General features: G+C 63.5%; 52 protein-coding genes, 2 pseudogenes and 2 riboswitches (1 of these 56 only partly in view). Of the genes and pseudogenes, 28 read left to right on the top strand and 26 right to left on the bottom strand.

Annotation, left to right across the window (positions count from 1 at the left end; translation table 11 throughout):
• Positions 1-54 carry the 5' end (the start) of a hypothetical protein gene (locus tag ACUXUR_RS23150; protein WP_445504711.1) on the bottom strand. It extends 186 nt beyond the left edge of the window, so only the first 54 of its 240 coding nucleotides appear in the window; the start codon lies at positions 52-54; its stop codon lies beyond the left edge, outside the window.
• Positions 55-1,238: 1,184 nt separating this feature from the next.
• On the opposite strand from ACUXUR_RS23150, the gene ACUXUR_RS23145 reads away from it, so the two are divergent.
• From ACUXUR_RS23145 to ACUXUR_RS23120, 6 genes are all read left to right on the top strand, one after another.
• Positions 1,239-3,122, top strand: a complete 1,884-nt coding sequence (locus tag ACUXUR_RS23145) for an ABC transporter ATP-binding protein (RefSeq protein WP_445504710.1) — start codon at positions 1,239-1,241, stop codon at positions 3,120-3,122.
• 24 nt (positions 3,123-3,146) lie between these two features.
• Positions 3,147-4,673 (top strand): ABC transporter substrate-binding protein, encoded by a 1,527-nt coding sequence (locus ACUXUR_RS23140; RefSeq protein WP_445504709.1) that lies wholly within the window; start codon positions 3,147-3,149, stop codon positions 4,671-4,673.
• A gap of 105 nt (positions 4,674-4,778) precedes the next feature.
• On the top strand, positions 4,779-5,699 hold the full coding sequence (locus ACUXUR_RS23135) for an ABC transporter permease (RefSeq protein WP_445504708.1): 921 nt from the start codon (positions 4,779-4,781) through the stop codon (positions 5,697-5,699).
• 4 nt (positions 5,700-5,703) lie between these two features.
• The gene (locus ACUXUR_RS23130) at positions 5,704-6,561 is read left to right on the top strand and encodes an ABC transporter permease (RefSeq protein WP_445504707.1); all 858 of its coding nucleotides are present in this window, start codon (positions 5,704-5,706) and stop codon (positions 6,559-6,561) included.
• Positions 6,558-8,309 carry a M14 family zinc carboxypeptidase gene (locus ACUXUR_RS23125; RefSeq protein ID WP_445504706.1) on the top strand — a complete coding sequence of 584 codons (1,752 nt, stop codon included), beginning with the start codon at positions 6,558-6,560 and terminating at the stop codon, positions 8,307-8,309. Before ACUXUR_RS23130 ends, ACUXUR_RS23125 begins: the two co-directional genes overlap by 4 nt.
• A 1,218-nt stretch (positions 8,310-9,527) precedes the next feature.
• Positions 9,528-9,734 carry a DUF6894 family protein gene (locus tag ACUXUR_RS23120; RefSeq protein WP_445504705.1) on the top strand — a complete coding sequence of 69 codons (207 nt, stop codon included), beginning with the start codon at positions 9,528-9,530 and terminating at the stop codon, positions 9,732-9,734.
• Between the two features lie 379 nt (positions 9,735-10,113).
• Here ACUXUR_RS23120 and ACUXUR_RS23115 read toward each other — a convergent pair whose 3' ends face one another.
• Complete coding sequence (locus tag ACUXUR_RS23115; RefSeq protein ID WP_445504704.1) at positions 10,114-10,500, bottom strand: response regulator; 387 nt, start codon at positions 10,498-10,500, stop codon at positions 10,114-10,116.
• Positions 10,501-10,631: 131 nt separating this feature from the next.
• Between ACUXUR_RS23115 and ACUXUR_RS23110 the strand changes: the two genes are divergently transcribed.
• The 3 genes from ACUXUR_RS23110 to ACUXUR_RS23100 all read left to right on the top strand — a co-directional run bounded on the left by ACUXUR_RS23110 (position 10,632) and on the right by ACUXUR_RS23100 (position 14,860).
• Positions 10,632-11,420, top strand: a complete 789-nt coding sequence (locus ACUXUR_RS23110; protein WP_445504703.1) for a Crp/Fnr family transcriptional regulator — start codon at positions 10,632-10,634, stop codon at positions 11,418-11,420.
• 55 nt (positions 11,421-11,475) lie between these two features.
• Complete coding sequence (locus tag ACUXUR_RS23105) at positions 11,476-14,307, top strand: PAS domain S-box protein (protein WP_445504702.1); 2,832 nt, start codon at positions 11,476-11,478, stop codon at positions 14,305-14,307.
• A gap of 256 nt (positions 14,308-14,563) precedes the next feature.
• Entirely contained in the window at positions 14,564-14,860 is a 297-nt protein-coding gene (locus ACUXUR_RS23100; RefSeq protein ID WP_445504701.1) for a hypothetical protein, read from the top strand.
• A 181-nt stretch (positions 14,861-15,041) separates the two neighbouring features.
• On the opposite strand, the gene ACUXUR_RS23095 is transcribed toward ACUXUR_RS23100, so the two are convergent.
• Complete coding sequence (locus ACUXUR_RS23095; protein ID WP_445504700.1) at positions 15,042-16,952, bottom strand: potassium transporter Kup; 1,911 nt, start codon at positions 16,950-16,952, stop codon at positions 15,042-15,044.
• Positions 16,953-17,117: 165 nt separating this feature from the next.
• Here ACUXUR_RS23095 and ACUXUR_RS23090 point away from each other — a divergent pair, with 165 nt between their 5' ends.
• The 5 genes from ACUXUR_RS23090 (at position 17,118) to ACUXUR_RS23070 (ending at position 22,920) form a co-directional block, all read left to right on the top strand.
• Positions 17,118-18,713: an ATP-binding protein gene (locus tag ACUXUR_RS23090; protein ID WP_445504699.1), complete on the top strand. Its 1,596-nt coding sequence runs from the start codon at positions 17,118-17,120 to the stop codon at positions 18,711-18,713.
• Positions 18,710-19,402, top strand: a complete 693-nt coding sequence (locus tag ACUXUR_RS23085) for a response regulator (protein WP_445504698.1) — start codon at positions 18,710-18,712, stop codon at positions 19,400-19,402. The genes ACUXUR_RS23090 and ACUXUR_RS23085 overlap by 4 nt, the downstream gene beginning before the upstream one ends.
• 166 nt (positions 19,403-19,568) lie before the next feature.
• Positions 19,569-20,027 carry a hypothetical protein gene (locus tag ACUXUR_RS23080; protein WP_445504697.1) on the top strand — a complete coding sequence of 153 codons (459 nt, stop codon included), beginning with the start codon at positions 19,569-19,571 and terminating at the stop codon, positions 20,025-20,027.
• 1 nt (position 20,028) lies between these two features.
• On the top strand, positions 20,029-21,945 hold the full coding sequence (locus ACUXUR_RS23075) for a potassium transporter Kup (RefSeq protein ID WP_445504696.1): 1,917 nt from the start codon (positions 20,029-20,031) through the stop codon (positions 21,943-21,945).
• 480 nt (positions 21,946-22,425) lie between these two features.
• The gene (locus tag ACUXUR_RS23070) at positions 22,426-22,920 is read left to right on the top strand and encodes a hypothetical protein (protein ID WP_445504695.1); all 495 of its coding nucleotides are present in this window, start codon (positions 22,426-22,428) and stop codon (positions 22,918-22,920) included.
• A 108-nt stretch (positions 22,921-23,028) separates the two neighbouring features.
• Here the strand turns inward: ACUXUR_RS23070 and ACUXUR_RS23065 are convergent, their stop codons facing one another.
• The 6 genes from ACUXUR_RS23065 to ACUXUR_RS23040 all read right to left on the bottom strand — a co-directional run bounded on the left by ACUXUR_RS23065 (position 23,029) and on the right by ACUXUR_RS23040 (position 26,343).
• Positions 23,029-23,574 (bottom strand): hypothetical protein, encoded by a 546-nt coding sequence (locus ACUXUR_RS23065; protein ID WP_445504694.1) that lies wholly within the window; start codon positions 23,572-23,574, stop codon positions 23,029-23,031.
• A gap of 89 nt (positions 23,575-23,663) precedes the next feature.
• Entirely contained in the window at positions 23,664-23,861 is a 198-nt protein-coding gene (locus ACUXUR_RS23060; RefSeq protein WP_445504693.1) for a thioredoxin domain-containing protein, read from the bottom strand.
• A gap of 75 nt (positions 23,862-23,936) precedes the next feature.
• Positions 23,937-24,410 (bottom strand): DoxX family protein, encoded by a 474-nt coding sequence (locus ACUXUR_RS23055; protein ID WP_445504692.1) that lies wholly within the window; start codon positions 24,408-24,410, stop codon positions 23,937-23,939.
• Positions 24,407-25,192, bottom strand: a complete 786-nt coding sequence (locus ACUXUR_RS23050; RefSeq protein ID WP_445504691.1) for an HvfC/BufC family peptide modification chaperone — start codon at positions 25,190-25,192, stop codon at positions 24,407-24,409. Before ACUXUR_RS23050 ends, ACUXUR_RS23055 begins: the two co-directional genes overlap by 4 nt.
• Positions 25,176-26,051: an MNIO family bufferin maturase gene (gene bufB / locus ACUXUR_RS23045; RefSeq protein ID WP_445504690.1), complete on the bottom strand. Its 876-nt coding sequence runs from the start codon at positions 26,049-26,051 to the stop codon at positions 25,176-25,178. Before bufB ends, ACUXUR_RS23050 begins: the two co-directional genes overlap by 17 nt.
• A gap of 22 nt (positions 26,052-26,073) precedes the next feature.
• Positions 26,074-26,343: a BufA1 family periplasmic bufferin-type metallophore gene (locus tag ACUXUR_RS23040; protein ID WP_445504689.1), complete on the bottom strand. Its 270-nt coding sequence runs from the start codon at positions 26,341-26,343 to the stop codon at positions 26,074-26,076.
• 186 nt (positions 26,344-26,529) lie between these two features.
• On the opposite strand from ACUXUR_RS23040, the gene ACUXUR_RS23035 reads away from it, so the two are divergent.
• Complete coding sequence (locus tag ACUXUR_RS23035) at positions 26,530-27,096, top strand: sigma-70 family RNA polymerase sigma factor (RefSeq protein WP_445504688.1); 567 nt, start codon at positions 26,530-26,532, stop codon at positions 27,094-27,096.
• Between the two features lie 2 nt (positions 27,097-27,098).
• Positions 27,099-27,776 (top strand): NrsF family protein, encoded by a 678-nt coding sequence (locus ACUXUR_RS23030; RefSeq protein ID WP_445504687.1) that lies wholly within the window; start codon positions 27,099-27,101, stop codon positions 27,774-27,776.
• 112 nt (positions 27,777-27,888) lie between these two features.
• Here ACUXUR_RS23030 and ACUXUR_RS23025 read toward each other — a convergent pair whose 3' ends face one another.
• A complete protein-coding gene (locus tag ACUXUR_RS23025) occupies positions 27,889-28,437 on the bottom strand; it encodes a MerR family transcriptional regulator (protein WP_445504686.1) in 549 nt (182 codons plus the stop codon).
• Positions 28,438-28,508: 71 nt separating this feature from the next.
• Between ACUXUR_RS23025 and ACUXUR_RS23020 the strand changes: the two genes are divergently transcribed.
• The 4 genes from ACUXUR_RS23020 to ACUXUR_RS23005 all read left to right on the top strand — a co-directional run bounded on the left by ACUXUR_RS23020 (position 28,509) and on the right by ACUXUR_RS23005 (position 32,327).
• A complete protein-coding gene (locus ACUXUR_RS23020; RefSeq protein WP_445504685.1) occupies positions 28,509-28,925 on the top strand; it encodes a mercuric transporter MerT family protein in 417 nt (138 codons plus the stop codon).
• A gap of 11 nt (positions 28,926-28,936) precedes the next feature.
• Positions 28,937-29,242, top strand: a complete 306-nt coding sequence (locus ACUXUR_RS23015) for a cation transporter (RefSeq protein WP_445504684.1) — start codon at positions 28,937-28,939, stop codon at positions 29,240-29,242.
• Between the two features lie 136 nt (positions 29,243-29,378).
• On the top strand, positions 29,379-30,812 hold the full coding sequence (gene merA / locus ACUXUR_RS23010; RefSeq protein ID WP_445504683.1) for a mercury(II) reductase: 1,434 nt from the start codon (positions 29,379-29,381) through the stop codon (positions 30,810-30,812).
• A gap of 150 nt (positions 30,813-30,962) precedes the next feature.
• Positions 30,963-32,327 carry a dihydrolipoyl dehydrogenase family protein gene (locus tag ACUXUR_RS23005; RefSeq protein WP_445504682.1) on the top strand — a complete coding sequence of 455 codons (1,365 nt, stop codon included), beginning with the start codon at positions 30,963-30,965 and terminating at the stop codon, positions 32,325-32,327.
• Between the two features lie 68 nt (positions 32,328-32,395).
• Here the strand turns inward: ACUXUR_RS23005 and ACUXUR_RS23000 are convergent, their stop codons facing one another.
• Positions 32,396-32,602: a hypothetical protein gene (locus tag ACUXUR_RS23000; RefSeq protein WP_445504681.1), complete on the bottom strand. Its 207-nt coding sequence runs from the start codon at positions 32,600-32,602 to the stop codon at positions 32,396-32,398.
• 220 nt (positions 32,603-32,822) lie between these two features.
• Here ACUXUR_RS23000 and ACUXUR_RS22995 point away from each other — a divergent pair, with 220 nt between their 5' ends.
• The 4 genes from ACUXUR_RS22995 to ACUXUR_RS22980 all read left to right on the top strand — a co-directional run bounded on the left by ACUXUR_RS22995 (position 32,823) and on the right by ACUXUR_RS22980 (position 35,599).
• Positions 32,823-33,230 carry an NAD-dependent epimerase/dehydratase family protein gene (locus tag ACUXUR_RS22995; RefSeq protein ID WP_445504680.1) on the top strand — a complete coding sequence of 136 codons (408 nt, stop codon included), beginning with the start codon at positions 32,823-32,825 and terminating at the stop codon, positions 33,228-33,230.
• 78 nt (positions 33,231-33,308) lie between these two features.
• Positions 33,309-33,941: a DUF1326 domain-containing protein gene (locus ACUXUR_RS22990; protein WP_445504679.1), complete on the top strand. Its 633-nt coding sequence runs from the start codon at positions 33,309-33,311 to the stop codon at positions 33,939-33,941.
• A gap of 23 nt (positions 33,942-33,964) precedes the next feature.
• Positions 33,965-34,747 carry a DUF2182 domain-containing protein gene (locus ACUXUR_RS22985; protein ID WP_445504678.1) on the top strand — a complete coding sequence of 261 codons (783 nt, stop codon included), beginning with the start codon at positions 33,965-33,967 and terminating at the stop codon, positions 34,745-34,747.
• Positions 34,748-34,900: 153 nt separating this feature from the next.
• A complete protein-coding gene (locus tag ACUXUR_RS22980) occupies positions 34,901-35,599 on the top strand; it encodes an IS6 family transposase (protein ID WP_445504727.1) in 699 nt (232 codons plus the stop codon).
• Positions 35,600-35,657: 58 nt separating this feature from the next.
• Here ACUXUR_RS22980 and ACUXUR_RS22975 read toward each other — a convergent pair.
• Positions 35,658-35,810 (bottom strand): annotated as a pseudogene (locus ACUXUR_RS22975) (IS256 family transposase); the annotation flags it as partial.
• 99 nt (positions 35,811-35,909) lie between these two features.
• Between ACUXUR_RS22975 and ACUXUR_RS22970 the strand changes: the two are divergent.
• Positions 35,910-36,365 (top strand): annotated as a pseudogene (locus ACUXUR_RS22970) (IS6 family transposase); the annotation flags it as partial.
• A 189-nt stretch (positions 36,366-36,554) separates the two neighbouring features.
• Here ACUXUR_RS22970 and ACUXUR_RS22965 read toward each other — a convergent pair.
• The 4 genes from ACUXUR_RS22965 to thiM all read right to left on the bottom strand — a co-directional run bounded on the left by ACUXUR_RS22965 (position 36,555) and on the right by thiM (position 39,877).
• Complete coding sequence (locus ACUXUR_RS22965; RefSeq protein ID WP_445504677.1) at positions 36,555-37,646, bottom strand: TRAP transporter substrate-binding protein; 1,092 nt, start codon at positions 37,644-37,646, stop codon at positions 36,555-36,557.
• Positions 37,630-38,430, bottom strand: a complete 801-nt coding sequence (thiD, locus tag ACUXUR_RS22960) for a bifunctional hydroxymethylpyrimidine kinase/phosphomethylpyrimidine kinase (RefSeq protein ID WP_445504676.1) — start codon at positions 38,428-38,430, stop codon at positions 37,630-37,632. The genes ACUXUR_RS22965 and thiD overlap by 17 nt, the downstream gene beginning before the upstream one ends.
• The gene (thiE, locus tag ACUXUR_RS22955) at positions 38,427-39,092 is read right to left on the bottom strand and encodes a thiamine phosphate synthase (protein WP_445504675.1); all 666 of its coding nucleotides are present in this window, start codon (positions 39,090-39,092) and stop codon (positions 38,427-38,429) included. The genes thiD and thiE overlap by 4 nt, the downstream gene beginning before the upstream one ends.
• A complete protein-coding gene (gene thiM / locus ACUXUR_RS22950) occupies positions 39,089-39,877 on the bottom strand; it encodes a hydroxyethylthiazole kinase (protein ID WP_445504674.1) in 789 nt (262 codons plus the stop codon). The genes thiE and thiM overlap by 4 nt, the downstream gene beginning before the upstream one ends.
• Positions 39,868-39,971: riboswitch (TPP riboswitch) on the bottom strand. (Overlaps the previous gene by 10 nt.)
• A 92-nt stretch (positions 39,972-40,063) precedes the next feature.
• Positions 40,064-40,171, top strand: a riboswitch (TPP riboswitch).
• A 57-nt stretch (positions 40,172-40,228) separates the two neighbouring features.
• On the opposite strand from thiM, the gene thiC reads away from it, so the two are divergent.
• Complete coding sequence (gene thiC / locus ACUXUR_RS22945) at positions 40,229-42,076, top strand: phosphomethylpyrimidine synthase ThiC (protein WP_445504673.1); 1,848 nt, start codon at positions 40,229-40,231, stop codon at positions 42,074-42,076.
• Between the two features lie 208 nt (positions 42,077-42,284).
• Here thiC and ACUXUR_RS22940 read toward each other — a convergent pair whose 3' ends face one another.
• Positions 42,285-42,617 (bottom strand): DHCW motif cupin fold protein, encoded by a 333-nt coding sequence (locus ACUXUR_RS22940; protein WP_445504672.1) that lies wholly within the window; start codon positions 42,615-42,617, stop codon positions 42,285-42,287.
• A gap of 276 nt (positions 42,618-42,893) precedes the next feature.
• Here ACUXUR_RS22940 and ACUXUR_RS22935 point away from each other — a divergent pair, with 276 nt between their 5' ends.
• Positions 42,894-44,186, top strand: coding sequence for an amidase (locus ACUXUR_RS22935; RefSeq protein ID WP_445504671.1), 1,293 nt, complete (start codon positions 42,894-42,896; stop codon positions 44,184-44,186).
• An 82-nt stretch (positions 44,187-44,268) separates the two neighbouring features.
• On the opposite strand, the gene ACUXUR_RS22930 is transcribed toward ACUXUR_RS22935, so the two are convergent.
• From ACUXUR_RS22930 to ACUXUR_RS22895, 8 genes are all read right to left on the bottom strand, one after another.
• Complete coding sequence (locus tag ACUXUR_RS22930) at positions 44,269-45,069, bottom strand: hypothetical protein (RefSeq protein ID WP_445504670.1); 801 nt, start codon at positions 45,067-45,069, stop codon at positions 44,269-44,271.
• Between the two features lie 30 nt (positions 45,070-45,099).
• Positions 45,100-45,780, bottom strand: coding sequence for a DUF2848 domain-containing protein (locus ACUXUR_RS22925; RefSeq protein ID WP_445504669.1), 681 nt, complete (start codon positions 45,778-45,780; stop codon positions 45,100-45,102).
• 8 nt (positions 45,781-45,788) lie between these two features.
• Positions 45,789-47,069 carry a TRAP transporter large permease gene (locus ACUXUR_RS22920; RefSeq protein WP_445504668.1) on the bottom strand — a complete coding sequence of 427 codons (1,281 nt, stop codon included), beginning with the start codon at positions 47,067-47,069 and terminating at the stop codon, positions 45,789-45,791.
• Between the two features lie 4 nt (positions 47,070-47,073).
• Complete coding sequence (locus tag ACUXUR_RS22915) at positions 47,074-47,688, bottom strand: TRAP transporter small permease subunit (RefSeq protein WP_445504667.1); 615 nt, start codon at positions 47,686-47,688, stop codon at positions 47,074-47,076.
• 84 nt (positions 47,689-47,772) lie between these two features.
• Positions 47,773-48,828 carry a TRAP transporter substrate-binding protein gene (locus ACUXUR_RS22910; RefSeq protein ID WP_445504666.1) on the bottom strand — a complete coding sequence of 352 codons (1,056 nt, stop codon included), beginning with the start codon at positions 48,826-48,828 and terminating at the stop codon, positions 47,773-47,775.
• Between the two features lie 114 nt (positions 48,829-48,942).
• Positions 48,943-49,752: a putative hydro-lyase gene (locus tag ACUXUR_RS22905; protein ID WP_445504665.1), complete on the bottom strand. Its 810-nt coding sequence runs from the start codon at positions 49,750-49,752 to the stop codon at positions 48,943-48,945.
• A gap of 95 nt (positions 49,753-49,847) precedes the next feature.
• The gene (locus tag ACUXUR_RS22900) at positions 49,848-50,741 is read right to left on the bottom strand and encodes a LysR family transcriptional regulator (RefSeq protein ID WP_445504664.1); all 894 of its coding nucleotides are present in this window, start codon (positions 50,739-50,741) and stop codon (positions 49,848-49,850) included.
• Between the two features lie 26 nt (positions 50,742-50,767).
• Positions 50,768-51,286 carry a winged helix DNA-binding protein gene (locus tag ACUXUR_RS22895; protein ID WP_445504663.1) on the bottom strand — a complete coding sequence of 173 codons (519 nt, stop codon included), beginning with the start codon at positions 51,284-51,286 and terminating at the stop codon, positions 50,768-50,770.
• A gap of 110 nt (positions 51,287-51,396) precedes the next feature.
• On the opposite strand from ACUXUR_RS22895, the gene ACUXUR_RS22890 reads away from it, so the two are divergent.
• A complete protein-coding gene (locus ACUXUR_RS22890) occupies positions 51,397-55,002 on the top strand; it encodes a hydantoinase B/oxoprolinase family protein (protein WP_445504662.1) in 3,606 nt (1,201 codons plus the stop codon).
• A gap of 253 nt (positions 55,003-55,255) precedes the next feature.
• Here the strand turns inward: ACUXUR_RS22890 and ACUXUR_RS22885 are convergent.
• Positions 55,256-56,334, bottom strand: a 1,079-nt coding sequence (locus ACUXUR_RS22885; RefSeq protein ID WP_445504661.1) for an amidase, incomplete at its 5' end; no start/stop codon positions are given.

Here is a 56,334-nt window from a genome sequence, read left to right as displayed (position 1 = left end):
GAGCCGCCGATTGCGTTGATCCGCATCCGCGGATGCCCCCATCTTCCGTGCCATGGATCTCTCCCCGATTCTGATCGCGAGAGACTCCCCATGCGCCCGAAAGCCGGGGATTCGATGATTGGCTGGCGATCTCCATCGACCGAGCGAGAAGCGCCGAGAGGGCCATCAGCGCATCCATGCCGACAAAGGGACGCACCGTCAGGGTCTGATCCCGGGCACACGACGCTCGGTCGAACATCCACGCCGGGATCTCAAGCCATCGCTCGGTCTGCGATCCGTCGGGCGTGCAACGGAAAACCGCGCCATCCGCCTTATCGATCACCGCATGGACGGACACCTCGCGGCCGGCCCAGGGGTGAAGCCAATACAGAACTTCACGTCGAGTGGTCCTGTGGGTGTTCTCAAACCTCGTTGTACAACACGGTGCGCCCGCACTCATCCTTGGGCTACCGGCCGCCTGCACCAGAGGTCTTGGTCTCTGCTTCCAAGCTGGCGCCGCAGCCAACGCTGAATTAACATCACACACGGATCACCCACATGGGGCAGGCCACAGGTTTCTGCTGCTGGTTTAGGCGAATGCTCAAGATGGAGGCAGGGCTACCCTGCTTCATTATTCAGCATTTCTTGCTTGAATTGCGGGCAAGGTGATTACACACGGAGCAGGGTGCCCACCTTTTGCAGGAACGGCTGCTTTTGGCACTCCTGAGACGTAAGCGCTTGGTCCGCTTCAGCCCTCAAGAGCCGACGTTCATTGAGCGGCCTGAAAGTGAAAGTTTGACCCTGTGCAGACATTACAGCGGCAAGGACAAGCACTGTCTGTTCACCTGCAACGCTGCCAAGCTACTCAGCCACCACACACTTTGCGGAGAACCGTGAAACTCCCCAAACCTGCCGATCGAATTTTCCCCGTTGAGCGCGGCCGCCGGGGCCATCCGTTTGATTACAGAGCCCACGACGGCAAAGCCGGGGGCTTTCCGCTGCCAGGATCAGGGCCGATCAGGCGACGCGGCTGAACTGCTGCGCCGTCCTCTTGGCTGTGCCACAGTGCGCGTGGCCTCATCATTGCGTAACAAAATGTGGTGTCTGGGAGGGCAATAGGCTTATCATCCACGAATATTGCTCAGAACCTGTGCAACGCGGACTTGACGTCCCTGGCCACAGCTGTGATCTGGGACAGGTATTAGAGAGGTACTGGCCTTGCTTCTCCGGGGCCAGTGCTTCCCAATGAGCATGGATTGATGTCGGGTGATTCAACGAACCTCGGGCTTTTAAGCACGCCGCTCCTCTCCGCCCGCAACCTCTCCGTCGAGTTCGGCAGAGGCGAGGGAGCCTTTCGCGCGGTCAGGAACGTGAGCTTCGACGTTCAGCCCGGGAAAACCCTCGCGGTCGTGGGTGAATCCGGCTCCGGCAAGTCCGTCACCTCCCTCGCGATCATGCGCCTCACCGATTATTCGGGCGGGCGGATCGTCAGCGGGGAGGTTCTGCTTCGGCAGGAGGAGGGTGGGGCCATCGATCTGGTGAAGGCCTCCGACGATCAGCTCCGGGCGATCCGCGGCAAGGACATCGCCATGATCTTCCAGGAGCCGATGACCTCGCTCAATCCAGTCTTCACCATCGGCAACCAGATTGAGGAAACGCTTCTGCTGCACGAGGGGCTGAATGCCCGCCAGGCGCGCTCGCGGGCGAAGGAGCTGCTGCAGAAGGTGCGCCTGCCCGACGCGGACAGGCTTCTGGAGCGCTACCCTCATCAGCTCTCGGGTGGCATGCGCCAGCGCGTGATGATCGCCATGGCGCTCGCCTGCAATCCGAAGCTCCTGATCGCCGACGAGCCGACCACCGCACTCGACGTCACGATCCAGGCGCAGATTCTCAACATCATCCGCGACCTGCAGGCCGAGATGGGAACCGCCGTCATCTTCATCACCCATGATATGGGCGTCGTGGCCGAGATGGCTGACGACGTGGTGGTGATGTGGAAGGGCGACAAAGTCGAGCAGGGGCCGGTGCGCGAGATCTTCGCCGCTCCGCAGCATCCTTATACGCGCGCGCTCCTCTCTGCCGTTCCAAAGCTCGGAAGCCTGAAAGGTCAGCCCCTGCCGATGCGCACGCCCGTCATGGTGCTGGACGGCGGCGCCCCAAAGCAGGTCGGCGGGACCCACATCCAGGACACCGCCGACTATACGAAGCCGATCCTCCAGGTCGATAAACTCAGCACGCGCTTCGACGTGGGTAAGACATTCTTTGGCCGCGTGACACACCGGGTCCATGCGGTCGAGGAGGTGAGTTTCGATCTCTATCCGGGCGAGACGCTGGCGCTGGTGGGCGAGTCCGGCTCCGGCAAGTCCACCATCGGACGCACGCTCCAGCAGCTCATCGAGCCGACAAGCGGCACGGTGCGCTTCGATGGGCGCGACATGGCCTCTATGAGCCAAGCGGAGCGCCGCCGCCTGCGGCAGGAGATCCAGTACATCTTCCAGGATCCCTTCGCGTCGCTCGATCCACGCCACACCGTCGGCTACAGCATCGCTGAACCCATAATCGTTCACGGCCTCATCAAGGATCGCAAGGCAATCGACCGGCGAGTGCAGGAGCTGCTGGAGCAGGTGGGACTCCAGCCCCAGCACGCCAAGCGCTATCCGCACGAGTTCTCCGGCGGCCAGCGCCAGCGTGTCTGCATCGCCCGCGCACTCGCGAGCAACCCGAAGCTGATCATCGCCGACGAGTCGGTTTCCGCGCTCGACGTGTCGATCCAGGCTCAGATCATCAATCTGCTGATGGAACTGCAGGAGAAGAGGGGGCTATCCTATCTCTTCATCACCCACGACATGGCCATGGTCGAGAAGATCAGCCACCGAGTCGCGGTGATGTATCTCGGCCAGATCGTCGAGATCGGTACACGCCAAGCGATCTTCGAGAACCCGCAGCATTCCTATACACGGAAACTGCTTTCGGCCGTTCCCATCGCCGATCCGGAGCGCGAGCGCGCGCGGACGAGGATCGAGGGCGAGATTCCGAGCCCGGTCCGTCCCATCGGACAGGAGCCTGCCATCCATCGCATGCGCGAGGTCGAGCCCGGTCACTGGGCGGCCATCGAGACCGAAGAGCTCCGCGGAGCGGCATAGACTCTACTTCATAAGGAGAGACAGATGAGATTCTCACGAACCTTGAAGGCTTTGGGCTTCACGGTTGCGACGGCCTTGGCGCCGTTGATGGCGTCGGGCGCGCAGGCGGCCGGCACCATCACGGTCGCGGTCGCGATCGATCCCGGCAGCTGGGACCCGATCGACACCTTCCTGGTGGACTGGTCCTCCGCCGCCAACAATATCTATGACGGCCTCACCGCCCGCGGCGCGGACATGAAGCTGAAGCCCGGTCTCGCCACCTCCTGGGAGTTCCTGGACAACAACAGCCGCATCCGCTTCAAGCTGCGCCAGAACGTGAAGTTCCACAACGGTGAGCCCTTCAACGCGGCGGCCGTCAAGTTCACGTTCGACCGTCTCCTCGGCGAGGAGGGCAAGAAGGGACCGCAGCAGTCGAACTATAACACCATCGACCATGTCGAGGTGGTGGATGACTCCACGGTCGACTTCGTGATGAAGCAGCCGGATCCGGTGATGCTGACGAAGCTTGCCGGCTACGGCGCCATGATCGTGCCGCCGAAATACATCCAGGAAAAGGGCGACGATTACTTCAACACCCACCCGGTCGGCACTGGACCGTTCAAGTTCGTCGAGTACAATCCGAAGGTCAGTCTGACGGTTGAGGCCTTCCCCGAGCATTGGGGCGGAGCGCCCAAGCTCGACCGGGTGGTGACCCGCTTCATCTCCGAGGCCAACACACAGGTCGCCGAGCTCCAGGCGGGCCGCATCGACGTGGCGACGCTCATCCCGTTCGGCCTCGCACCGACCGTCGAGAAGAGCTCCAGTCTCGATCTCATCAGCATCACCGGCCCGACGGTGGTTTCGCTGCGCCTCAATACCAAGAACGGCATCACCAAGGACGAGAACGTCCGCAAGGCGCTGATCATGGGCATCGACCGTGATGCGATCATCAAGGCCGTGCTCCTCGGCCATGCGAAGCCCATCGCGAGCTTCCAGTCCGAATTGTCCTTCGGCTACGACCCGAACCTGAAGCCGATGTCCTTCGACCTCGCCAAGGCGAAGCAGCTGCTGCAGCAGGCCAAGGTTCCGGCCGGCGCTCCGGTCAAGATCGACTTCCGCGGCAACGACGCGACGTTCCGCGAGGTCGCGCAGGCTGCGGCCGGTTACCTGCAGGCACTCGGCCTCAAGCCTTCGCTTCAGCCCTACGAGGCGCCCGTTCTGCTCAATGACATCATCCCGAACGGCAAGACCGGCGAAGCCTGGCACCAGGCCTGGGGCGGCTGGACGTTCGACTACGACAACACCGCTTACCTGATGTATCACTCCGGCGAGAAGTGGAACCCCTACGACAACGATCCCAAGCTGAACGAAATGCTCGAGAAGCAGCGCTCGATCTACGACGTGAAGGAGCGCGAGAAGATCCTGCAGGAGATCGCTCGCTACGTGGCCGACAAGGCTCTCGAGATCCCGCTTTACAACCAGAACACGATCTATGGCGTGAACAAGCGGGTCAAGAACTTCGACGCTCCGTCGGATCGCCGCTTCCGTTTTGTGGAAACGACCGTTGAGTAAGCTGCTCTACCGGGTGCTTTCCTCGCGAGGACACCCGTCGAGCCCATGACACCGGAGAGGGCCCCGCGAGAGCGGGGCCGTTTTTCCAAGACCGAAGGATCACCCATGGCGGGCTTCATTCTCAAACGACTGCTGCAGGCCGTTTTCGTGGTCCTAGCCGTCACCCTGATCGTCTCCTTCGCGATCAGGCTGTCGGGCGATCCGGCGATCATGCTGATGGGCGGCGGCAACGTCACCGAGCAGGACCTGCAGAACATTCGGCAAGCGTTGGGCCTCGAGCGCCCGTTCTATGTTCAATACCTGAGTTTCCTGCAGGGCATTCTGGTCGGGGATTTCGGGCGCAGCTTTATGGGCAACACGCCCGTGTCGACGCTGATCGCCCATGCGCTTCCGTCGACGCTGCTTCTCGCCTTCACGTCGCTCCTCGCCTCAATCATTCTGTCGGTGCCGCTTGGAGTCTACGCGGCGGTCAATCGCGGTCGCTGGCCCGATCAGCTCATCCGCATCCTTTCGCTGGTCGGATTATCCTTCCCGAACTTTTGGCTCGCCATCATGATGGTGCTCCTGTTCTCCATCGTGTTGGGCTTGCTGCCGCCGAGCGGCATGGAAGGTCCTGAGAGCTTCATCATGCCGGCCCTCACCATGGGGATCATCCTGACCGCCACAAATGTGCGCTTGGTCCGCACCTCCATGCTGGAGACGCTCTCGCAGCAATACATCATGGTTGCGCGCTCGAAAGGCTTGCGCGACAGGGTCGTGCTTTACAAGCACGCACTGCGCAACTCAGCCATCCCGCTCGTCACCTATATCGGCCTGCAGTTCGGCAGCCTTATCGGCGGCATCGTGATCGTGGAGCGGGTGTTTAACTGGCCCGGCATGGGAACGCTCGCCTTCGATGCCATTTCGGCGCGCGACTATCCCGTCCTTCAGGGGACCATCACGGTGCTGGCGCTCTTCATCGTTCTCATCAACCTCGCGGTCGATATCGCCTACGGGCTGATCGATCCACGCATCCGGACGGAGTGATGCCATGGCCACCGATCGGGCAGCACCCTCGTCGCGCAGGTTTTTCAAGTCGTTCGAGCTTATCCTCGGCCTTATCCTCACGGGCGGAATGTGCCTTGCCGTTCTGTTCTCGCCGCTCCTGTTTCCGGAAGGTGGCGAGGGCATGGACCTCATGGCGCGCCTCCTGCCTCCCTTCCAGAACCCGGCGCATATCCTTGGAACCGATCCGCTCGGCCGGGACGTACTGGCGCGGGTGATCGTGGGCGGCAAGATCTCGCTCACCGTCGGCATTCTCTCGGTGCTGGGAGCGGTCATTATCGGCACGCTTGTGGGCCTGGTCGCGGGCTATTATCGTGGCATCACCGAAATGTTGCTGATGCGCTTCGCCGATATTCAGCTGGCGCTGCCCTTCATTCTGATCGCGATCATGTTCCTGGCCATTCTGGGCACCGGAGTGGACAAGGTGATCTTCTTCATGGTCGTGGCGCAATGGGTGCAATATGCGCGTCTGGTACGCGGTTCCGTGCTGGCATTGCGGGAACGGGAGTTCATTCTCTCCGCGCGGGCCATCGGCGTCGGCAATGCACGCATCATCTTCACTCATATTCTGCCCAACGTGCTCGGCCCCATCGTCATTCTGATGACTCTGAACGTGGCCAATAACATCCTGCTCGAAAGCAGCCTGACCTTCCTGGGCCTGGGCGTTGACCCTCTGATTCCGAGCTGGGGCGGAATGCTTGCCGATGGGCGCACTTATCTCCAGTCTGCATGGTGGGTCAGCGTTTTCCCGGGGCTTGCCATTATGTTCACCGTGCTCGGCCTCAACCTCCTAGGCGACTGGCTGCGCGATTATCTCGATCCGACAGGACAAACCTCAAAATGATCGAATTGCTCAACGAGCGGGTTCCCCGCACGCTCGACGTTCTTATCCGTACCTGGACGGAGCGCGGCCGGCCTGGAGCGCACCTTGAAGCGTGGCTTTTCGAGGGTGAGGCGGAGAGGCGCAAAGCAGAGAAGATTCTGGCGGATGCCGGCGTCACGGCCCACATCCGCAGCGCCTACAAGCCTCTCGTCCACGCTTTTCTCGAAGAGATCGGCACGGATCGTCTCACGCGCGTCACCGTGCGCTACCCCGTTCATCCGCAGGCCAACCCATTACGGTTCCTGTCGGAAGCCTATCCGCTCGCAGCCTTGCTCGAGAATGTCGAGACGCGGTTCGAGCCCGGCGACGAAGACCTGAATTATCGGGTCACTGCCGAATACGACGATGGGCGCGTGGTGGAGCATACGGTTTTCAGCCCGAACCGTCTGCGTGCCAACCATCTCGGACAGACCGATCTCAACCCAACCGGCTGGCTCAGGGTGACAAACCGAGTTGACGGTGCGGACGACATCGACGAGGCGCTTGAGATGGAAATCGAGCAGGTTTTTCACAAGGCCATGACGGCCCTCATGGCCCACGCGTGGCCAGCCGAGGAACCCTATGCGGAAACGATCGCCATCGATGTGACGATCCCCGGGATCGAGCGGCCTCTCGCCTATGGCGATGAAGTCATGAGCACCCGCGAGGCGCTGCACGAAGATTTCTATTTCTCACTGCTCGAATTTTTCAAGCACAGGTCTGGCCGTCCGCCGGAGGATCGTGGCCTGCAGCCTGGCCAGATCGTGCCGGACATCCGCGCCGGCGAGGGCGATGCGCATGTGCGGGTCACCCTTCGCTCGTTCGGGCAACCGCAGGATCCTACTCGTCCTGAGCAGAATATCGAGACGGCGGACGCAGCGCCGGGCTTGGCCCAGATTTATCGCGAATTGGCGGCTCTTCTGGGCGAAACCTTCGAAGGCCGCTCACGTGAGGGACGCCCTGTGCGTGGTCTCTACCGCCCTGGATCGCGCCCGGCTGTCCTACTGACCAGCGGTCAGCATGCCAACGAGACCTCAGCGCCGGTCGGATCTCTGCGGGCGATGCGCCGGCTGCTCGCAAAGCCTGAAGCCAACATCGCCTATATTCCGGTCGAGAACCCTGACGGCTATGCTTTGCACGGGCGCCTCTGCGAAGGGAACCCGCGCCATATGTACCATGCGGCGCGTTATACGTCTTTAGGGAACGATCTCGAGTTCGGCCGCGGCAATTCGGTCTATGAGATCGGGGCGCGCAACGAGGCCCTCGCGAAGTCGGGCGCGCAGTTCCACATCAACCTCCACGGGTACCCGGCTCATGAGTGGACCCGTCCCTTTACGGGCTATCTGCCGCGCGGATTTGAGCTCTGGTCGATCCCGAAGGGTTTTTTCCTTATCATGCGCTACCACCCGTCGTGGGCTTCCGCGGCACGAACGCTGATGGAAGCCGTTACGAAAGATTTGTCGGCCGTACCAGGCTTGGCCGAGTTCAATCGCCGTCAAATTGAAATCTGTGCGATTCATTCCGGCGGTACGCCCTATGAGATCATCAACAATGTGCCGTGCCTGTTGACGGCCGAGACACGTCACCCGACGCCGTTAACCCTCATCACGGAATTTCCGGACGAGACAATCTATGGCGAGGCTTACCGCTTCGCTCACACCGTGCAGATGGCCACCGCGATTGCGGCCGAGGAGGCCTTTGCCACCATCATGAGACCACGTGAGACGTAAGGGATAGGGGCCGGCAACTCAGCCAAAGCAGGCGTTCGCGAAGGGCAGGGGATCGGCATACAACGTCCTTAAACCGACATTCCGAAGCTCGGTTGAGAGTCACTGCTCGGGGGGAGCAGCCTAGAAGGCTATCCGCGATCAACTGGCGCTCATGGGGAAGAGAACTGGTCACTACAGAGTGATCAGATCGTCTATACCAATAAGCTGCGTTCGGAAGATCACCTTCTTTGCGGTGCAGATAGGCATGGACTCAAGCGCAATGTTGATCTGCTTCGTCGATTTGAACGAGTCTGTGGGCCTTATCCCAGTCTCCACGGGCGTCCCACCAGAGGGCTTCAAGCGCATGGCTCCAGCCCTCAGGAGGCTTTGCATGTTGAAGATATGCCTCAAACGTGTCGACGCTCATGATCCCGCCTCGTGACAACTGTGTAGGCCCTATTCGCCGTGGATACAATATTACTCAGTGCTGGGCAATGGAAGGCCTCACGCCTCAGTGGCGGTACGCCGCCGATCCTCGCGACTTCTTCGTACGACACGCTCTAGCAAAGAACCCCATATCGAATTGGAAATACCTACTGCTTTGCGGTTTTATCTGCCACCATTGCTGATGAATGATCTGTCCGGCATGTGTGGTCGGACCCGTTGCTAAACTTTGCCGAGGTCTGAAGATGGCACTTCTCGGAAGTGAATCGAATGTCAGCTCTGGCAGGACATACCGGATGTTCCTGACGGGCAGTAGATTTCCCGGATTGACTCATAGCGGTCCGTCATCGGCGTGATCACATCAAGCGAGTAAATGCGTCTTTGGCCACGAGCTCCAACCGCCCACGTCGTTGGGGTTCATGATCTGGCTCGCACCAGAGATGCAGCAAGGGCAAGACGAGCGCTTGGTGGAACAGCGCCCATATTGGGCTGAAGCATGAGTGCCAAATGGTTGGAACGGCGTGAATGAACAATCCAATACGGAAATACAAAAAGCTCCCTCAGCCGCATATGCGGCTGAGGGAGCAGATGAGGAGCTATCCCAAGTGGAGGGAGGAACGTACCAATGCGTTCTTGTCCAACCTAGTCCGATGGCTCGCGGTCTCTATCAACCAAGTTAAATTCTGCGGTAGATTTCAGCTCTCAATATCCAATCCACGAGCCGAAAGTTAATCCACTTGATAGCGGAGGCCAGAAACGTCCGGAGAATGGTCCAGACGTGAATTGGGGTGCTCCATGGCACGCTATTTCTTTCACCAGCGCATCGGCGACCGAATGATGTGGGACAGGATTGGCTGCGAGTTGCCGGACCTTTGCACAACGCGTGACTCCGATAGCGCCATAGCGCTATGGACGGACCTGATCGCCAAGCGGGTTCAGCCGGACCGGATCTTGGTGATCACAGACGAGATTGGCAAGGTGCTGTTCGTCACCGACAGATGAGCCGGGTAGCCGACGTCAGATGCCGGGGCCTGCTGCTTGAGCAAGACTAAAGTCTCCAGAGACCTTTAACTTGTCTGTTTCCTTCATCCGTACAGGAGAGCCGCGATGTTAAGGCTACCGATTTTCGGGTTTGCACGGCGGGTTGACGATACCGTCGCGCGGGCGATGGCCATTCTCAACACCCGGGAGGACTACACAGCCAGGGCGCAGGCGCCCCGGCTTCCGATCCCAATTCCGAAGCCGAAAAAACCGCGTTCCTGGCCCTGAGAAGAGACCACAGACTTAAGCGGCCCTCTCACCAGCCTGTAGTGGTGCGTCTCAAAGAGCTTCCCACGTTACAAGCGTATTCCAAGCGGATTACGTGGGATCTAGCCCAAGTTCAGTTGTCTCGAAGCAGCTTCGGCAAGGTCTGTGCAAGGGTTTGTGGATCGAAGGGCTTCTCCCACCGGGGTACATGCTGATACCCAGCAGGCACCAAGGCGCGGCTGTAGCCCGTGGCGAACAGGAACGGCACCCCCTGTGCCGCCAGGAGATCCGCCACTGGATAGACCGCTTCGTCCTCCAGGTTGATGTCGAGCACGGCCAAATCGATTGGCCCCGCCGTGGCCAGAAGGTCCAAGGCCTCCTCGCGGGTCGGCACCGGACCAAGCACCTCGGCGCCGAGCTGAGTGATCGCCTGGACCAAATCATCGGCCACAAAGAACTCATCCTCGACCACCAGAACACGGCGTCCGCTCAGGCTCGGGCGTGGATGAGTGCTCATCATTGACCCCTCCTGGCCCGGTGGGTGGGTGTGACACGAAGGAGACGAATAGCGTGCACAAAGACTCTAGCACAGATTGGCCCATCCGGGTCGTGGTGCATTAGTTTATTGGGCTGCACATCATGGAGGGCGCCATGGCCAACCCGCTCATCCGCAAGCTGGAGCGGTTCACCCGCTTCTCGGCCGACGACCAGCGCCTGCTGGAGCGCGTGACCTCCGAGCATGTACGCCGGTTCGGGCCGCGGGAGGCCATTCTGTGCGAGGGCGACGAGCCCGGCGAGATCCACCTCATCCTGTCGGGCTGGGCCTGTCGCTCCAAGCAACTGGAGGATGGGCGAGGGGCGATCCTCGCCTTCCTGCTGCCTGGCGACCTGTGTGATCCGAACAGTTTCCTCCTCGGCCAGATGGACCACTCGGTCGGCGCGCTGACGTCGGCGAGTGTGGCCGGGATCCCGCGGCCGCTGTTCGAGGATCTCATGCTCAACCACTCCCGCATCGCCCAAGCCCTGTGGGGGCAGGTGCTCATCGATGCTGCCATCCAGCGCGAGTGGACGCTCAACCTCAGCCAGCGCACCGCTTACGAGCGCCTATGCCATCTGCTGTGCGAATTGTTCCTGCGTCTCCAGGCCATCGGCCTGACGCAGGGGCCGAGCTGTGAGTTGCCGATCACCCAGGCCAAACTGGCCGAGGCCACCGGCCTGACCCTGGTGCATCTCAACCGCATGCTGCAGGAGCTGCGGGCCGCCAGCCTTATCGTCCTCAAAAGCAGGACCCTGACCATCCCGAACCTGGAGGCGCTCATGAGCGCGGCTCTGTTCAATCCCAACTACTTGCATTTCAACCGGGCTGGGGGAGCCTCGGACACTGCTGCGGCCATGTCCCTTCCGACCTGGGATGGGCAATCCGACGGCCCACGACCCTAGGGTGAGGCCCACGTGGGCCGCGCGACCGGTTATCCCGCGTTTTAAGGAGGTCAGTATGACCGCCGCTGATGATCTCAACAGCTCCGTGGCCGGCGTCGATGACGTGCCGATTCCGGCGGAGCTGGTCCGCCGCCCATCCCGGCCGCCCGACTACGCGGCCGAGAATCGGGCGCTGACCACCCTGGCCCAGGAGATGGCCAGCACCCCCCGCACTGTGCTTCAGACATGCGCCGCGTTGGCGATGGAGCTGTGCCATGCTGACTCGGCCATCATCAGCCTGCGGGAGCCCGGCGACGAGCGCCGCATGTTCCGCTGGCATGCCATTGCCGGTGGACTGACAGGCCAACTCCGGGGCGGTATCCCCCTGGAGGCCAGCCCCTGCGGGACCGTGTGCGAGTGCAACAACGTACTTCTGTTCAACGCGGCGGAGCGGCTCTTCTCGGACCTTGGGCGTGTTGAGCCGCGCGTCTACGAGAACCTGCTCGCGCTCTGGCATAGCGATGGACAACTGGTCGGCACCCTCTGGGCGGTCAAGCACACGCCCGAGGGACGGTTCGACGCCGAGGATGCCCGCCTGCTGCAAAGCCTCGCCCGCTTCGCGGCGGCCCACCGAATGGCCGCTGCACTGGATGAGGCCAGGACCGGGCGTGACGAACTGGAGCAGCGGGTGGAAGAACGCACCCGTCCCCTCTCGGAGGCGTACGAAAGCGTGCGGGCCAGCGAGACGCGGTTTCGCACGGCGCTGGAGATCGAGACGGTCGGCGTCATCTACCTTGACCTGGCGGGCCGGATCATCGACGCCAACGACGCCTTCCTGGCCATGGGCGGTTACAGCCGTGACGACCTAGAGGCGGGGCGTCTCACCTGGCAGGGGCTGACCCCGCCGGAGTGGATGGAAGCCTCGGAACGGGCGATTGCGGAGCTGAAGGCGACCGGGCGGACCACCCCGTACGAGAAGGAGTACATCCGCAAGGACGGCTCGCGCTGGTGGGCGCTGTTTGCGGCCAAGAGGCTGCCCGATGGCACGATCTTCGAGTTCGTGCTCGACCTCACTGCGCGCAGAGAGACCGAGGAGCGGCTCCAGGAGAGCGAGGAGCGGTTCCGCAGCCTGGTCGAGAACTGGGCCCAGGCGGTGTGGGAGACCGATGCCGAGGGCAGGGTGACGACTGACTCGCCGAGCTGGCGCGCCTACACCGGCCAGAGCCTGGAGGAATGGCTCGGCACCGGCTGGGCAAATGCGATCCATCCCGACGACCGGGCTCGTTTGGAGCAGCAGTGGAGTGAGGCTGTACGCGAGCGCCGCCCCCTTGATGCCGAGGCGCAACTGCGGCGGGCTGGCGGCGGATGGCGCTGGACGAATGTTCACGCGGCGCCGCTGCTCGCGCCTGACGGAACAGTGCGCAAGTGGGTGGGGATGAACATCGACATCACCGAGCGCAAGGAGGCTGAAGACGCGCTGCGCGCCAGCGAGGCGCGCTTTCAGCATGTGGCGCGCGCCACGCGGGACATCATCTGGGACATCGATCTGGTGGCCGACCGCGTGTGGTGGAGTGACGCTATGCTGCGGCAGCTCGGCTACGCGCCCGGGGCCATCGGCCCCGACACCGCCTGGTGCTTCGCGCACATGCATCCCGACGATCGGGAGCGCGTCGTGCGCGGCATGAGAGAGGCCGCAGCCGGGATCGGCGACACCTGGTTGGACGAGTTCCGCTACCAACGCGCAGACGGCTCTTATGCCACCATCGCGGATCGGGGCTTTATCCTTCGCGATACGCAGGGCAAGGCTGTACGGATGATCGGCGCGATGCAGGACATCAGCGTGCGCAGGCAGGCCGAGGAGGCCCTGCGCGCGAGCGAGGAGCGGTTCCGGCAGTTCGGCGAGGCTTCCACGGACGTGCTCTGGATCAGGAACGCCGACACCCTGCAATGGGAGTACCTCAGCCCCGCCTTTGAGGCGGTCTACGGCGAAAGCCGGGAGAAGGCGCTTGCGGGAGATACTCTGCGGAGCTGGAGCGAGCAGATCATCCCGGAGGACCGCGCCCATGTGCTGGACAGCATCAAGCGGGTGCGGGCGGGCGAACGCGTCACCTTCGAGTTCAGGATCAGACGGCCGGACGGGCCGATGCGCTGGTTGCGCGACACCGACTTCCCGCTGCTCGACGAGACCGGCCGCGTCCAGCGCATCGGTGGCATCGGGCAGGATATCACCGAGCGCAAGGAGGCCGAGGAGGCCCTGCGCGCGAGCGAGAGCCGGGCCAGGCTGCTCCTGGGCGAGTTGCAGCACCGGGTGCGCAACACGCTGTCCGTGATCCGCTCCATCGTCAAGCGCACGGCCCAGACGAGCACATCGGTGGAAGATTACGCGATGCACCTCGACGGGCGCATCAACGCGTTCGCCCGGGTGCAGACGGCTGTGGCCCGGGATCCCACGGCGGGCCTGGATCTCACTGACCTGGTCGCGGACGAACTCCTCACCTACGCCGCGCATCAGGGCGAGCAGGTGCGGATTACCGGGCCTTCGGTGCGGTTGAAACCCAAGGCTGCCGAGACGTTCGGGCTGGCAATTCATGAGTTGGCGACGAATGCTGTGAAACATGGGGCGCTCAATGTCCCGCACGGGCGCATTCGGATCTCTTGGCGGGTGCAAAACAGCTCCGACCCGCCCTGGCTCGTGTTCGAGTGGAAAGAGAGTGGTACGCCGGACCGGGCAGCCAAACGGAAGCGGCGAGGATTTGGGACCGATCTCTTGGAGCGAACCCTGACCTATGAGCTGAAGGCGAAGACGGTGCAGACGTTCGAACCGGATGGGCTGCGCTGCACGATCGAGCTGCCGATGACGGAGCGGCTTGTGATGGGCAGCGCGGCCAATAGGCTCCAGCCAGACTGAGCTAAAGCTCTCCAATTGGCACATCCCGGAAGTAGACTGGTGGTCTGCTTTGGCGGGGAACAACGGACGTTCCTTGAGGGTATGAGATTGTCAGTGCCTGACCCGATGCGGACCTAAGCCATGTCAGCCTCACTCCAGAGCGGCTTTGCGGGTCTACGTGCTGTGGCGCGTCTCATGCCGTGTGGTCTCCCGTCCTTTGGGGGCGTATGCTCGTGCCGAGGCGATGGGTGAGCTCTCACGAAGGAGGTCTTTTCCCATGTCAGGCCATGCCATCCACATCAAGATCGACGGGCGAACCTACGCGGGCACCTATCAGGTCGACCGCAAGATTCTCACCGTCACGACACCTTACGGCCGGAAGTCGGCTGAGATTGCCCCGAAGGTGGCCCACGACACCCTGGCCCACCAACTCTTGCAGAGAGCTGGTCCAGCAGGAAAAGGCCCGCAAGGGCTCGACCTTCTGATCGTGCGCCATCCCAGTCAGCTCTGGGATCTCGCCGTTGTGTTCGGCGGATTGTCCGTTGTCGCCCATGCGCTTGCCGGGCACTCCTGAAAGGCGTTCAGGGCTGCCCTGAAAGACGAGCTTGCGCACGACACGGGTGACATCGCCGATCTGCGGGTGTGGGATTTCCGTTACTGGCGCAGGATTGGGGGTGCCGCGGCGGCGCTCTCGATCCTCTGCTCAGTCCAGTGGCTCGTCTCCTAGCAGGTGACCTTGTCCGCCATACCTCTGATCAGATCGTGATGCGGGCACCGACCTCGACCGCCTGATCCTCCGGGATGCAGAACTGGTCCGAGGCGTCGCTCGCGGAGCGCGCCAGCGGGATGAAGATGTAGTCCTGCCACAGCGGCAGTCCCGCCTGCGCCGACGCTTGCAGCGCCCGCCGCGACAGGAAGAACGAGGCGTTGGCCAGATCGAAGTTCGCGGCCGCCAGCGCCTTGGGCACGTTCGGGTGCTCCATGAAGCCGAACCGTACCGTCACCCGCGAGAAGCGGTCCGAGAGCGTCTCGGTTGTGACACGGCCCTCGTCCGGCAGGCGCGGCACCTCCTCGGTCACCACGGTCAGGATCACGTTGTGCTCGTGCAGCACCTTGTTGTGCTTCAGGTTGTGCAGCAGGGCCGCCGGAACATCCTGGGCGTTGCCGGTGAGGAAGATCGCCGTGCCGGGCACCCGCGGCACCGAGATGCTCTCGGCCATGCGCATGAACTCGGGCAGGGACGGGCGGCCCCGGTGGGAGATCTCGGCCAGCAGGCGCGTGCCCTTGCGCCAGGTCCGCATCAGGATAAACAGCCCGGTGCCGACCAGCAGCGGGAACCAGCCGCCCTGCGGGATCTTGAGCGCGTTCGCCCCCAGGAACACGAGCTCGATGGCGAGGAACGGCGCGATCACCAGCGCGGCCAGGGCCGGTGACCAGCGCCAGAACCGCCAGGCCACGATGAACAGCAGGCACGAGGTGATCACCATGTCGCCCGTGACCGCAATGCCGTAGGCGGCCGCGAGCGCACTCGAGGTCTTGAACAGGATGACCAGCAGGATGACGGCGAAGAGCAGGAGCCAGTTGATGGTCGGGATGTAGATCTGGCCTTTCTCGGTCTCGGACGTGCGCATCACCCGGAAGCGGGGCAGCACGCCGAGATGCATGGCCTGATGCGAGATCGAGAACGCGCCGGTGATCACCGCCTGGCTGGCGATGATGGTCGCGACCGTGGCCAGAACCACCATCGGCAAGAGCGCCCACTTCGGATACAGCAGGAAGAACGGGTTCTCCAATCGCTCCGGATAGGCCAGCAGCATCGCGCCCTGGCCGAGATAGTTGAGCGCGAGCGCCGGCAGGACGAGGCCGAGCCAGGCCGAGCGGATCGGCGAACGGCCGAAGTGGCCCATATCAGCATAGAGCGCCTCGGCCCCGGTCACCGACAGGAACACCGCTCCGAGGGCGAACAGCCCAGCCGTGCCGTGGCTGATCAAGAAGCCGAAGCCATGGGCCGGGTTGATGGCGGCCAGGATGCCGGGATCGTCCAGGATGTGGCTCAGGCCGCCGAGCGCCATCACCAGGAACCAGAAGGCGGTGATCGGCCCAAACCAGGCCGCGACGCTGGCGGTGCCGAAGCGCTGCACGGCAAACAACGTGATCAGGATCACCAAGCTGATCGGGACGACATAGGGACCAAAGGTTGGGGTCACGAGCTCCAAGCCCTCGACGGCCGACAGGACCGAGATCGCGGGCGTGATGATGGCATCGCCGTAGAACAGCGAGGCTCCGACCATGCCGAGGACGATAGTGATCCCGGTGCTGTGGCCGAGGGCGCGTTGGGCCAGGGTCACCAGCGAGAGCGTGCCGCCCTCGCCATTGTTGTCGGCCCGCAGGACCAGAACGACGTACTTGAGCGTGACGATGATGACCAGCGCCCATAGGATCAGCGAGACCACCCCCAGCACCATCTCCTGGGTCAGAGCACCGGGGCCCGCATGCCCGCTGGCGGCGGCGAGGCTTTCCTTGAGGGCGTAGAGCGGGCTGGTGCCGATGTCGCCGTACACCACGCCAATGGAGCCGAGGGTGAGAGCCCAGAAGGAGGACGGAGGGGCGTGTGCGTAGTCAGGAGCGGTAGCAGTCGCGCCTTCGCTGATTCCTGTCGCGGCCATGACTTGGCTCCGTGCTGGTTCGGCTGGCAAGGCATCGCCTCGATCCTGTGCCTTAACGGTCCGTGCCGCAGTGGGTTTCCTTTCCGGGGGCGGCCACTGTCCAGGCCTGGGCAATGGCCTCAAGCGTATGGCACCGAACTCGGGAATGGCTTAGACCAGACCTTGATGGCCACTCCTCGTCCCCAGTCTCCGCGCCCTATGCCATCTTCGGCGAAGGTCGGGCTTCATCGCGCCTGGATCCTGCCGGACGGCATCCGGAGTTTCACGAGGACGATTTGGCCCTATCTGTGGTCGGCGGCCGCGGTTGGTTTCGCGGCAAGCATCGGTCTCGCGCTGACCTCCCTGGTCCGGCTCCCCAACGTGTCGATGGTGTTCCTGCTGGCGGTCCTGTTCTCGGCTGCCCGCTTCGGCATCTGGCCCGCGCTGGTCTCATCAGGGCTGTCGTTCCTGGCCTACAACTTCTTCTTCATCGAGCCGCTGCACACCTTCGCGGTCACCCAGCCGCATGAACTGCTCGCGCTCTTCGTGTTGTTGGCTGCCGCGGTCCTGACTTCGACCATTGCCGGCCGGGCCAGGGAACAGGCGAGGCTAGCGGCCGAACGCGATGTCGCGTCGCAGCGGCTGTACAGGTTCGCCCGTCGGCTCTCGGCGCTCGCCGATCCGCAGTCCGTTGTCGATCACGCGGCCATCCAAGCCCATGGCGACCTGCATTGCCCGTGCGTGATCCTGTTCCCGGAGAGGGGCAGGCTCGGGGTGGTGGCGGCCTGGCCGCCCGAGGACCACCTCGATCCGGAGGCGCTGTCAGCCGCTGACCTCGCGCTTGCGAAGGGAGAGGCAACCGGTCTGGCGACGACGCTCTGCCCCGCCGTGCCGTGGCTCTTTCTGCCCCTCCGCACACCGGAGGGCACCATTGGCGTCATCGGGGTCGCCTTGCCCAACAATGCTCCTCTCACTCCGGAGGCGAGGACGCTGTTCGAGACGGTGGCTGAGTTGACGGCAACGGCCCTGGAGCGGGCCCGGCTTGGCCAGGAGATCTCGGCCGCGCGGACCGCCGCCGAGGCCGAGCGGGTCCGCAACACCCTGCTGGCCTCGATCAGCCACGACTTCCGCACCCCGTTGGCGTCCATCCTGGGGGCAGCGACCAGCCTGATCGACTACGGTGCCCGCCTGCCGGAGCCCGCGCAGCGTGACCTGCTGGTCCAGGTCAAGGACGAGGCCGAACACCTCGACGGCATGGTCCGCAACCTTCTGGCCATGACCCGGCTGGAAGCGGGCGCGCTCGAGCTCAACCGGGACTGGGTCGACCTGCAAGAGCTGTTCGACCGGGCCGTGGCGGTGGCCAGGCGGCGGGGGGCACCCCAGAGCTTCGACGTCCACGTGGAGGAGGGGCTTCCCTTCGTCTTTGCCGATCCGAACCTGCTCGATCAGGTGCTGGCGAACATGGTGGGCAATGCCATCCAGCATGCCGGCTCCGGCGAGCGGATCACTCTTGAGGCCAAGCGCGAAGGGAGCATGGTTGTGCTCTCGGTCACCGACAACGGCCCCGGCATTGCCCCTGAGGTCTTGCCGCGCATCTTCGAGAAGTTCGCGCGGGCGCCGCGGTCGAGCGGCGATGCCGGAGAGGGAACCGGGCTCGGCTTGGCCATCGTCAAGGGAATCGTCGAGGCTCATCAAGGGACTGTCGCAGCCGTCAGCCCGGTCGCCGATGGTCGTGGGGCCCGGATCGAGATCAGGCTGCCGCTCCCGAAGGAAGGTTCATGACCCATCCCGCCCGTGTGCTTGTCGTCGATGATGAGCCGGCCATCCACCGCTTCCTCACCCCGGCGCTCCTGGCGAACGACTACGAGGTGCTCAGGGCCGACAACGGGAGCGATGCCCTCCGGCAGATTGCGGCGGACGCGCCGGACATCGTCATTCTCGACCTCGGCTTGCCGGATATGGACGGCAAGGACGTGATCGCCCGTGTGCGCGAATGGTCCAGCGTGCCGATCATCGTGCTCTCGGCCCGCGACCGCGAGGCTGAGAAGATTGCCGCCCTCGACCGCGGCGCGGACGACTTCGTCAACAAGCCCTTCGGGGTGGGCGAGCTCATGGCCCGCCTGCGCGCGGCGCTGCGCCATCGCATGCAGCGCGACGGCGAGACCCCAGTTGTGAGCGTCGGCGGCCTGGAGATCGATGTCCCGCGCCGGCGGGTGACATGGCGGGGCGCTGAGGTGAGCCTTAGCCCCAGGGAGTTCGATCTCCTCGCCTTCCTGGCGCGTCATGCGGGCAAGGTGGTGACCCATCGCCAGATCCTGACCGCCGTGTGGGGTCCGGCCCATGAGCACGACACCCAATACTTGCGGGTATATGTCGGCCAGCTCCGGCAGAAGATCGAGCCGAACCCGTCCGATCCCCGCTTTATCCTGACGGAGCCCGGCATCGGCTATCGCCTGCTCGATGTCGTCTGAGAGGCGGTGAGGCAAGCATCTTTATATCGCGTTTATATCCCGTCCCTCACTTCCACATCGAATTTTTATGTGAACCAGATCATGTCTCCCTGAGAGGTCAGGGCACAGCCAATCGCCTTGGTGGCGGTTGGTCAAACACGCTCCTGACCCACTCGGGACAGCCGGCATGTGGCTTCAGCGAAATCAGGAACGCGATCTCCGCTCGCTTCTGTCGCGGATCGAGGCCGCCTCGGGGCCGACGAATGCCCTCGTGGCAGAGCTGCTTGATCGTGCATGTCCTCGCCTTCAGGGAGCATCCCGACCCAACCATTCGGTGCAGCGACTGGTCGAGGCGGAAGCCTGGGTTGACCTCGGATTCTGGCTGATCGGCTGGGAACTGCCGGACTGGGTGATCCACCGCCTGTCCTGCGATGACCAGCGCTGGAACTGCGCGATCTGCGTCCGCGGCCTGGCAATCAACTGGATCGAGGACGTCGCCGAGTTCCAGCACGACAACCCCGCTCTCGCGATCTTCGGCGCGCTGGCTCTGGCCCAGCTCCGGAAGACCCAGGGACCCACCCCCAGCAACGTCACGCCGTTCAGGCGGACGGGAACCCGTCACGTGAGCCGTGACGCAGAGAGATGATATGGCTACAACGGTATCACCGCGGCAGGATTCCGCTGAAGCAGCCGGACGCACCACGCCCCATGGATCCGGATTCTGGATCCTGACGCTCGGCACGCTCGGCGTCGTCTACGGCGACATCGGCACGAGCCCGCTTTATGCGCTGAAGGAGTCACTCTCGGCCGCGGCCGCGGGCGGTCCTGTCACCCGCGAGATGGTGTTCGGCATCGTGTCGCTGATCCTGTGGGCGCTGATCGTCATCGTGACGATCAAGTACGTGCTGTTCATCCTGCGCGCCGACAACAACGGCGAGGGCGGCACGCTGACCCTCATGGCGCTCGCGCAGAAGGCCATGGGCCACAACGTGCTCGTGATCACTCTGCTCGGCATGATCGGCGCCGCCCTGTTCTATGGCGATGCCATCATCACGCCGGCTATCTCGGTGCTCTCGGCCGTCGAGGGTCTGACGGTCGCAAGTCCCGCCTTCGAGCACTACGTCCTGCCGCTCAGCCTCGTGATCCTGGTTGGCCTGTTTGCCGTGCAGAGCCACGGCACCGCCCGGGTCGCCGCTTGGTTCGGCCCGATCACCGCGGTGTGGTTCGTGCTCATGGCGGTCGGCGGGCTTGTTCATATTGCCGATGACCCGAGCATCCTGGCGGCGATCAGCCCGACCTACGGGATCGTGTTTCTCGCCACGCACGGGAAGGCGGGCCTGTTCGCCCTGGGCGCGGTGTTTCTGGCCGTCACCGGCGCCGAGGCGCTGTACGCCGATATGGGCCATTTTGGCCGGCGGCCGATCCAGACTGCGTGGCTGGGGCTGGTCCTGCCCTGCCTCGCCGTGAACTACATCGGCCAGGGTGCCCTGCTCCTGGCGGACCCGGCCAAGATCGAGAACCCGTTCTTCCTGCTCTATCCTGACTGGGCGCTGTTCCCGATGGTTGGCATGGCGACGCTCGCCACGATCATCGCCAGCCAGGCGGTGATCACCGGCGCGTTCTCGATTACGCAGCAAGCCATCCAGTTGGGCCTGCTGCCGCGAATGGAGATCCGTTGGACGTCCGAGACCGAGAAGGGTCAGATCTACGTGCCGAAGATCAACTTCCTGCTCCTGGGCGCCGTGTTGCTTCTGGTTGTCATGTTCAGGAGCTCGAGCGCCCTGTCGCACGCCTATGGGCTGGCGGTCACCGGAACGATGGTGGTCACCGCCGTCATGGCGTTCTTTGTGGTTTGGCGGTTCTGGAAGTGGTCCGTCTGGGCCTCGGCCGCCGTGATCGTGCCCTTCCTGGTGGTCGACACGATCTTCCTCGCGGCCAATGCCTTGAAGATCCCGCAGGGCGGCTGGATGCCGCTGCTCGTCGGTGCGCTGCTGGTCCTGCTCATGCTGACCTGGCGGAGCGGCACGCGCATCCTATTCGAGAAGACGCGCAAGACCGACGTGCCGCTCCTCGAACTTGTGCAGATGCTGGAAAAAAGCCCACCGCATCGGGTGAAGGGCACGGCCGTGTTCATGACGAGCGATCCCGACACGGCTCCCTCGGCGCTGCTGCACAACCTCAAGCACAACAAGATCCTGCACGAGCAGAACGTGATCCTGACGGTCAGGACCGAGGATGCGCCGCGGATCTCCGACAACGAGCGGGTCCGGATCGAGCACCTGGGCGACTCGTTCTGGCGCGCGACCATGACCTTCGGCTACATGGAGGCGCCGAACATCCCGCGCGGGTTGGCCCTCCTGCGCAAGCAGGGCTTCAAGTTCGACATCATGGCGACGTCGTTCTTTGTCTCGCGCCGCTCAATCCGGCCATCGGTCCACGGGGGCATGCCGCTCTGGCAGGACAAGCTGTTCATCAGCCTAGCCAAGTCGGCCAGCAACGCAACGGACTTCTTCCAGATCCCCACCGGGCGGGTGGTGGAGGTGGGCACCCAGGTGACTGTTTGAGTTGGCTCTTGGCCGATGGTCGCGAAGAGCACCTGGAATGTCCTAAAATGGCACTTCTGAGACGTGAGCGATTGGTCCGCCTATGCGCTCAGGAGCTGACATTTATTGGGCGGCCGGAGCGTGAAAGGTTGACCCTAAGCGGCCCTTCAGACTCTCACGGCCGATACGGGCCGAACTGCGGGGCACGCTCATGGCTCCGTCTCGCACCAGGGACGGCACACGTCCTTAGCGTCCATGCGCTCAATCACGACCGGAACGGGCCGGCAGACGGTGTTGCACATCAAGGGAAATCGTCGCGACCGGCTGTAACCTTTGGGAGCCTGCCTGCGAAAAGAGATATGAGGCCCCAGCAGCAGGCGCGAACGCCGATCAAGCATGTTGATGTGGCTTGCATGGGTGCCGCATTCATGCCCGCACCCGCGTCGCCCTGACCGCGGCGGTGTGGGTGCCTAGGCTCACCCAAGGAGGAGTATCCTGGTCATGACCTATGCAGCCATCACGTCAGCGAAGCAACTCGACTGGAAAGCCACCGTATGGGCCGGCCTGATCGCCGGGGCGGTCTTCATGATGATGGAGATGATCTTGATGGCTTTGGCCGGAATGGGCTTCTGGGGTCCACCGCGCATGATCGCCGCGATCGCGCTGGGGCCGGGAGTCCTGCCCCCGCCCGCAACCTTCGATATCGGAGTGATCATGGTGGCCATGATCATCCATATCGTACTGTCGATTGTCTACGCCTTCATTCTCACAGCGATTATATCAGCGTGGAATCTGACGACAGTTGCGGCCGTTGTCGCAGGCGCCGTGTTCGGGTTCATCCTCTACGTCGTCAATTTCTATGGTTTCACCGCTGTGTTCCCGTGGTTCGCAGAAGCTCGTGGTTGGATCGGCACTGTGAGCCATATCGCCTTCGGGGTGGTGCTCGCTTGGACCTATCGCGCATTGGCCAGTACTCCCGCTGCGCTCATCCCCTGATGACGTCAAACGAGCCACTCAACGGCCATGGAGCGAAAGATCCAGCATTGCCTGATCGGTATGCCGTCGCTCCAGGCCAACACCGCAAATGATGCCGAGCCGCCGCTATCACGTCCTACGGGCGCTGGTGCGCATCATCAGGGATATGCCAGCGCCAACCACGACGCTAAGCGCCGCCAGTGCTGCCGCCATCCGCCAGACGGGCGGGAGCGGCCGATACAAGTCCGCAAGCCAGGCCACCTCCGCCATCGGAGGCGCTGCCTGCCATATGTCCCACTCCGCACGGGGTCCGGATCGGTGGACCATGTCGCGCATCACGCCGATGCCCCTTCCCATAGGGACAAGCGGGCGGCAGCTTTCCTGCTCGCGCGGGCGTTCGCCATGCGCGGCACTCTCCAGAGCCTCAAAGAGGCCCCACTCGTCCCCAATCCAGAGCGAACGGAAGACGATCGTGCCATTGCGATCCGTCAGGTACGCCGCATTCGGCTTTTCGTCCAAGGCATGGTGAACGCTTCCCTCTGCGTCGTCGACGGCAACCGGCCACGGCAGGCGATCACGGGTCTGCAACTCGCGGGCGTGCTGCATCTTCTCGTCAAACGACCGGACCTGCTCGTAGCGCTCTCCAGGGTGAGCCTCCCGAACGTGCAGCATCACGAATTGGATCCGGGAACCGAACCGGGCGTACAGTCTCTTGAGAATGGGGTTCGAACTAGCTGTCATCGGGCAGGTCAGCGATCCCGTGATCAGGGGATCGGCCTGCTGCCGACGAAGTCCCTTGTGCGCAAGCGCGGCCCGTCGGTCGTGGGCAGATCGAAATCGGGCAGACGGTCCCCGGGGCGGGGCGCATCCTCGCCAAAGTTCATGTCCTCAGCCAGGACGCGGAATGTGACACGCTCGTAGAGGTAGTCCCTCATGGGATGCTCGGCGCGGGCAACGGCCATGGCTGATCTCCGTAACTGAGATTAAAGGTCTCAACGAGAGCCGCAGGGTTTCATTCAGCGAAACGGCACGATGCTCTATCCCCCTCTTGTTAGCAGTTGCTCGATCAGGTGGTCGAGCGACAGCGCTCCCGGGCCGCGCGTCAGCAGAAACACCAGCATCGAGGCCCACATCAGGTGTTCGGTCCAGGCCTGGGGGTACACGAAGATCTGGATGACGAGGATCATCCCGAGGAGCGGGAGCGTTGCCAGCCGGGTCGCTAGTCCGAGGAACAGGAACACCGGAACCGTGAGCTCGACGAAAGCGGTGAGCTGCGCCGCGAACACCGGATCCAGCAGCGGGACCTTGTACTCGTCCTGGAACAGCTTCACGGCGAATTCCCAGGAGTTTATCTTCAGGAGGCCGGACTTGAAGAACACCGCGCCGATCCCGATCCGCAGGCCGAGCTGGAGGATGGACAGCGGGAACCGCTCCAGCCAAGCGCGGGCGGAGACGAAGGGCGCCCGAACACTTGCAATGAATCCAGGATGACTCTGTGCCAGGGCAGTCATGATTGCTCTCCCTCGGATGTGCGTTTGACGGAGATGGCGAGATCGTCGGCAAGCAGCGACGTCAGGGCCCCACCGGGATCGAATGCGGGATCGCTGTCGAGCGCCTGCTCGGCGGCGCCGCCGAGCGGGAGCCCCTGCGCAATGGCGCTTCGGAAAGCGAAGGTCCCTGGGTCAAGCCGATCGATCCGAATGCTCCCGCGCGCTCCGCGGACCTGCAACCAAACCGCTGTGGGTTGCAACACGAACCGGTCTGGTGCCGCCCCGGTGAGGTGAAGCATTGCCAGGTCATCGACCGGCCACGGTGCCTCAAGGAAACGCAGGCCGCCTTGGAGGCCAAGGACGAGATCGGGAAGAACGGCCGGCTCGAAAGCGGCGAGTCCTTGCACGTGCAGCGGGGGCTCGTCGATGGCTAATGCCACTTGTCCCAGATGCCATTCGAGGCGGGCAAACCACTGCACGTACGGCATCTGCTCGGTACCGACACAGCGCGCGAGAAAGTCCGGAAAGTGTTCGGCATATTCGGCGATGCAGGGAGCCGCGGGCGGGAACCAGCGAACGAAATCCGCGGCGGCGGCGCGCGTGAACGTCTCGCCCGCCAGCCAGACCACGCCGGGGAAGCGGCGAAGGATGGCCTCCACGAGACTGGCCTCGTAGTGGCGGCGGTGGATTGCCAGGCGGGCGATCGGATCGCCCCCGCCGACCAGCAGCGGAGCGACGTCCGCGATCGCCCCGAGGACGACCGCATCGCGGATCCAGGTCTGGACGTCAGCAAGCGACGGCACGGCGGTTCTCCGGATGGCGAGCCTGGGTGGCTACGACATCGGCCTTCGCCGCCTCCGCTAGGAGGGTCGCAAATGGCGGCAGGTCATTGTCCCACTCGATCATCGTCGGCACTGGCCCGAAGCGGCGGACGGCATGGGCATACAGGTCCCAGACCGGACCGGTGATCGGAGACGCGTGGGTGTCGATCAGGAGCGTACTGCCCGGGTCGCTTTCATCCTCTTCCGGCGTGAAGCCGCCGAGGTGAAGCTCACCGACTGCATCCACCGGCAGGCCGTCGAGATAGGCGTAGGCGTCGTAGCCCATGTTGTGGGCGCTGAGATACACGTTGCTCACGTCGCACAGGAGCCGGCAGCCGGTCCGCCGCACCAGCTCCGAGAGGAACTCGACCTCGGTCATCGTCGACGTTCCGAACCCGACATAGGACGACGGGTTCTCCACGAGATAGGGTCGCCCGAGCCCCTCCTGCACCTCATCGACATGCCGGACGAGCAGCGCGAGGGTTTCCTCGTCGTAAGGCAGGGGCAGCAGGTCGTTCAGGTACTCGCCCTCGTGCGTCGACCAGGCGAGATGGCCCGAGACGAGGACCGGGTCGACACGAGCGATGAGGCCGCGCACCCGCCGGAGGTGATGGCAGTCGATCCCCTTGGCGCTGCCGATCGAGACGCCAACCGTGTGGACCGAGATCGGGTAGTGGGCCGCGACCCTGGTCAGAAGCTCGGTTGCGTGCGGGTTGGCGAGGAAGTTCTCCGGATGGGTTTCCAGCCACGCCGCCGGCGGGCGGGTGGCCACGACCTCGGCGAGATGCGGGAGCCTGAGGCCGACGCCGGCTCCGGTCGGAAGGCGGGTTCCCGTGGTCATGGCCACTCCTCCAGTTGCGTGATCAGGCCTTTGGCGTCTTGCTGGCGTTGACGATCCGGTCGCAGTAGCCGGCTGGGACATAGACCCACGCTTTCGGGTCGGCATTGACCCTTGCGGTTCCGGCGCAGGAGTTGTTGCCGGTCGAGGCGCAGTCGTTCTGGCCGGCCTTGGCGATGCCGTAGCACTTCTCGGCCTGGAAGGGGGGCGGCGGTGCAGGTTGCTGGGCGGACGCAAGGCTTGGGGCAGCGACAGCGGCGGCCAGCGCCGAGGCGATCAGGACACGGTTGCTCATGGTCAATCCTCCGTTCGAGGGCGGTCCCTCTGACCGCCTGACGGCAAGCCCATCCGGCTCACCTGAGAGTGATTTCGCCGGAGCCGCCGAAAAGGTTACATGTCGAGTCACGGGATTTTTCCGTGCGAGCGCGGCAAGCCGCTCGCAACCTCCGCCAATAGAACGGCAGTCCCATATGGTTCAGGCATGAATCGGCACGAGGAAGCGGAACTTCGGCTCTCCAGCCTGATGCGTGCAGCCCAGAATGGGGATGGCGCGGCGTATGCGCGTTTGCTGCAGGAACTCACGCCGCTGCTGCGGGCCAGGATCCAGCGGCAGCTTCGGTTCCTGAAACCGGAGGACGTGGAGGATCTCGTGCAGGACGTCCTGTTGTCTCTGCATGCCGTGCGCGCGACCTACGACCCGCAACGTCCGTTCCTGCCTTGGCTGTTCGGAATCATGCACAACCGCGTGGCCGACGGCGCCCGGCGGTACGCCCGCCGGGCGGTCCATGAGGTCGCGGTCGAGCAGGTGCCTGTAACCTTTTCCGACGAAACCGCGAATAAGGAAGAAAGCTATGGCGATCCGGGGGCGCTGGTTCAAGCGATCCGTATGCTGCCGCCCGGACAGCGCGAGGCCATCGAGATGTTGAAGTTGCGTGAGTTGAGCCTGAAGGAGGCGGCCGCCGCGAGCGGGATGAGCATCGGTGCGCTGAAGGTGGCGGTGCATCGGGGAATCAGGGCCCTGCGCCGCATACTGGCCGCGGAGTCCTGAGCATGGAGACGGATGGCCTGATCCATCAGCTCGCGGCGGACGCGACGCCGGTGCACCCGCTTGCCAGCCCGTGGAAGCGGACGGGCCTGTGGCTGGCCATGGCAATTCCGTACGATGCGTTCGTCGTCATCCTGATGTCGCCGCGCCCGGACCTCGCAATGCTGCTCGCCGATCCCCGCTTCCAGGTGGAACAGGTCGCCGCCCTTGCCACGGCGATCTTGGCGGCCGCGGCGGCGTTCGCCTGCACGGTTCCGGGACGAAGCCGCGCGATTTGCCTGCTTCCGATCGTGCCGCTCGCGATCTGGCTCGCCAGCCTCGGCTATGGCTGTCTTCAGGATTGGCGGGCGCTTGGTCCGGAGGGGCTGCGGCTGCGCATCGACTGGGATTGCCTGCCGGCCGCGTCCCTGGTCGGCATCGTGCCCGCGATTGCCATGGTGGTCATGCTCCGCCGCGGGGCGCCGCTCTTCCCCCGCGTGACGCTCGCTTTGGCGGGACTGGCGGTCGGCGCGCTCGCGCAGGCGGGGATGCAGATCTACCACGTCGGGGACATCAGCCTGATGGTGCTGGTCTGGCATCTCGGCAGCGTCGCCGCGCTGGCGGCGGTGGCCGGCTGGATCGGCCGGCGGGTCCTGCGCTGGCCCGATCCGACCGGCCTGCTGCGGCGCTCCGCGCCCCATTGATCGGAAGGCTACTGCTTGAAGCCGGGCATCCATCCTTGATTACTAAAACCGTCAATGGAGGAGTGGGATATCCACGCCTTCATCAATACACGCACACGTCTGCTGGAAGACGTCACCGCCTCGACCGTGTTGGCCAGCCTGACGGCACAGGCTTCCCAGCGAAGGCGTTGCGGTCAGACTGCCTTTGAGGCTTGCGGGTCGGCTTGGGATCCAGTGCCTGAGTCCATGCTTCCCCCGGCAGCTCGGGCGAGAGAATATCGAGCACGGGGCATTCGGGTGCGGTGCCTCCTTCGCACCGGTCGAGGGTTTGCCCGAGCAGCCGCTCAAGTTTGCTGAGATCGGCGATCTTCGCGCGGATGTCGTCCAGGTGCCTCGTGGCGATCTCGCGAACCTCGCTGCACGGCGCCCGCCCCGGGCCGCCCAGCGCCAGAAGCGCCTTGATCTCGTCCAGCGTGAACCCGAGTTCGCGGCCCCGCCGGATGAAGGCCAGCACGCGCGCATGGTACTGGTCATAGACCCGGCGGCCGCCTTCCGTGCGAGGAGGAGCGGGTAGCATCCCAATCCTTTCGTAGTATCGGATTGTCTCGATGTTGACCCCGGTGAGCCGTGACAACTCGCCAATCGGGAATGTCTCACCTCGCGAATGCGTGATCGCGTCCATCGAGCAAGCCCTTGCTCCTGTAGCCACTACAGGATGCACGCTGGCTGCATCGACGTAAAGGAGATTGTTCGATGCGTGAATTGACCCGCGCGGGGGCAGGCGACCTGGCAAGCCGACAGGAGGGCGCGGCCGCTCCGCGCGACACCCAGGGTCTGCTGGCGGCCGGAGGCCTTCTGGCCGCGGTCGGAGCCTCGTCCTGCTGCATTCTGCCCCTCGTGCTCTTCGGCCTCGGGGTGAGTGGGGCCTGGATCGGCAACCTGACCGCACTGGCGCCCTACCAGCCGGCCTTTGTGGCCGTGGCCGTGGCCTTCCTGACGTTTGGCTTCTGGCGGGTCTATCGCTACCCCAAGGCGGCCTGTGCGCCCGGAAGCTCCTGCGCCCGGCCAGGATCGAACCGTATCGCCAGGATCGGCCTCTGGGCGGCTGCCGTGCTCGTCCTCGCGGCCGTCACCTTTCCCTATACCGCCCCGCTGCTGATCAGCCTCTGAGGAGACCTGCAATGAAGACCCTGTTTCGGACCGCCCTGACCGCCTCGGCCCTGATGCTCACGGGCGCGGCCATAGGCGCGCCGCGCACGGTCACGCTCGAAGTCGAGAACGTGAGCTGTGTGACCTGCGCCCCGATCGTGAAGAGGGTGCTCTCCCGCGTTCTGGGTGTCAGCCAAGTCACGGTCGTGGAGCAAGGCGGCACTGCGACGGCAATCGTCATCTTCGACGATGAGAAGGTCACGCCCGAGGCGCTGACCCAGGCGACAACCAATGCCGGCTATCCCTCGACTGTAACGGACGCGAAGGGAGCCTCATGAACATTGAGCCCGGATCTCGTCCTTGCCTCGCCGGGACTCGCGGTTGGGCTATGCCGCCGCGGCTGATTCGCCCCCGCCGCTTGGCTGCTGCGAGCCGGGCGGAAGCACACGAAAGAAGCACACGAAAGTTGAGGCCATGAGTAACTACTGCGCCACCGGCGCGAAGCACGGCAACGACCGCTACGACCTTGTGGTCGTCGGAGCCGGGTCGGCCGGGTTCTCCGCCGCCATCACGGCCGCCGAGCAGGGCGCGCAGGTCACCCTCGTCGGCCATGGCACGATCGGCGGCACCTGCGTCAATGTCGGCTGCGTGCCCTCCAAGGCCCTGATCTGGGCGGCCGAGGCAGTGCACCACGCCAACGCGGCGTCACGCTTTGCCGGGATCGACGGAACCGCGCGGGTCGCCGACTGGCAGGCCCTGGTCGCCCAGAAGGATGACCTCGTCACGAGCCTGCGCCGAGCCAAGTACGCCGACCTCCTGCCGGCCTACAACAACGTGGCCTACCACGAGGGCCAGGCCCGGCTCGTTGACGGCGGCGTGGAGGCCGTCGGCCGGCGCCTCGTCTCGGACCGCATCATCATCGCGACCGGAACGCGGCCCGCCCTGCCGACCATCCCGGGCATCGCGGACGTGTCCCCGCTCGACAGCACAGCGGTCCTGTCCCTGACCGAGCTGCCCCGCTCGATGATCGTGGTCGGTGGCGGCTACATCGGGGCCGAGCTCGCCCAAACCTTCGCCCGCGCCGGGGTCGAGGTCACTCTCGTCTTCCGCAGCCGCCTTCTGCCTGAGGCCGAGCCCGAGATCGGCACGGCCTTGGCCGGCTACCTGGCCGACGAGGGCATCACGACCCTGGGCGGCTTGGCCTATGACTCTGTTCGCAAGACCGAGGGTGGAGTCGCGCTCACCGTTGTCAGGGACGGGTGTCCGCAGACGATCACCGCCGAGCGCATCCTGACCGCCACAGGCCGTACACCCAACACGGCGGGCCTCAGGCTGGCGGAGGCGGGTGTCGCCCAGACCCCCACGGGGGCCATCCTTGTGGACGACCGCATGCGCACCACCAAGGCAGGCGTTTACGCGGCAGGTGACGTCACGGGCAAGGACCAGTTCGTCCACATGGCCGCCTACGGCGCGAAGCTCGCGGCGAGGAATGCCCTGAACGGCGACAGTCTGCGCTATGACAACTCGGCCATGCCGGCGGTGGTCTTCACCGATCCGCAGGTCGCGAGCGTCGGCCTGACCGAGGCGCAGGCCCGTGCCGCCGGACATGACGTGCGGACCTCGGTGCTCTCGCTCGACAACGTGCCCCGGGCACTGGCTGCCCGCGACACGCGCGGCCTGATCAAGCTCGTGGCGGACCGCGCCACCCGCAAGCTGCTCGGAGCCCACATCCTGGCGCCCGAGGGCGCGGACAGCATCCAGACCGCGGCCATGGCGATCCGCGGCGGGCTCACGATCGATGATCTGGCGGAGACGATCTTCCCGTACCTGACCACCGTCGAGGGGCTCAAGCTCGCCGCCCAGGCCTTCGACAGGGCTATCGGCAAGCTGTCCTGCTGTGCCGGTTAGCGGCCAGCCGCCAGTGAGGTGACCGGGTTCGCGGGAGCCCACCCTGATGGCTGGGCCGTCCCATGCGACAACCTCGAGGGACCGCGTGCCGGCCACGGAACCTGGAGCCGCTCCAGATCCGTTGGGCTCAGGCACGATGGGAGCCATGCCATGGCCAAGAACTACGACCTGATCGTCATTGGCTCGGGAACCGCCGCGATGGTGGCGAGCCACCGGATGGGCGCCGCAGGCCGGACGGTGGCTGTTGCCGATTACCGGCCGTTCGGCGGCACCTGCGCCCTGCGCGGCTGCGACCCCAAGAAGATGCTGGTGACCGGGGCGCAGGTCATCGACGACGTGTGGCGCATGACGGGACGCGGGGTGGCGGCCGCCGACGCCCGGATCCTTTGGCGCGACCTCATCGCGTTCAAACGGACGTTCACCGGCCCGGTGCCGGAAAAGCAGGAACGACGCTATGCCGACAAGGGCATCGATGCGTACCACGCCCAAGCCCGCTTCGTCGGCCCGAACGCGGTCGAGCTCGACGGCGGGGATCGGCTCGAGGCGCGCCACATCCTGATCGCGGCCGGAGCGCGGCCGGCGCCGCTCGGCTTCACAGGTGAGGAATTCATGATCACGAACGAGGACTTCCTCGAACTGGAGGAGTTGCCGGAGCGGATCGTGATGGTCGGCGGCGGCTACATCGCCGCCGAGTTCTCGCACATCGCGGCCCGCGCCGGCGCGAAGGTCACGATCCTGCAACGGGGTGAGCGCCTGCTGGCCCATTTCGATCCCGATCTCGTCCGCTGGCTGATGGAGAAGTTCCGCGACGTCGGCATCGACGTGCGTACCTGGACCTGTGTCGAGGGCGTGGAACGGACGAACGACGGCTTCTTGGTCCGGGCCTGGGCAAACGCCAATGGGGGGCAGCCCGTAACGGTCGAGGCCGATCTGGTGGTGCATGCCGCCGGGCGCATTCCGGATCTCGATTCCCTCGACCTCCAGGCCGCCGGTGTCGAACGGGACGGGCGCGGGTACCTGAAGCTCAACGAGTTCCTCCAGAGCGCCTCCAACCCGGCCGTCTATGCCGCCGGCGATGCCGCCCGGATCGGGCCGCCGCTCACGCCGGTGTCGAGCCACGATGCCAAGGTCGTCGTGCGCAACCTCCTCGACGGCAATCGACACCGGCCCGACTACCGCGGCGTTCCGAGCGTCGCCTTTACCATCCCGCCCATCGCCGGCGTCGGCTTGAGCGAGCAGGAGGCGCGTGAGCAAGGCCGCAGGTTTCGCATGCAAAGCCAAAAGGTGCCGGACTGGTACACGGCCCGCCGTCTCGCCGAGACCGTGTACGGGTTCAAGGTCTTGGTCGAGGAGGACAGCGGCTGCATCCTCGGCGCTCATCTCGTCGGGCCGCATGCCGACGAGGTGATCAACCTGTTTGGCCTGGCCATCCGGCACGGGCTGACGGCTGATGCCCTCAAGTCAACCATGTTTGCCTATCCGACGGGAGCTTCCGACATCGGCTGCATGCTGTAGGCCAAGCGGACGGCTCCATGAGAGCCACGCGCGGAAGGGTCCTGCGCAAGGTCGGAGACACATGTCGATCAATGGGTTTGCCTCGGGCGCCTGCGGCGTCTCGGGATCTTGGCAAGTGCTGTGTAGGCTTCGGCCAGAGGGGAGCCGGGCATCGGCTCCGCTTCCAAGGTTTCGAGGGCACGGAGAAGGTGATCCGCCACATCCGGGCGATCCTCCGCGACGGCCTGCCTGAAGGCGGCGAGAATTGTTTGGCCGAGCGAACGATGGGCACCCATGATCACCTTCCTGTCTCGACGATATGCCAAGAGAGGGCCGTCGTCAGGCCCGATACCGCGCGCTACGCGAACGCGAAGGCATGGCAGCCCCGGCCGTGGCGATGCTGGACGGACGCCGAGTGACACCCGCTCTCCGACAAGATCACGGCCCAGGGCCACCCGAAGGCTGGGTGATGGGTTACACGCATTCAGGGTGGAGAAGCTCGTAGAGGCCAGCACGATGCTGGAGCACAAGCCGTTGCGGGCCTATCCCGCGTCGAAGGTGCGCACGGAGGCGCTGCTGCGCATCGCCAGCGTCTACGACCCGGTTCACTCGCCGCTCATCGCCGAGCCGGTGGCGCGCATCTCCGAGCATCGGCTCATCGCCCATTTCTACCCCGGCTTGCACTGCGCCGGGCCATCGTTCGTTCATCTCGACGACCTCGCCGAGGCCATTGCCCGGGTCGTCCGACCGACGGCGGGACCTCCCCCGGAATTGCCGCTCCTTCTCGGCGAGGCCAAGCCCGCAGCCGAACTTAGCCACTCGCAGCGAGCCACGGTTCTTGCTATACTGCCCAGCATGGCAGCGGATGGTGCCCCGCCAGACCCCATGGGGAGAACGAGGTGCAGCAGCCATCTGAGCCGATGATCGGGGTCGGCACCGTCCCCTCCTGAGGACGCGCTCGTTGCCCAGCCCCGCCAACAGGGTCCAGAGGAGGAGGTGTCCATGCCACGTACCGATTGGCGTCTGGAAGGCGAGTGGATCAAGAACTGCACCTGCGCCTATGGCTGCCCCTGCGATTTCAACGCGCCGCCGACGCGGGGCTCTTGCGACGGTCTGCTCGGGATGCGCATCACCAAGGGCCATTTCGGGGACGTCCGGCTCGACGGGTTGAGCTTCTTCGTCACCGTGCATTTCCCGGGGGCGTTGCACGAGGGCAACGGTCAGGCCCAGCCCATCATCGACGAACGTGCCACTCCCGAGCAGCGCGAGGCGCTCTTCGGCATCCTGTCGGGGCAGAACTCGGCGGAAGGCACGCTCTTCCACATCTTCAGCCTGATCGTCACGAAGATGCATGACCCGATCTTCGCGCCTATCGAGGTTCGCTTCGACCAGGAAGCGCGCGTTGCGCGGATCGTCGTTCCCGGAGTGCTCGAGACCGAGGTCGAGCCGATCAAGAACCCGGTCACCGGCGCAGACCACCGCATCCAGGTGGTGATGCCCGAAGGCTTCGAGCATCGGGTCGGCGAGATCGCCTCCTCCAATATCCGCAGCACCGGCGCGATTCGCTTCGAGACCAAGGGCGGCCACAGCACGCTCGCCCATGTGGTGCAGACCCCGGACGGCGTCGCCGCCTGACGGCCTACGGAGTGGGGGCGCCCGTGTCGGAGACATCGGTCCTTGCATCGGTGCTGCGCCGTGACCGCTTGATCGTGATCGGCGGCCTGCTTGGCGTTGTCGCGCTGTCGTGGCTCTATTTATTCCAGCGCACCGGCATGGACATGCAGGCCATGGGCGACATGGTCATGCCGATGACGCCCATGCCGTGGCCGCCGGGCTACTTTGGGCTGATCGTGGCCATGTGGGTCGTGATGATGGCGGCGATGATGCTGCCGAGCGCCGCGCCGGTCATCCTGCTCTACGCGACGATCGCGCGCCGGCGCCGGCAGCAGAGCGCGGCGGCGCCCGCCGCCGGCTTCTTCGCCCTTGGCTATGTCGCGGTGTGGGCGGTCTTCGGCCTCCTGGCGGCGACGCTGCAATGGGGGCTGGATGCGGCGCTGCTGCTGTCGCCCCTGATGGCGACGACCAGCGTCGCGGTTGCTGGCCTCGTGCTCGTTGCGGCCGGTCTCTACCAGTGGACGCCGCTCAAGCAGGCTTGCCTGCGGCAGTGCCGCTCGCCGCTTGACTTCCTCCTCGTCCACTGGCGCGCGGGCGCCCGGGGTGCCGTGGCGATGGGGGCTCGCCACGGCCTGTTCTGCCTCGGATGCTGCGGGATACTGATGCTTTTGCTCTTCGTCGGCGGCGTCATGAACCTGCTCTGGATCGCGGTGCTCACGCTCGTCGTCCTGATCGAGAAGACGGCGCCGGGAGGGCATTGGATCGGCCGGGCAGCGGGAGCCGCGCTGATGGCCTGGGGCGGCGCCACTCTGCTGTCGCTCGTCTGAACGGCCGAGCAGTCCGGCGACCATCCCCTTCAGCATGCGCCCGACGTTGTAATAGCCGTTGCGTGTGTTCTGATTGCCGTCGCAGCGGAACTGTCGCAAACCCGTTAGTAACTGAGTTCGGTCTACCCCTCTGGCAAACTCCGGAGGTGCATGATGTTCAAAGGCCGTCACTTCGATCGCTCAGTGATCCTGCTGTGCGTGCGGTGGTATCTGGCCTATAGCCTGAGCCTCCGAAACTTGGAGGAGATGATGGCCGAGCGTGGCATCTCGGTTGACCACGCGACCATTCACAGATGGATCATTCGCTACTCGCCCGAACTGCTGGATCGCTTCAATTCACGCAAGCGGACCGTCACTGGCAAGTGGCACATTGACGAAACTTACATCAAGGTCCGCGGGCACTGGATGTACTTGTATCGCGCCATTGACAGCAATGGCGACACCGTCGAGTTCTGGTTCAGTGAGCGCCGCAACCTGACTGCTGCCAAGCGGTTCCTGCGCAAGGCTCTCAAACGGCATGGCCGTCCCGAGAGGATTGTCATCGACGGCAGCCAGACGAACCGTGAGGCGATCCTGTCTTGCGGCACGACGGACCGACTTGAAGACAGAACACGGCGTGATCTGAAGCCCATTCGCATCCGCCAAAGCGCCTATCTCAATAATCGGATTGAGCAGGATCATCGGGCCATCAAGCGGCGGACCAGGCCCATGCTCGGGTTCAAATCCACGCGCACTGCCCGTGTGATCCTGGGCGGGATCGAGATGGTGCACATGATGCGCAAACAGCAGGCGAAGTATGCCCGCAATCCGCAACCGCCGCTCGCAGAGCAGTTCGAGATGCTTACCGCGTGAGTGATCACACGCAATTCCGGTCCCACTTTGCAGCCTAGCCAAATTTGCGACGGATCCGCTTCAGGTCGCGCATGCTGGCGAGAAAGGCCTCAGCCTCGATCTCGATGGCCTGGGCCAGCAGCTTGCGGGCGCCCACTCGCAGGATACCCGTCAGGGGATCGTCAACCGCATCGGGCTGACGCAGGCGTAAAACATTGGTAGGTTCTGTCATAGGCGTATCGCTCTCTCGCAGAGGTTCTGGCAGGCTCGTCACCCGCCTCGATACGCCGCCTTTCTCAATCCAGCATCACCCACTTTCCGCCATAGCTCAAAGGGTGAATGGGTTTATCTCTACCGCGCCGTCGATGCTCGCGGGCAAACAATTGGCTTTCTGCTCTCGCCCAAGCGTGATGTGGCGGCAGCCAAGCGCTTCTTCTGCAAAGCCCTGAAGCAGCCGCATACAGTCAATCCGCGTACCATCACGGTCGACAAGAACGCCGCGTACCCCTTCGCACTGAAAGCCATGAAACGGGGTGGAGAACTCTGGCGTTTCTCAAAGCTACGACAGGTGAAATTTCTCAACAACATCGTCGAGCAGGATCATCGGCGCATCAAACGATTGGTCAGGCCAGGGTTGGGCTTCAAGGGCTTTGTGTCTGCATCTCGGACCATTGCGGGCTACGAGGTCATGGCGATGATCCGCAAGGGGCACGTTGTGAGCGCACCAGCACACGACATAAGGACTCAGGGCGACTTTATTGCGGCTCTGTTCAATGCCGCTGCTTGACTTCAGGCTCCGCCCAACCGTCGCTTGACCCACCGCAGGAGTTGCAACGGAACCCGAAATGACCCCTTATGGCACTTCTCGGAAGTAGACCGAGGGTCTGCTCTCGCGAGGAACAGCGGACGTTCCCAGAGGGCAGGGGATCGTCAGTGCGTGACCCGAAGCAGTCCTTCGATTCCCTCCAGCAGTCACTTACTGTGCGACTGAGGCTGCGCGCGTGTTAGCTCTGGACATATCAGCTGCAAGCGCCGACCAGCCGCGCAAATCGCGTTGAGCGCTCCTGTAGCTCTCGACGATTTGACCGGCGAGAGGGGAAGTGGAGGCGATCTCTGTGAGAAGTTGCACTGAAGCCATTTGGGCCGCATCTATGATGGAGCGGGGGAAAGCTTCGAGGCGAACTGGATATCGGCTGAGAATCTCCGTCAGCGCCGCGGCGTTGGTCTGGTAGGCATCGGCAAGGCCCAGGGTATGTTCGGCCCTGCAGGCTTCGATCACGATGCTGCGCAGGTCCGGCGAGAGCCGGTCCCATGCCGAAAGCGAGATCAGAAGCTCGCTGGCGCCGTTCGGCTTGTTGAACCCGGGTGCGTAATAGAAAGATGCATATTTCGGCAGACCTGTCTCCAGATCCGTTGCCGGTGCCAGAAACTCTGCGGCATCAATGGAGCCCTTCTCAAGCGCCGGGAGCAGGTCGCCGGCGGAGATCGTCATCGGCACGGCACCGAGCTTAGCGTAGATTTCTGCCCCTAGGCCCTGCACGCGCAAGCGCATGCCTTTCAGATCCTCCACGCCATTCAACTTGCGCCGGAACCATCCCCCCATCGAGGGGCCTGTATTCCCCGCGAGGAAAGCCCGAACGCCGTGAGGCTTGTAGAGCTCGTCCCAAAGTGCCTGCCCATCCCGCAACTCAATCCAGGCTTGGTGCTCGATAGGCCCGAGGCCGAACGGGACGCTCGTGAAGAACCCTGCCGCCGGCATCCTGCCCTGCCAGTAGAGCGCTGCTGTGTGCCCCATTTCGACGGTGCCGTTCGAGACCGCATCGAGCACCGCAAACGGCGGCACGATCTCACCGGCCGCAAAGAGGTCGATCTGTAGCCGCCCGCCGCTCATGGCATTGATGCGCTCAACAATCCGCTTCGCGGAGATGCCGGGACCGGTGCGGCCTTTCGGCCAGGACGTGACCATTCGCCAGTGCAGAGGCTGAGCGCGAACGACGGTCGGCGCGGCGAGAGCGGCGATCCCGACGCCGAGCGCCGTGCGGCGTGAGAGCTTAGGACCAGTGGGCATGGAAGTGATGCACGGGCCCGTGCCCGCGTCCGATCTGGAGTTGGCTTGAAGCGCCGATGGCAGCGCTGATGAAGCTCTTGGCCATCGCAACCGCGTCGTCGAGCGTCAGACCTTTGGCGAGCCCGGCCGTGATAGCGGAGGATAGCGTGCAACCAGTGCCATGGGTGTTAAGCGTATTGACGCGGGGTGCCGAGAAGCGCCGCACGTCCTGAGCGTCCAGGAGGATATCGGTGCTTTCCGTTCCTGCGCCGTGCCCACCCTTCACCAGAACGGCCTTAGGGCCGAGTGCAAGGATACGCTCGGCCTGTCGGCACATTGCAGGTTCGTCGGAGGCCATTGGCTCGTCGAGAAGGGCCGCAGCCTCTGGCAGATTGGGTGTGACGATCAGCGCCTTGGGAAGTAGGACGCGGCGTAAGGCGTCGACAGCCTCCGGTGCGAGCAGACGGTCACCGCTGGCCGCCACCATTACGGGATCGAGCACGATTTGTGTCGCATGATGGCGCTCAAGGCCCTCTGCTACGGCTTCGATGATGGCGGGTCGGGACAGCATGCCGATCTTCACTGCATTGACAGAGAGATCGGAGAAGATGCTGGCGATCTGCTGCGCAACGAAAGTCGGCGGAACGTCGTAAATACCCTGAACGCCCATGGTGTTTTGCGCCGTCAGCGCCGTGATGACACTTGCACCGTAGACACCAAGAGCCGAGAAGGTCTTCAGATCCGCCTGGATTCCGGCTCCGCCGCCCGAGTCCGAACCCGCGATGGTGACTGCAATGGCTGTCATGCCGGGACACTCCGCGATGCCAGCGCTCGATCCACCATCTGCCGGAGCCGCCGGGCCTCGGCTTGTGGATCAGGAGCCATGAAGATGGCCGAGATGACGGCGATTCCGTCAGCGCCTGCGGCGATGACCGCTTCCGCATTCGAGGTGTCGATGCCCGCGATGGCGCCGACCGGACAGCGGCTCCCGCGCTTGGTCCGCGCCACGATTGCGCGCAGCCCGTCGAGCCCGATAGGCGGGGAGGGATTGTTCTTGCTCACGGTCGCGAAGACGCCGCCGATACAGCCGTAATCGACCGGCAAGTGCACCATCACGTCGGCCTGCTCCGGCGTCTTGAGCGTCAGCCCGATGATTGCGTGGGGGCCCAGCAAATTGCGCGCATCTCTAGGATGTATATCCTCCTGTCCGAGATGAACGCCATCGGCGCCTGTGGCCAGCGCGATATCGATGCGGTCGTTGACCAGGAGGGGCACGCCGGTCCCTTCAAGCGCCGCCTTCAGAGCGCGGCCCAGTTCCACAAGGCGGCGGCCCTCGGCATGCTTGTCCCTGTACTGGATGAGCGTGGCGCCACCTGCAACAGCCTGTCGCACGAGTTCAATCGGGTCCCGGCCGCCGGTCCATTCCGGGTCGATGATGCCGTAGAGCCTGAGATCGACGGGGCTCATGAAACTCTCCCACAGGTGATGAGGGCTGGCGTATCGAGGTTGAAAAGCGTGTCGAGGAAGGCGGGCTGGAACGTGCCCGGTCCATTTGCGTCACGCGCGGCGATCTCTCCCGCGACACCGGTGACGAGCAGGGCCGCGGCCGCCGCTTCGAGTGCGTTGTCGTGCAGGGCCGTGAAGGCTGCCACGAGGGCTGTTCCGGCGCATCCCATGGCGGTCACGCGGGACATCAGGGGATGACCGTTCTCGATGCGGATGAGACGTGTGCCATCTGCGATCAGATCCACAGCACCGGTGAGGGCAACGATCGTGCCGTGGGCTCTCGCGAAGGCCTGCACGGTCTCGGGCGTCGCCACGCCTCCGGCAAGAGCTACAAACTCTCCTGCATTGCAGCGCAGGACATGCGGCTTGCCCGCGAGACAGGCGCGGGCGAATTCCAGGCGGAGAGGCGAGGACTCAACAAAAACAGGATCGAGCACCCAGGGCCTAGCATAGGTGCGCGCAATAGCAATGCCTTCAGGAATGGCGGCACGCCGGTTATTGTCGAGAGTCCCAAGATTGACGAGCAGTGCAGCGGAGCGACATGTGAAGGCTGGAACTTCCTCTGGCGCGACGCTCAGAGAGGGAATGCCGCCGGCAGCGAGCAGAAGATTGGCCGTGAGGGTCTGCGCCACCGCATTCGTGATCGCATGCACACGCGCGCGCTCGCCGCGGAGGCGCTCGAGCAGAAACCCGGCCAGTGTTGGAAGATGGAACGCGTCTGGTGCAGACGCTGGTGCGCTCGTCATCTCGCAATCCCTCCGCCGGCATGATCCGGATCAGGTTCGATGGGTTGGTCTCGAAAAGACCTCTCAGCCCGGACGGGCACCCCAAGGAGATATCTGCGAGATAATCTCATCGTCCTCATTTGACAAGGATCCTCTCGCACACGCCCAATGCTGGTTGACAGCAATGTGTGTCTCGCGGAGTATTCGCGCTGTTCCGAGGGGAGCCCTGTGAGGGGCTGAGAGTCGGCTGATCCGCCGTGACCCTTGAACCTGATCCGGGTCATACCGGCGGAGGGACTGGAACTATCGAGCACGACAAGAATCCCTCAGCTCGCTTTGCCCGGATCTCCCTTTTCCAAGAGGAGAGATCCAGTGACCGTTCACGTCGACAAGCCCAAAGGCGCTCCCCAATCCGTCACCACCGGCCCGATCCAAGGATCGCGCAAGGTCTATGCCGCGCCGGAAGGCTACCCCGGGATCCGGGTTCCGTTTCGCGAGATTCGTCTCACCGAACCTAACGAAGCACCTGTGCGTGTTTACGATCCTTCTGGTCCCTATACCCAGGACGATGCGAGCATCGATCTGGACAAGGGGCTGCCGCTCGTGCGCGAGCCCTGGATTGCCGCGCGAAACTATGTGGCGGTCGAGGCGCGGCCGGTGAAGCCTGAGGACAACGGAAATGTCTCGGCCGATGCGCTTGTGGCGCCATGCCCGGCTGAGCGCGTCGTGCGTCGTGCCGCGCCTAGTCAGAGCGTAACGCAGTACGAGTTCGCCCGCGCCGGGATCATCACGGAGGAGATGATCTACGTCGCGCATCGCGAGAACCTCTGCCGCAAGGTGATGCTGGAAGAAGCGGAAGAGAAGATCGCCGATGGCGAGAGCTTCGGGGCTGCCATCACGTCCTTCATCACGCCGGAGTTCGTGCGCCAGGAAGTAGCCCGAGGGCGTGCCATCATCCCGGCCAACATCAACCACCCGGAACTTGAGCCCATGGCGATCGGGCGCAACTTCCTGGTCAAGATCAACGCCAATATCGGCAATTCCGCCGTGGTCTCGACCGCAGCTGACGAAGTGGAAAAGCTCATCTGGGCGATCCGCTGGGGTGCCGACACAGTGATGGACCTCTCCACCGGCCGCAACATCCACAACATCCGCTCCTGGATCATGCGCAACTCGCCGGTGCCCATTGGCACGGTGCCGATCTATCAGGCGTTGGAGAAGGTCGGGGGCGATCCGGTGAAACTCGATTGGGAGGTGTTCAAGGACACGCTGATCGAGCAGGCCGAGCAGGGCGTGGATTACTTCACCATTCACGCCGGGGTACGCCTGCCTTATGTGCCGCTCACCGCCAACCGCGTCACGGGCATCGTCTCCCGCGGCGGCTCGATCATGGCGCGCTGGTGTCTGGCACATCACAAAGAGAGCTTTCTCTACGAGCGCTTTGACGAGATCTGCGACATCATGCGAGCCTACGATGTCTCGTTCTCATTGGGAGATGGCCTGCGTCCCGGCTCGATCGCCGATGCGAATGATGCGGCACAGTTCGCAGAGCTGGAGACGCTGGGCGAACTCACCAAGGTCGCCTGGGACAAAGGCTGCCAAGTGATGATCGAGGGGCCCGGCCATGTGCCGATGCACAAGATCAAGGTGAACATGGACAAGCAGCTCCGTGAGTGCGGAGAAGCGCCTTTCTACACCCTCGGTCCACTTACCACGGACATCGCGCCCGGCTACGATCACATCACGTCCGGCATCGGGGCTGCGATGATTGGCTGGTTCGGTACGGCGATGCTATGCTACGTAACGCCCAAGGAGCACCTGGGGCTGCCGAACCGGGACGATGTAAAGACAGGCGTCATCACCTACAAGATCGCGGCCCATGCGGCGGACCTTGCAAAGGGGCACCCGGCAGCGCAGGTGAGGGACGATGCGCTGTCCCGAGCACGCTTCGACTTCCGCTGGGAGGATCAGTTCAATCTCTCCCTCGACCCGGATACTGCGCGCGCTTATCATGACGAGACTTTGCCGAAGGACGCGCATAAAGTGGCTCACTTTTGCTCAATGTGCGGACCGAAGTTCTGCTCCATGAAGATCACCCAGGATCTGCGGGCTGAGGTCGCGGCGATGAGTCCCGAGGCTCAAGAGCAGTTGGCCGGCATGCGCGCCAAGAGCCACGAATTTCTCGCGGGCGGAGGCGAGCTTTACGTTGACCAGCGCTAAAGTCGCGTCTGCGGTGGACACGGACACATATCTCGAAAGTCCGTGTCCATTACAGAAAGGGAGAGCACACTGCGAGTTGTTCGCCACTCTGGAGGACCTGCTCACCGCCACCAGAGCCTTCTTCGAACACTGCAATCACAGTCCGGACAGAGTGCGCACCATCATTGGCGCACATCCCACATGAGTTCCGACGCTGTACTTAGTAGCTCTAATCCACGATAAAGAGCCTGGCTCCCGTACGGGTCGAAGACCGATGGGGGGCATCGCCATGGTCAGATACCTGATAGCTCATCCCCGGCGTGAGCTTGAACGTGCGTCCGTCGTGCAACTCCGTATCGAGCTCGCCCTTCAGAACGTAAAGCACATGGCCGCGATCACACCAGTGATCGGCAACGTAGCCCGGCATATATTCAACCAGGCGGACCCGCAGGTCGCCGACAGTGAACGTCCGCCAGACTGCCTTGCCCGTTTCGCCAGCATGTTCGGTTGTTGGCATGTTGGCCCAGTCTGTGACGGTAAATGGCAGTGCCGGTATCTTCATGGAAGCCTCATAGAATTAACCCAAGCCGATCGACGCTCCATCGTCTCGCATGGTAGTGATGTGACGATGCTCAAGGAAGCGGGCGAACGACACGAGACGCAGGGGATAGGTTGAAACCTATAGACGGAAGCCACAGCTTTATCGAGTCGTGCCACGATCCGGATTGCATTTTCTGCAGACCCGCGCAAAAGCCGCAAAAAATTTGGCAACGTGTTTTTCCTCGATTACTAACCACAGTCACAGGCGGCAAAGGGAGCCGCCCAATTTGGTGGCGCCATGAGGACGACGAGAGACAAGCTGGAAAGCATCCTGGCCCGACTGGCCGGAAGAGCCGATAATGAGCGTGTGTTCCTGAAGTTGTATGAAGATGCAGCTCGCGCAGCGTCCGATGCGTCCGATGCTCGAAGACAGGCTGGTGTTTCGCTGGGGCCGCTCGATGGAGCGATCATCTCGATCAAGGATCTGTTCGATGTCGCTGGCGAAATCACCACAGCGGGCTCCGTTGCCCTGCGCGATGCGGCACCCGCCACTAGTGACGCGACCGTCGTGCGCCGCCTGCGGCAAGCCGGAGCCGTGATCGTCGGTAAGACGAACATGGTGGAGTTCGCATTCTCCGGTCTCGGCCTCAATCCGCATTATGGCACTCCCGGTAACGCGGTGGACCCGGAGCGGATTCCAGGCGGCTCGTCCTCTGGTGCGGGCGTCTCGGTGGCCGAGGGCACGAGCGAGATCTCCATCGGAAGTGACACGGGAGGCTCGGTGCGGATTCCGGCCGCGCTCAACGGGATAGTCGGCTTCAAGCCGTCCGCGCGCCGGGTGCCGCTCGACGGAGTGTTTCCTCTGTCCTACAGCCTCGACTCCATCGGCCCGCTCGGCCGCACCGTGCAGGATTGCGCCTTCGCCGATGCGATCATGGCCGGCGAGGAGCTGAGGGTGCTCGATCCCTATCCGCTTGCGGGCCTGCGGATCGGCGTACCGCGCGGTCGCCTGTTCGCCGAAACCGAGCCGATCGTGGCTCAAGCCTTCGAGGAAAGCCTGACACGCCTATCGAAGGCCGGAGCCAGGATCGTCGATATCGATATCGACGATCTGGTTGCGGAGATGGAAAAGGCGACGTCGCGGGCCTCCATCGCGTCGGTGGAAGCGGCTGAGATCCATGCGGATTGGCTCGACTCGAAAGCCCAGGAATTCGATCCGCGTGTCCGGGGACGGATCGTCCTAAGCGCAACGTTGCCTGCGCCTGCCTACATTCGCATGATACGTCAGCGCGATGCCCTGATTGCTGCGATGGATGACCGCCTGAAGTCCATCGACTCTCTTGTCATGCCGGCGACTGCGATCACAGCGCCGCCGATCGCGCCTCTGCTGGCGGACGATCAGCTCTACAGGCAGACCAACCTGCTGATCCTGCGCAACACCATGGTCGGGAACCTGTTCGACCTGACCGGCATCTCCCTGCCGATCCCCGGTCAAGAGCGCCCGGTGGGCCTCATGCTGATGGCTCGTAACGGACAGGACAGGAAGCTGCTCGAAATCGCGGCGAGCGTCGAACGGAATTTCGCATCCTGAAAACGAATGCGGCAGTCCATGCGGACCACCGCATCGTCGTTCGGCAGAATGTGTGCATGGCACTATCCGCGCAAGGATCGCCTCAGGCCTTGCGTGTCTGCAGGAACCAGCTGCGTATCGCGATCAGAGTTGCGTTCCAGCAAAGGCTCGCTGCCAGGGCAAGGATGAGCGCTGGAACGACTCCCAGGGAGCCTGCCCCGAGATGCAGGATGCACAAGGCCCCTACGAAACCCAGCATTCCCGGAACGCCGTTTGCCACGACTGATGCAGTCGCTACGCCGCCGATGCGCGGGTGCAGGATCAGTGCAAGACTTATAAGCACGACCGGAGCGAGCGCGGCGGCGGCCGCAACCGACGGGCCGAGCGTACGCCCGGCCAGAATGGTTCCTCCGACGACAGCCATGACGAGGGCGGCGCGGAATGGAATGTCCCACGCCTTCTTTTGCAAGCGCGGCGGCATGGTCGTACCCATCAGCTTGCGCGCATAGACGAATGACACTGCAAAGACCGCTCCGTTCAGAGCGAGTGCGCCGGCAAGCGACCATCGTCCTTGCAGGATGATGGAGACAAAGGCCGCCCACACCGCAAATGCTGCCCCGATGCTTACGAAGACGCCGCGGCGCTGCGCGACGGTTGCATAGACGACCATGTAGATGACGGTCGCGGCCGTGACCGGAAGTCCGGCCAGGGCGCTCTCGGTGATGAAGGCGGCGTCATGGTCGGCGGCCAGGAACACGAAGGCCGGCCCGGCCGAGATCGGCAGGGTCGTGATCATGGCCCCCAGAAAAGGGCCGCTCCTCTCCACGATTTTCGATGCGGTCACCACGATGGCGGCGGCGACCAGCATTTTGACGGCGAGAAGCGCCCAGAACGATGGATCCACGGACACTGTCCTCAGGGTTTGGAGCCACGGTCAGGAGACGACTGGGAGGAGCTCGATGTCGTAGGCATGCCGCATGGTGCGGCCAAGCACCGGGTCCTCCAGCTCCATCTCAAAGCGCGTGCCTGGCCTGATGCCGCCGATCGCTCCAAGGGTTCCGCAATACATCACAGTTCCTGGCGCGATCTCCAGACCGGCTGGACGACAGTCCATGAGATCCCGAGGCGTCCTGAGGGCAGACAGCTTTCCCTCCTGATAGAGCACCCGTTCGCCATCGATGATCGCCCAGGAGCGCATGATGATCTGGTCCCAATGGGGCTCCAGCTCTTCCAGCCGCCACAGGGTAGTGCCGACGGGCTTGCCGCAGAGTTGCTTGGAAAGTGCAATGCCTGCTGTTTCAGCCTTGCGGTCAGTGTGATCGGATCCGATGCCGATCCAGTAGCCGTCCGCGAGCGCCACCAGCACCGGCTCGACCTCACCGGAGGAATCGGGTCCGAGAACCGCGAGACGCTCGGACTGGGTGAGATTGCTCGCCGAAACACGGTAGTAGACCGGCACCGACGACGGGCGCGGGACGCCGATGGCCGCGAGCTCCTCAATGTGATGCTGGATGGCGTGCTCGTCTCGGCCCGCCCAACCTGCAATGACCAATGCCTGGGGGGCGAGGCCGATCCGATCCTCGCCAGTCCGTGAGATGCGATTGAATGTAAGCACGATGGACCTCAGAATTTGGAAGGCAGCCAAAGGGCCAGCCCGGGGAACGCGGCGAGGAGCCCGATGAGCATCATCATCGCGATCACGAAGGGGAGAGCGCCGACGATCACGTCGTTGAGGCTTCCTTTGCTGCGCAGGGACTGCACGACATAGAGATTGAGCCCCACGGGAGGCGTGATCAGCGCCGCCTCGATGAGAATGACAATCACGACTCCCAGCCAGATCGAATCGAATCCGAGGGCCGTCATGACGGGCGAGATGATCGGGATCGTGGTGATCATCATCGAGAGCGTCTCCATGAAACACCCGAGGATAAGGTAGAAGATCACCACCGCAAACAGCATCTGGTACTTGGAGAGACCCAGTCCGGCCACCGTATCCGTGAGCATCTGCGTCAGCCCGATCGCCGTGATCACGAAGTTGAGGAAGTAGGCGGCGATGATGATCAGCATGATCATCGCGCTCGTGCGCATGGTGTTCTCGAATGCTTCGAGCAGCATTCTCAGGTTGAGCCGCCGGTAGAAGGCGGCCAGGATTAGCGCGGCGATCACCCCCAGCGATGCGGCCTCCGTCGGCGTGGCGATGCCCGCATAGATCGAGCCGACGACGACCAGGAAGATCAGCATGGGAGGGATAAGATCGGGAAGGCTGGCGAACCGCTCCGCCCAAGTCGTCCGAATTCGTGCTCCGCCCCAGGCCGGCTTGAACAGGCAGGCCGCGACAATGAACGCCATGAACAATCCGGCGAGCCCAAGGCCCGGCAGGATGGCCGCGAGGTATAGCTTCGGAATCGAGGTGTCGGTCAGAACGGCGTAAATGATGATGTTGATCGACGGCGGAATCAGGATGCCCAGCGTTCCGCCCGCAGCCAGCGTTCCGAGGAACAGGCGCTCATTGTAGCCGTGTCGGCTGACGAGCGGGAGGGCGACTGTGCCTACGGTCGCTGCCGTGGCGACGGAGGAACCGGAAGTGGCCGCGAAGATTGCGCAGGCTCCAATGTTGGAGTGCATCAGGCCGCCCGGCAGCCAGGACAGCCACTTGACCATCGCGGTATACATCTTTTCAGCGACGCCGGAGCGCAGCAGGATTTCGCCGAGCAGAATGAACATCGGGATCGAGACCAGAAGGAAGTCTCGGCCGGCCGACCAGGCGATTTCACCCATGGCCAGGCTCAGGGGCATCGTGCTGTACAATTGCTCGAGCACGAGGCCGAGAACGCCGAGGGCTGCTGCGACCGGAATGGAGAGGGCAAGAAGCCCGAGGAGGATGATGAGTGTCGTAGCAAGCATGGTGTCAGCGTTCCGACCCTGAATGGGGAGCTCGAAGCTCCGCGGTGTGGCTTGCCTCTTCGGCTGCACTTTCCTCGAGGGTCATGGCGCCTGCGAGATGGCGAACCTTGGGCAGATCGCCCGTAGCCAGGGCAATCGCGGCCCTCAGGGTCAAGGGAATGATTGTGAAGAGGAATAGAAGGAAACCCACGATCCAAAGCGATTGCGGAATCCACAGGGGCGTTCCCAGCGGCGTCGTCGCGCGCGTGCTGAAGAGAAGCGAGTCCTGCAGGACCAGCACCGCACGCCACGTGAGATAACCAACGAATATGAAGAGCGATAGGAGCGCAAGAAGATCGAGGATACTCGTGACCCTGACGGAGAGCCAACCATAGAGCGCATCGACACGGACATTGGCTCGACGCAGCAATGTGAAGGCGAGAGCCCACGTTGTGCCGACGGCGAATGCATAGCCGGACAACTCGTCCGCGCCGCCGAGGGTTATCAGCACTGTCTTGCGCAACAGAACGTCAATTCCGACGAGGAATGCAGCCGCCAGCATCATGGCACCGGCGACCCGGACCGCTAGAATGGAGAGGCGATCTGCGAGCGCAAGCCAGCGATCAAGAAGAGGTATCATGCCAAAATCAACCTTGCTGGAAGCCTCCCCACGCCGTGGGGAGGCTCCGGAAACGAGTGCTACGGTTCAGTGATCCGCGCGCCCTCAGTTGGCCTTGGCCTGGATATCGACGATCTTCCCGACTGTGGCGTTCCAGTTCGCGACGCAGTCGCCCGAGCAGCGCTCAGCCCACTTCGGAACTACGGTCTCGGAGAGCACCTTCTTCAGAAGGGTACGGTCAGCGTTGTTGATGGGCACGAAGGTCATGTTCGCCTTGGTGCCGAGTTTGCAGGAATCCTTACCGGTGTTGCAATCGAAGCCCTGCTGCGTCTCCTCGTCGGCGCCTTTCCAGATCCGATCCTCGAGGCCGGCGATCTCCTTCTCGAGGAAGGTGCGGACGTTGGGGTCAAGGCTGTTCCAGCGCTTTTGATTCACGCCGAACATCACCTGGCTCCAGCCGACTGGAAGCTCGAGGATATGGGTCGAGACTTCGTACCACTTCGCCGAGTTGCCAGAGAGAGTGCCGGTGATGGCGCAGTCGACCACCTTGTTCTGCAACGCGGGGACAACCTCGCTGAAGGTCATCGTCACGCCGGTGCCGCCGAGAGCCTCGACAAACTCTGCGAGGGTGCGGTTGCCGGTGCGGACCTTCTTGCCCTTCAGGTCCGCGAGGCCCTTCACCTCGCCGTTGCAGTAAATAACCTGCGCAGGATAGGGCCAGATTCCGAGAACTTTGATTCCGAACTTCTCGCCGTAGAACTTGTCATAGACCGGCTTGTAGGCGTCGGAGACCTTGCGGGCGGTTGCGATGTCCGGCGCAAGGCCGGCGAGGTCGACGGCCTCGTTGCGGGCATCGTCGCCAGCCACATAGCCAAGGACGGTGGAGCCGAAATCGATTACGCCGAGGCGCATCAGGCGGAAGATCTCCGCGCCCTTCATACCCATTTCGTTGAAGGGGGTGATCTCGGCGGTGATGGCACCCTTCGACTTATCGGTGATCTCCTTAGTCCAGAAGGGCTGCTCGAAATTCTTGTACTGCGAGAGGTTGCCCCAGGCGCCAACGACCTTCAGGTGGGTCTTGGGCAATTCCTGTGCCGACGCAGCCCCGGCAACGAAGAGGGAAAGAATGCTCGCCGTGACGAGCGACAAGGTAGATTTCATAGCAGTTACCCTTTGGTTGGTGGTTCGGTTCGTTGTTCTTGTCTTGGAGTACCGGGCGAAAAATTCGCGCCTTTTGGCCCAGTGCTCGTTTCGTCAGTCAGCGCAGCGCCTGCGCTAGCCATTCGCGAGGCGGCTGTTCTTCAGGTCGGTGACCAGCATGAAGCCTGGCGCATGCGTGATGGCGAAGGAGGGGCGGGCCGCGGCGATCACGGATTGCGGGGTGACGCCGCACGCCCAGAAGACGGGAATCTCGTCGTCGGCAACATGTACCGGCTCTCCATAGTCGGGAACGTTGAGATCCTTGATCCCGATCATTTCCGGCTTGCCGATATGAATCGGTGCTCCGTGCACTGAAGGAAAACGCGATGTGATCTGGATGGCCCGGATCGCATCCGCAGGCTTGAACGGCCGCATGGAGACGACCACGGGACCATGGAAGGGGCCGCTCGGCTGGGTGGGGATGTTGGTCAGGTACATCGGCACGTTGGTGCCGTTGACGATGTGTCGAAGGGCGATTCCATCCGCCATCAACGCCTCTTCGAAGGAAAAGGAGCATCCGATGACGAATGACACGAGGTCGTCGCGCCAGACCGAGGATACGTCCGGGGTCTCGTCGACAAGCTCGCCGTCGCGCCATACGCGATAGAGGGGAAGATCGGTGCGGATGTCGAGATCGGCTCCCAGTTCCGGAAGCCGGGGATCGCCGGGCTCGGAGACGCCAATCAGGGGGCAGGCTTTAGGATTTCGCTGACAGAAACGCAGGAAGGATGAGGCCAGGTCCGCAGGAAGAATCGCGAGGTTGCCCTGCACGAACCCGGGTGCCAGACCCGAGGTCTGCTCCCTCAGGCGGCCGCTCCTCGCAGCCTGTCGCACGTCGATACCTGTCGCCAGATCGTAACCAGCGCGGCGCGGTACGTCGTTCATGGTCGGTTCCCTAAGGTTAGTGAATTGCTATTCTTACAACCCATTAAGACTTGACGGGAAATTACAATCAATAGTCTCGATCCGCGCATGACTTATCAGCTTTCCTGATGGGTCTTTCGGGCGACCTCTAGGGCAAGATTGGCGACCGCCTCGCTCACCGGGTTTGAGAGCGCTTTGCAATACGAAATGGTGAAGCGGAGAGGATCCAGCGCGATGTCTGTCTCGATAAGGCCCAGTTTTCCGGCTGCGATCTCATCCGGGATGAGTGTCGGCGGCAGGATGGCGACTCCGGCACCGTCAGCCGCGAGTCTGATATTCGCCGAAATAGAGGCCGACGTGATCATTCGGGGCGGCGCCATCCCGGAGGAGCGAAAGAGATCCGTGAGAGCAATGGTGGGCCTCGTCCTTCGCCCATAGGTGATGATCGTGACGTCTGCGAGTTCCTTGAGAGTAATGGGCCGCCCCAGAAATCCCAGGCGGGGTGCTGCGACAAAGCTCAATTTGTAGGTCGGCAGCGTCCGGCTCTGGATCGAGGGATCGGGTACGGGGCCAAGCAGGAAGGCAAGATCGATCTCCTGCCCGGCAAGCCCGTCTCGCAGGTTGGGAGTGGTGTCGACCGTCAGCTCCAGGCTGAGGCGCGGAAACTGTGCCTCGAAGGCCCGCATGAAGATTGGCAGCCACGTGTGCACAATCGTTTCGGAGGTCCCTACGCGAACGATGCCTTCGGTGCCAGCGCCTCCGCACATGGCATGCATGGCCTGCTGATGCAGGCTGAGTATGCGCTCGGCCCAGGTGAGCATCTCCAAGCCTCTTGGCGTCAACTTTGCTTCCCGTCCGCTCCTGTCGAACAGGTGAAGGGAGAGATGCCGCTCCAATGATGCGATGCGCGCGGAGATCGTCGGTTGGGAGGTGTCCAGACGAATGGCCGCCTTCGAGAAGCTGCGCAGGGTGGCGCTCCAGTACAAAGCCTCGACTTCCTTGAGTTCCATGTCCGTCCCCTCCTAAGGTTTCGGTCCTACAGAGATGCTGCGGACCGTGTGGCCTGGTCGTAATAGCCGGATAGGGTGCGCATCTGACTGGCCAACCGCGACAGGGTCTCCGGCTCCAGACCGAGGGAGGCGACTGGCCCGACGAGGAGGGCTTCCCGAAGAGCCCTGTAGCGCTCGCAGGCCTTGGACCCGGCCTCTGTTGCCGAGATCATCTTTTCCTTGCCCGCTCTCGAACTGGCTACGAGCTTGAGCCGCTCGAGCTTTTTCACCGAATAGGTGACGACATGCGTGTCCTCGATGTTCAGGACGAGGCAGATATCGGCGAGGCGCTTCGGCTTCGACCGATGATGAATGGAATGAAGCACGAAGATGTCTGTTGGCGACAGGTCCGACAATCCCGCCGCCGCCATGCCCCGCACGATCCAGCGGTGAAAGGCATGTGAGGCCAGGATGAGGCCGAACTCGAACTCCGATAGGGCGGGAAGGCCACCGGAGGCTAAGTGAGCGGACGAGACAATCGGGCCGGGGGCATCACTCTGCAACATTTTTTCAAACTCCCTGGCTAGACTTTACCCATCGGAAAGTCGCGTTGACATTTTGCCGATAATTTATCTACATTTCACCGATCAATTAATACTAATCATAGGGGACACTCATGGTTTCGGGGAAGTGGGACTTTTGGATCGATCGCGGTGGGACGTTCACCGACATCGTCGCGCGCAAGCCCGACGGGGCTCTCCTGGCCCACAAGGTGCTCTCCGAAAACCCTGAAGCGTATCGCGACGCGGCGATCCAGGGCATCCGCGAACTGATGGGTATCCAGGGCGGGGAGCCTCTGCCGACCGGGAAAATCGCCACAGTCAAGATGGGCACGACGGTTGCGACCAATGCCCTGCTCGAGCGCAAGGGTGATCGCACCTTGCTCGTCATCACGGGGGGCTTCCGCGACGCGCTTAAGATCGGATACCAGGGCCGCGCCGATATCTTCGCCAAGAACATCACCAAGCCGGAGCAGCTTTACGAGCGCGTGCTCGAGGTCGATGAAAGGGTTCTTGCCGATGGAACTGTCGAGGCCGAGCCCGATCTCGATCTCGTCCGTCGCAATCTTGCCGCCGCCTATGCGGATGGCATTCACGCCTGCGCCATCGTCTTCATGCATTCCTATCGCTATCCGGCTCACGAGCAGACCGTTGCCGCGATTGCGCGCGAGGTCGGGTTCAGCCAAGTCTCGGTTTCGCACGAGGTCAGCCCGCTGATGAAGATCGTTGGCCGTGGCGATACGACCGTGGTCGATGCCTACCTGTCGCCCGTGTTGCGCCGGTATGTTGACCAGGTCGCCTCCGAATTGGGCGACGAGACCGAGCGCAGCGCACGCCTCATGTTCATGATGTCCTCAGGTGGACTGACCGACGCCAACCTCTTCCACGGACGCGATGCCATCCTTTCGGGCCCTGCCGGGGGTGTCGTCGGATGCGTCGAGACCGCCCGCATCGCCGGATTCGACAAGATCATCGGCTTCGACATGGGCGGCACGTCCACCGACGTGTCGCATTTTGACGGCGAGTACGAGCGCACTCTTGAAACCGAGGTGGCCGGAGTGCGCATGCGGGCTCCGATGATGCTGATCCATACGGTTGCCGCAGGGGGCGGCTCGATCCTCCACTATGACGGGTCACGTTTCCAGGTCGGCCCTGACTCGGCCGGTGCCAATCCGGGCCCGCGCTGCTACCGTCGGGGCGGCCCGCTTGCGGTGACGGATGCAAATGTCATGACCGGCAAGCTCGACCCGAGCTTCTTCCCCGCTATCTTCGGACCTAACCGCAACGAGCCGCTTGATGTCGATGCCGTGCGGAAGGCGTTCGTGGAGCTGGCCGGCCGCATCGGCGACGGCCGTTCCCCCGAAGCCGTGGCCGACGGGTTCATTCGCATTGCCGTCGAGAACATGGCCAATGCGGTCAAGAAGATTTCCGTGCAGCGGGGCTATGACGTCACCGAGTACGCGCTTCAATCCTTTGGCGGTGCGGGCGGTCAGCATGCATGCCTCGTCGCCGATGCCCTCGGCATGAAGACGGTGATGATCCACCCGTTCTCCGGACTTCTCTCCGCCTATGGCATGGGCCTCGCCGATATCCGCGCCACCCGCCAGCGCACCGTCGAGGCTCCACTCGACGAGACCGGGATCGCGAATGCAACCCGGATCCTTGCGGATCTCGCCCACGACGCGCGTGAGGAATTGCTGCAGCAATCGGTTCCCGACGAAGACATCACGGTTCACCAGCGCGCGCACGTCCGTTACGCCGGAACCGACATGTCGCTGACCGTCGACTTCGCCGATATCGCAAGCATGAAGGCGGCTTTCGAGGCTGCCCACCGCGCCCGCTTCGGCTTCATCGACGAGACGAGGCATCTCAGCATCGAAGCGGTTACGGTCGAGGCGGTCGGCGGCGGCCAACCTGCGGACGAAGCGGACCTTCCGGTCTCCTCGATGACGGCTGAACCTACGGCACGGACCCGGTTCTTTTCTCAAGGAGCCTGGCACGAGGCCGCCGTCTATCATCGCGAGAGGCTGGCGCCGGGCGTGCGCCTTGCCGGCCCGGCGCTTTTGATCGAGCCGCATCAGACAATCGTCATCGAGCCCGGCTGGGCTGCGGAGGTTACGGCGAAGAACCATGTGGTGATGCGGCGGACCGAGGCAGCCCGCGTGGCGCCTGCCATCGGAACGGAAGCGGATCCGGTCATGCTCGAGGTCTTCAACAATCTCTTCATGTCGATCGCCGAGCAGATGGGTGTCACGCTCCAGAACACGGCCTATTCCGTGAACATTAAGGAACGTCTGGACTTCTCCTGCGCGGTTTTCGATGCGGATGGCCGCCTAGTTGCCAACGCCCCTCACATGCCCGTGCACCTGGGGTCCATGGACAGGTCGGTTGAAAGCGTGATCCGGGCCCATGGCGACAACATGCGCCCCGGCGATGTCTTTGCGATCAACGCCCCATATAACGGCGGCACGCACCTGCCCGACATCACGGTCGTCACACCGGTCTTCCACAAGGCAGGGCAGACGATCCTGTTCTTCGTGGCATCGCGCGGCCACCATGCCGATGTGGGCGGGATCGCTCCCGGCTCGATGTCTCCGCTCGCCATGAATATCGAGGAGGAGGGGGTCTATATCGATAACTTCAAGATGGTCGATCGCGGTCGCTTCCTGGAGGAGGAGCTCAGGCAGCTTCTGCAGGGTGCACGTTACCCGGTGCGCAACGTTGTCCAGAACGTCAACGATCTGAAGGCGCAGATCGCCGCCAACGAGAAGGGCGTGGCGGAGTTGCGGCGCATGGTCGAGCACTTCGGGCTCGATGTGGTGCAGGCCTATATGGGTCACGTGCAGGATAATGCCGACGAGAGCGTGCGGCGGGTGCTCGACGCGTTGTCAGACTCGTCTTTCGAATACGAGATGGATCAGGGCTGCTTCATCCGTGTCAAGATCACCGTTGATCGCGAGCGCCGGGAGGCAACAGTCGACTTTACCGGAACGTCGCCCCAGCGTTCCGACAACTTCAATGCGCCCGAGCCGGTGACGCGTGCGGCGGTTCTCTACGTGTTCCGGGTCATGGTCGAAGGCAACATTCCCATGAATGCCGGATGCCTGCGTCCGATCAACCTCATCATTCCCAAAGGATCGATGCTCTCGCCGCAATATCCGGCCGCTGTCGTTGCGGGCAACGTCGAGGTCAGCCAGGCGGTGACGAATTGCCTGTTCGGCGCTCTCGGCGCTCTCTCCGCGGCGCAGGGAACCATGAACAATCTCACGTTCGGCAATGATGTGTACCAGTACTACGAGACTATCTGCTCGGGTGCTCCCGCAGGGCCCGGATTTGATGGCGCCGATGCTGTCCATACCCACATGACGAACTCCCGTCTTACCGATCCCGAGGTGCTCGAGGTTCGCTACCCGGTCGTCCTCGAAGACTTCCACATCCGGCACAATTCCGGAGGCCGCGGCCGCTGGAATGCCGGCGATGGGACCTCGCGCACCATCCGGTTCCTGGAGCCGATGAACTGTGCGATCCTCTCCGGACATCGCCGGGTGCGCCCGTTCGGGCTCGCCGGAGGCGAGCCTGGTCAGGTGGGTGAGAACTGGGTGCGCCGAAAGGACGGACGTCTCGAACGGCTGGGAGGATGCGACCAGACTCAGATCGATTCAGGCGAGGCCATCATCGTTCGCACGCCGACAGGCGGCGGGTTCGGAACGGTGGAGAACTGATCCGCCGAGCCATGGCGCTCGTAGCCTGAGAGCCTAGCCATGGCCGTCTGGACCGGAGCGATCGTACCCGGTTCAGGCGGCCACATCGCTATGGAAAGCTCCTCTGTTCTCGCAGCATTGCCATTTCGTTGACGATGTCTGCTCAGGCCGCAGGCCACAAGGCTTCATCGAGCGGAGTGTGGGATCCGTCGATGGCAAGAGGATGGAAATCCGCCGCCCGATGACAGCATGACCACCAGCGGCCCTGGCGCCATCAGGTTTCCTGAAACCGTTCGAAAGTGAGCGCTATGGCGAGCAGCCGAGCCTCCGCGTAGGGCTTGCCGGTCAGCATTGCACTGAAGGGCAAGCCATCGAGGCGCTCGGTGGTCGGGATGGCGATTGAAGGCCATCCCAAAAGGTTTGCGGGCCACTGATAGAAGACCATCGCATCCCGCACGCTCATTTGTCCCTGTGCGCCGCTCACGTGCAGGTCGGTCCGCCGAGGGACGGCTGCAGGCAGAGTCGGGTTGACGAGGACATCGACGTCGGCGAGCACCTCATGGACGGCCTCTGACCACTGGCGGCGGAAGCGCTGGGCTTCGTACTGTCCGGCCTCAATCAGCGTCCCGGCCAACAGGAAGGGGCGCACGCCCGGATCGATCAGTTCGGCGTGATGGAGCAGGTTGGAACGATGATAGGCGGCCGACTCTGCAAGGAAGATCGTCAGCCATGCGCGGTGCGCCGCCTCCAGATCTGGGAGATCGATTAAACTGATCGTTGCGCCCAAGCGCTCGAAATCACGAATGGTGGCATCGAATGCGGACTGCGCGTCGGTGCTGGCCGCTGCAATCAGCGTCCGTGGGACGCCAACGTGGCAATTGGACGGAGGTGAGTCTGGGGCGGCAATGGCACGCTCGGCGAGGATTTCGAGAAGCAGGCGGGCATCGTCGACGCATCGGGTCATCGGACCCAGGTGATCAAGGGACCAGGCCTGCGGGATGACACCTTCGCAGCTGACGAGGCCATAGGTCGGCTTGAGCCTGACCAGCCCGCAGGCCGCTGCCGGAATTCGAATGGAGCCGCCTGTGTCGGAACCGACGGCCGCCGCGGCCATTCCGGCGACGGCGGCCGCCGACCCGCCACTTGAGCCCCCGGGAAGCCGCGTCCGGCCCAACGGGTTCATGACGGCCCCAAAATGTCTATTGGCGCTGGTCACTCCATAGGCGAATTCATGCATGTTGGTCTTACCGATGACCACCATTCCCGCCGCGCGGGGGGAGACGCCGAGAGTCTCCTGAAGGGACAGGCTGTACCTCGGTAGCCTCGCTAAATAGGCAAGGTCCGATCCTGGCA

The sequence above is a fragment of the Microvirga medicaginis genome (assembly GCF_052658925.1).
This window is presented reverse-complemented; position numbering and strand designations above follow the sequence as displayed.

Coding starts and splice junctions, on each gene's coding strand:
- ACUXUR_RS23030 (WP_445504687.1), top strand. CDS start 27,099: ATGGAGACGGATGGCCTGATCCATCAGCTCGCGGCGGACGCGACGCCG.
- ACUXUR_RS22905 (WP_445504665.1), bottom strand. CDS start 49,752: ATGAACGACGTACCGCGCCGCGCTGGTTACGATCTGGCGACAGGTATC.
- ACUXUR_RS22935 (WP_445504671.1), top strand. CDS start 42,894: ATGAGGACGACGAGAGACAAGCTGGAAAGCATCCTGGCCCGACTGGCC.
- bufB (WP_445504690.1), bottom strand. CDS start 26,051: ATGACCACGGGAACCCGCCTTCCGACCGGAGCCGGCGTCGGCCTCAGG.
- ACUXUR_RS22995 (WP_445504680.1), top strand. CDS start 32,823: ATGCTGGAGCACAAGCCGTTGCGGGCCTATCCCGCGTCGAAGGTGCGC.
- ACUXUR_RS23120 (WP_445504705.1), top strand. CDS start 9,528: ATGGCACGCTATTTCTTTCACCAGCGCATCGGCGACCGAATGATGTGG.
- ACUXUR_RS23025 (WP_445504686.1), bottom strand. CDS start 28,437: ATGGACGCGATCACGCATTCGCGAGGTGAGACATTCCCGATTGGCGAG.
- ACUXUR_RS23080 (WP_445504697.1), top strand. CDS start 19,569: ATGTGGCTTCAGCGAAATCAGGAACGCGATCTCCGCTCGCTTCTGTCG.
- ACUXUR_RS23140 (WP_445504709.1), top strand. CDS start 3,147: ATGAGATTCTCACGAACCTTGAAGGCTTTGGGCTTCACGGTTGCGACG.
- ACUXUR_RS23000 (WP_445504681.1), bottom strand. CDS start 32,602: ATGGGTGCCCATCGTTCGCTCGGCCAAACAATTCTCGCCGCCTTCAGG.
- ACUXUR_RS23125 (WP_445504706.1), top strand. CDS start 6,558: ATGATCGAATTGCTCAACGAGCGGGTTCCCCGCACGCTCGACGTTCTT.
- ACUXUR_RS23130 (WP_445504707.1), top strand. CDS start 5,704: ATGGCCACCGATCGGGCAGCACCCTCGTCGCGCAGGTTTTTCAAGTCG.
- ACUXUR_RS23075 (WP_445504696.1), top strand. CDS start 20,029: ATGGCTACAACGGTATCACCGCGGCAGGATTCCGCTGAAGCAGCCGGA.
- ACUXUR_RS22990 (WP_445504679.1), top strand. CDS start 33,309: ATGCCACGTACCGATTGGCGTCTGGAAGGCGAGTGGATCAAGAACTGC.
- ACUXUR_RS23115 (WP_445504704.1), bottom strand. CDS start 10,500: ATGATGAGCACTCATCCACGCCCGAGCCTGAGCGGACGCCGTGTTCTG.
- ACUXUR_RS22915 (WP_445504667.1), bottom strand. CDS start 47,688: ATGATACCTCTTCTTGATCGCTGGCTTGCGCTCGCAGATCGCCTCTCC.
- ACUXUR_RS22890 (WP_445504662.1), top strand. CDS start 51,397: ATGGTTTCGGGGAAGTGGGACTTTTGGATCGATCGCGGTGGGACGTTC.
- merA (WP_445504683.1), top strand. CDS start 29,379: ATGAGTAACTACTGCGCCACCGGCGCGAAGCACGGCAACGACCGCTAC.
- ACUXUR_RS23040 (WP_445504689.1), bottom strand. CDS start 26,343: ATGAGCAACCGTGTCCTGATCGCCTCGGCGCTGGCCGCCGCTGTCGCT.
- ACUXUR_RS23105 (WP_445504702.1), top strand. CDS start 11,476: ATGACCGCCGCTGATGATCTCAACAGCTCCGTGGCCGGCGTCGATGAC.
- ACUXUR_RS23085 (WP_445504698.1), top strand. CDS start 18,710: ATGACCCATCCCGCCCGTGTGCTTGTCGTCGATGATGAGCCGGCCATC.
- thiD (WP_445504676.1), bottom strand. CDS start 38,430: ATGACAGCCATTGCAGTCACCATCGCGGGTTCGGACTCGGGCGGCGGA.
- ACUXUR_RS22895 (WP_445504663.1), bottom strand. CDS start 51,286: ATGTTGCAGAGTGATGCCCCCGGCCCGATTGTCTCGTCCGCTCACTTA.
- ACUXUR_RS23070 (WP_445504695.1), top strand. CDS start 22,426: ATGACCTATGCAGCCATCACGTCAGCGAAGCAACTCGACTGGAAAGCC.
- ACUXUR_RS23135 (WP_445504708.1), top strand. CDS start 4,779: ATGGCGGGCTTCATTCTCAAACGACTGCTGCAGGCCGTTTTCGTGGTC.
- thiM (WP_445504674.1), bottom strand. CDS start 39,877: ATGACGAGCGCACCAGCGTCTGCACCAGACGCGTTCCATCTTCCAACA.
- ACUXUR_RS23100 (WP_445504701.1), top strand. CDS start 14,564: ATGTCAGGCCATGCCATCCACATCAAGATCGACGGGCGAACCTACGCG.
- ACUXUR_RS23055 (WP_445504692.1), bottom strand. CDS start 24,410: ATGACTGCCCTGGCACAGAGTCATCCTGGATTCATTGCAAGTGTTCGG.
- ACUXUR_RS23020 (WP_445504685.1), top strand. CDS start 28,509: ATGCGTGAATTGACCCGCGCGGGGGCAGGCGACCTGGCAAGCCGACAG.
- ACUXUR_RS23060 (WP_445504693.1), bottom strand. CDS start 23,861: ATGGCCGTTGCCCGCGCCGAGCATCCCATGAGGGACTACCTCTACGAG.
- ACUXUR_RS23110 (WP_445504703.1), top strand. CDS start 10,632: ATGGCCAACCCGCTCATCCGCAAGCTGGAGCGGTTCACCCGCTTCTCG.
- ACUXUR_RS23015 (WP_445504684.1), top strand. CDS start 28,937: ATGAAGACCCTGTTTCGGACCGCCCTGACCGCCTCGGCCCTGATGCTC.
- thiE (WP_445504675.1), bottom strand. CDS start 39,092: ATGAGCCCCGTCGATCTCAGGCTCTACGGCATCATCGACCCGGAATGG.
- ACUXUR_RS22965 (WP_445504677.1), bottom strand. CDS start 37,646: ATGCCCACTGGTCCTAAGCTCTCACGCCGCACGGCGCTCGGCGTCGGG.
- ACUXUR_RS22900 (WP_445504664.1), bottom strand. CDS start 50,741: ATGGAACTCAAGGAAGTCGAGGCTTTGTACTGGAGCGCCACCCTGCGC.
- ACUXUR_RS22940 (WP_445504672.1), bottom strand. CDS start 42,617: ATGAAGATACCGGCACTGCCATTTACCGTCACAGACTGGGCCAACATG.
- ACUXUR_RS23090 (WP_445504699.1), top strand. CDS start 17,118: ATGGCCACTCCTCGTCCCCAGTCTCCGCGCCCTATGCCATCTTCGGCG.
- ACUXUR_RS23145 (WP_445504710.1), top strand. CDS start 1,239: ATGTCGGGTGATTCAACGAACCTCGGGCTTTTAAGCACGCCGCTCCTC.
- ACUXUR_RS22910 (WP_445504666.1), bottom strand. CDS start 48,828: ATGAAATCTACCTTGTCGCTCGTCACGGCGAGCATTCTTTCCCTCTTC.
- ACUXUR_RS23005 (WP_445504682.1), top strand. CDS start 30,963: ATGGCCAAGAACTACGACCTGATCGTCATTGGCTCGGGAACCGCCGCG.
- ACUXUR_RS23095 (WP_445504700.1), bottom strand. CDS start 16,952: ATGGCCGCGACAGGAATCAGCGAAGGCGCGACTGCTACCGCTCCTGAC.
- ACUXUR_RS22920 (WP_445504668.1), bottom strand. CDS start 47,069: ATGCTTGCTACGACACTCATCATCCTCCTCGGGCTTCTTGCCCTCTCC.
- ACUXUR_RS23035 (WP_445504688.1), top strand. CDS start 26,530: ATGAATCGGCACGAGGAAGCGGAACTTCGGCTCTCCAGCCTGATGCGT.
- ACUXUR_RS22980 (WP_445504727.1), top strand. CDS start 34,901: ATGTTCAAAGGCCGTCACTTCGATCGCTCAGTGATCCTGCTGTGCGTG.